Here is a 40,994-nt window from a genome sequence, read left to right as displayed (position 1 = left end):
TTTCGTTCAATCCGGGGGGGTGTGGGTGTTGGTGGCCGGGGTGGTGCGGGTGACCCCGGCCGGGATCTGCGGTGGGCCCGCCGCCCCCGCGCCCCCACCACGGGACATCGGTGAGCAGATCAGCCGACCGCGAGGCCGAAGACGGGCACTGTCACGCTGCCCATTACCGCCGCAGCCAAAGGAGCACACGCGGGCGGAGGCCCATGCCGCTGCACAGTGCGCTGCGACACCCCCAACACCGTGGCCACCTGTCGGCTGAACCACGGTGCACTGTCGGCATAAACCGCAGGCGAGTCCCGGTACTTGAGGGAGTGGGCCGGGTCCGCAATGCGTGCTCAAGCCCCTGCTCGATCTGTCCCACATCCGCCTCTCCAAGCAGTCAACCGAAAGGGCCAGTACCTGCAGGTCATCGTTTCAGTTCGTCCACGTCGTCTGCCCATACCTGCCAGTTTCTGCTTCTCCGGGACAAGGCCGGCTGGCGCAGGTCGTGTCCCCGGTCGTGGTGTAGCCGATCACGGTCCATCACTTCCGCTTTGGAGCCGTCGGGTACGTGCCGCAGCCAGCCGTCGTGCGATCACCGCTGGTCCCGGCTCGGCGAGCCTCAACAGGGCCTCCAGAGAGGGCGACTCGAGCCGCGACCTGGAGTTTCCGTTAGCTTGATCGGCTACACCACTCGGCGGGACGCTATCGCGAGAGCCGGCCAGGACGCCGACAGGGTTCGTGTTCATCGCGTTGTGCCTCCTGACTGGGTCATCGCCGGTCCCGGCGACCAGAACCTCTGAGCACGACGTCGGGAGCGGTACCCCTGGTCCGCTGTCCACTTGGCGCGGCATCTGTCCGGATTGCGAAGGGAGGCCGGAAGCCAGCGCTCCGGACAGCGTTCCGCAGCTCGGTCTTCCCCTGTCCGGCGCCCGCACCTCAACCGTCCCGGCCGCCGGTGCCGTACGCCCCGCGCCGACGCCGAGGCCGGGAAGCACAGCCGCAGGACCGCCCGCAAGCAGCACGCGAGAAGCGCAGATCGGCCATGCGCCGCGTTTTCCGGATAGTGGGCAATGAAGGATAGCGTCCCGCCGAGTGGTGTAGCCGATCAAGCTAACGGAAACCCCAGGTCGCGGCTCGAGTCGCCCTCTCTGGAGGCCCTGTTGAGGCTCGCCGAGCCGGGACCAGCGGTGATCGCACGACGGCTGGCTGCGGCACGTACCCGACGGCTCCAAAGCGGAAGTGATGGACCGTGATCGGCTACACCACGACCGGGGACACGACCCAATGAAGTGACCCCGTAGCTTTACGTGGCCGATACAACGAGAAGAAAGGACACCGTCATGGCTGAGGTACGACCGCCCCCCAAGCGCCCGGAGGACGTCATGGGTGCTCTGGCGGACCGTTTCAACACGGGCGACATCGATGTGATGATGAGCATCTACGCCGAAGGCGCCGCATTCGTGACGAACTCCGGAGAGGCTCTTACCGATCCGGCTCTCATTCGTCGGGAGCTGGCCAATTTCATGTCGGTCGGTCTACCCATGACAACTGATGTCCGCCACATGATCGTCGCTGACGACATCGCCCTCTTCCTGGTCGACTGGGAGATCAAGGGGACCGGCCCCGACGGCGATGACGTGCATCTTCGTGGTTCTGCTTCGGACATCGCCCGGCGAGGCTCCGACGGTTTCTGGCGTTACATCATTGACAACCCGTACGGCACACGCTTCCGCGAGAAGATCTGATCCGGCCTCACGGTCCGGCAGTGGGCCGCCGACGGAGTCAGCGGCCCACTCTGTTTCAGGACGCCCGAGGCCGAGCGAAGAGATGCGACAGACCGGACCCCAGGTTGAGGCCGCAGAAGGGGGCCTTCGCCGACGGGAGGCGGGGTTCCCCGTTCAGCCGCAGAATTCTGGCCGCGGGACCGATGAGGCGGCCATCGCTACCGATATCGAGTGAAACCACGGGACCGTCCTGGATCCTCGGGAAGGGAACCGGCCGAAGGTCTTCGGCGAAGGTTCTCCACACCCCTTCGAAGTTGACCACCCACAAGGGGTCCTCGTGCGGCCTGAACACCAATGACCGCGTCCCCCAGTCGGTCAGGACGTTCTCCGTCAGGTGGGTGTAACCGCGTGAGACCGGCTCCTCCCAGACCCTGAGGTACGGGCGGATCTCCTCGGTGAACGAAGCGATCAGTCCGGAAGCGTCCCGCGCGTCCGCTGCGGCAGGATCCGGTTCCTGGTGGAGCACACGGGGACGCGCGTCGCCCGCCCCCTCCTCGACAGGCACACCGCCGGCCACGGCAGCGGCGGGTGCGGAGGCGATCTGTTCGGTGACGGAGGACAGCGCCCGCGTCTTCTGAGCGCCGGTCAGGACATCGCGGACCGCATCCGCGGACCGGCTGCCGCCGGTCATGGCGGCCGGCGGGGTAGCGGCCGGGCGCGCGGGAGCGTGAGGTGCCGTGTCCACCGGCGTCTCGGTGGTGCGCAGGAGGACGTCGGCGGCCACCCAGCGGCTGCCGTCGGGACCGTGGAGCTCCACCAGGGCCACGGCGCGGACCCGGTGGCCGACCAGCCCTTCCCCCTTGGCGTTGGCCATCGGCGTGCCGAACCTCAGCAGTTCGCGGCGCTGGCTGGAGGAGGAGGCGGTCTGCCCGAGCGTGGCGCGGTCGCCCGCGACCGGGACGGCCGGCCCGCCGCGGTCGGCGGAGCTGTAGGGGGAGGAGTGGCTGTAGCCGAGGCTCGGCGTGATGGTGTTGTCCGCCTGCGTCTGGAAGCCGTCCAGGGACAGCTCGATCCGGTCGATGGCGGTGTCCTTGCTGGTCACCTCCGAACGCGGCGAGTACAGAGTGATCCTCATCGAGACGCCGGTGCCGCCCGGGCGGCCGAGGAAGGGCGCGAGGGCCGCGGGTCCCAGCCGGGTGATCCGGTTGCTCTGCGCCAAGGTTGTCAGCCGGATGAACATGCTCTCGGCCGACATGGTGATTTCCGGTTCGGAGGTTCGCCGCAGAGTGTGGTCGACGGCCCGCAGCGCATCGGCCAGCTCGCGTACGCCGCCGAAGTCGTAGATCTCGATCGGCCGTACGGGAACCCAGGCCGGGCCGGAGAGCAGGGCGCGCAGATCCGCCGGGACCTCCATCGCCGCTGCCGGACCCCCGGGCACGGGCACCGGGCCCGGTACGGACGGATCGGCCGTGAAAACGGCCGGCTCGACGGACACGGCGCGCCGCTCACCCTCGTCCGGTGCCTCCGAGAGGTTGTACCGCAGCACGGTGGTGGCCGGTTCCACCTCCCGGCGGCCCGTCCAGGGCGCGGGCAGGACGTCGGTCCGCGTGCGGGGAAGGACGAACACGTCCTTCACGAGGTCCACACCGGTGCCGATCATGTCGAGGAGACGCCGGAAGACGAGTCCGGTCAGCGGACGCGAGGAGACCCGCACCTCGTACTCGTACGGCAGGGAGAACTCGGTGGTGCTGCCGAACGTGCGCTGCCAGGAACGCAGTTCACGGCTGGAGTTGTGGACGTCCGACCGGTTGCCCTGCCGAGCCAGGCTCAGTGCGGGCCTGGCGCGTTCTCCATCGCGCTCGCCGAGCGGTGAGAAGTCGACCTGCCCGCTGACGGTCCGGCTGCTGCTGACCCGGGTGGCCCCGGGCACCTCCAGCGCGGCGCCGTCGCCGTGCGAGTGGCCGAAGACGTTGTCCATGCCGGAGGTCGCCGTCACCCGCTTGCCGCGCCGGGCCGACAGGTCCTGGCCGGGCGCCGGCCGTGCGGCCAGCGCCACCTCGACCAGTCGGGGGCCGAGCCAGGAACGGTGGACGAAGTGGAAGGCGGTCCGGCCCTTCGGCCCGGCATGGACCAGGGCGCGCAGGCCGAGGGTGGTGGCGTGCTCATTGATCCGGGTCAGCACCCCGGGCACATAGGCGGCGTGACCCGGTGTCGTCACTCCGGGCGCCTCCTGCTGGACGAGGCGGTGGACGCGGCGTTGGAACGCGTCGCGGCCGCCACCGGTGTGGACCTCGGTGACCGTGCCCGCGCCGAGCGTGCCGCCGCTGTCGACATACCACGACGGCAGGCGGCGGTCCGACGGGGTGGCGGGCAGGGACGTCTGACCGGCCGCGGCGACCAGGACCGCCAGATCCGGGTGGTTCTGCAGGTCATTGTCGACCAGCAGGAACTCCACGCCTTCGGACAGCTCGACCACCCGGGTACGGTCCGGACCGCCCAGCCCCGGGGCTGCGGTGCCGCTCACCACGTTGCGTGCGCCGCCGCGGACTGTCACCACATAGTGGGCTTTCGCCGTGAAGCGGTAGGCGGGTGTGGTGTCCTCGGTGGTGACGCGGAAGACACCGGTGTTGTCGTTGACGGTGACGCTGTCCGTACGCGCGGCGCGTGCCTGGAAGCCGCCCTGGGGGGCGAAGTAACTGTCCTTGCCCCCGTAGCGGCCCGCCAAGGACAGGCCGCCCTGGTGACTGGACTGCTCGCTGTCGGTCGAGGCGGAGGCGTTGGTGGACTGCAGCCAGCGTTCCGCGTCCAGCTTCGGCGGCCGCGGCAGCACCCGCACGTCGGTGAGGTACCCCTTGACCTCGATGGTGAAGTCCGTGCCGGCCAGCACGCCCGGAGTGGCGGCACCCTCGACGACGTAGGAGTCGCGGAAGATCCTCAGCGCGTTGGCGGACAGATGGTGCGGGGAGAACGCCGTGTCGACGACCTCGTGCGCCAGTGACTCGCGGTCGGTGGCCGGCTCGCCCACCGCGGCGCGCCAGACCCAGCGCCCCGTCTCGGCCGTCCGTCCGGCCACCCAGTGCGCGCTGCCGGAGATGAGGCCGCCCACGGGCCGCACCAGCGACGAGAGCCATGAAGGGGCGGCCGCTCGCGGCACCGCATCGCCCGCTCCTTCCGCGGCGCCGGTGCCGGCAGGGGCCGCGGCACCCTCCGCGACGACCTGGGCCTCGAGGTCGTCCTCCTCGGCCCACCCGCCCGGGGTGGCCGGCATGACGTACCGCTCGGCCTGCTCCGTCGCCTCGCGCTCCAGTCCCTCGATCATGCCGAGGACCTCGCGGCGCAGCTCCGCGCTGCCGCCGACACGGTCGAGCCAGGCCGTCTCGGGCAACCGCAGAACGCCTTCCTGGAGGGTGCGTCCGGGATCCGGCAGCGAGAGCATCCGGTCGTCCCGGTGGCGGTGATCACGGATCTCCGCACGGCCGGGGCGGGGAGCGGTGAAGGGACGGTCGAGCGTGCGGTACGTGGGCAGGGCCAGACGTACGCTGCCGTCCGCGCTGTCCGGTTCGGGGGCCGGACCATGGCTGTCGGAGATCTCCAACCGGTAGGTGACCGGGACGGAGAAGACCTGGATGCCGTTCTCGGTGGGACTGAGCATGTAGTACTCGTGGCCGGTGCCCGCGCCGGCTCCCGTGGTCCTGGTGTGCTGTGACGTGTACGAGTACTGCGGCCTCAGCTGCTGCAGCGGCTGGTCACCGTCGACGGCGAACGGATTGCTGACCGCGCCGCTGCCGCCGACGTTCCAGGCGAAGGGCGTGCTCTGGAACTGCTCGTCCCCCGGGACCGTGGACCCGGTGTAGTTCAGCGTCTGGATCCTGGGAACGGTGCGCTGGTGCTCGACACCCGCGTTGGCGTCCCGGCCGGTGTAGCGGCGTTCGGCGACCAGGCGGACGGAGCTGCGCCGGGTCCCGAGTGCGCCGGGCAGCTCGAACCAGGTGGTCTCGCCGCCCTCGATCATCTCGTCCAGGGCGGAACGCAGGCCCAGCCGGGAACGCATCCGGTCCAGCTTGCGCAGGTTGTTCAGCCGCTGGGTGCGGGTGGCCTGTCCGGTCGCCCGGTCCCACGGCTGGGTCCCGGGCTGGTCGGAGGGCAGGAATCCCTGGTCGCGCAGCCACCGTTCGGCCCTCTCGAAGAGCGTCTCGGTACCGGAGACCTGAAGCGGGGTGGTGGATACGCCGAGTTGTTCGAGGTGAAGGACCTCCGGCGGCAGATGGCGCGTCTCGGACGGTATGTGGCCGAGGGCGTCGAGCGAGGGGACCAGCAGGTCCATCGGGTACTGCTTGCCGCCGGCCAGGGGTGATCCGGCGGCCGGGGGGAGTGGTGCCTGATCCGGACGGACGAGGGTCACGTGCAGCCGCATCCACGGCGTGACGTTGAGCAGGGGGGTCGCCGTCCGCAACGAGTGGGCGATACGGGCGCTTCCCCCGCTGTTCAGGAGGTGTGCGAACTGGCGCTGTGCGCCGAACTGGAACGTGAGCTGTCCGCCGATCGGTTCCACACCGGTGAGCGGGTCGGGAGCGCCGGCTGCGAAGCCGAAGGTGACCGACAGGTTGAGACCGGCTCCATTGCTGATCTGAGCGCTGCCCTGCATGCGCAGCGACCGCAGGACGTACGTCTCCAGCACCGAGCTCGCCGTGGTGGGCCCGGTGACGGTGTCTCCTCCGGTCAGCTCCGCGCTGACGCGCAGATAGCCGAGGGTCTCACCGGAAGCGGTGTAGAGGGTGGGGGTGGCGACCGAACCACCCCACATCTGCGGGAAGTTGCTGCGGTGGTTGCCCTCACCGAAGAACTCGGACAGCTCCTGGCGTGACCTGTCCGACAGCGAGCCGAACTGGTCGGCGAACGAACGCAGCACGTCGTCGAGGAGCATGTCGTGGTCCGCGAGGGCCTTCGGGCCGAACAGCGGTACCTCGTCGAGCAGTCGGTCGAGCGGTGCGGGCACGCTCTCCGGCCGCCCGGGGTCGACCTGGGGCAGCCCTTCGGAGGTGGCGAGGTAGGCGGGAAACCACACCAGCAGCTTGTCCGGTGCGGGGCTCGAGGCCGGTTTCCACCCCGGGGCGGGCAGCGCACCGAGCGGCGAGCCGGTCGGCACACCGTTGTCACGCAGTTCCCACGTCATCGCGTAATCGAACGGCCAGTGCCGCCCCTTGCTGCGGATGAGAACCATCGGCTGGACCGTCGTACCGACCGTCACCGAGGTCGTGAGCTGGTTGTACGTGAGGCTGGGCTGCGACGCGAGGGTGATACGGCGCAGCAGTCCCTTGTCCACGGTCCATGTGTGGGAGAAAGGATGACTGAGGCCGCGCAGATCACCACTGCCACCGGTGTCCCCGACCTCGTTGATGCCGAAGGCCCAGCGCTGGACGCTCACCGGCGGTCCGTCGGGCATGGAGTCGAGCTGCGGGGAGGAGGGGCCGAGGGCGGTGAGGGCGAGGCGGAGCGAGACGGGATACCGCTGCCCGCGGTAGGTGACGTTGAGGGGGAGGCCGGCCGTGCTGAACAGCCGGGCCCACTCGGCGGACAGCAGGCGCTGGGTCAGGACCCGGCGTACCGCGGCACGGAACGCACGGTCCGGGCCGCTGCCGCTCTCCACCAGATCGATGGCCTGCTCCTGCAGCCACTCGACGGTCGCCTGCGGCACGGGCGTGATGTGGGCGAGTTCCCGCGCACCGTCACGACGTGTGCCGAAGCCGAGTACGGGGGTACTGAGGGGACGGGCGGGCCCGCTGTCTCCGGAAGCGTTGTCCGCCCCTCGTTCCTCCTCGGCCACCGGAGCCGGCTCGCCTCGGGGAGGAGGTGCCTGCGACCCGCCGTACACCCCCGAAGGCGCGTCACCGAGCCGGACCGCAGTGTCCGTCGGCGTACGGCCGTCCTGTGCTGCGGGGGATCCGTTCGGCTGATTGGTACTGGTCTGCGGGTCCGCCGCCTGCGCGACAACGTCCGGCGGAACGTTGTGATCCGCTCTGTCCTCGGGCCGATGAGCCATCCCCACCCCTTACTGTGCCGGCTCGGGCCACCGTTCCCGGCCCGTCAGCTCTCCTGGCCGGCTGAACCGCCACGTCGCGGGACTCCGGCGAGCACGGACTCGGACGTGCCACTTGCTCCCTACCTCGAATACTCGCCGGGCAACCCTGTGGGGATCTTGTCCTCGGCTTCGTATCCCTCGCCTTGGACCGACGAGACGCCTCAGGTGCGAAGCGTAGTGGACGGAAGCTGACCGCAGTGGCGCCGGTAATCCCGGGCGAAACCGCCCAGATTGGTGAATCCCCATTGATAGGCGATCTGCGCCACGCTCACACCGCTCTGCGGGTCGGCCTGAGCCAGCATGTCGTGGGCGCGAGCCATGCGCACACGGCGAACGTATTCGGTGGGCGTCATGTCCATATGCTTGCGGAAGCCCTCTTGAAGGGCACGCGGGCTCAATGGGCTTCTTCGAGGTGGCCACCGATCGGGTGACGGTTCGTGAAGCGCAACGAGCGAGGCCCCCGGGCTGTTGATCGAGATGTCTGACGTCTCAATCACGTTGCTCGGGGGCCTCGTTGGTCATGCATCCTGCCGCACTCGACCTGCCGCATGCACTCGTGGAGTGGGTCACCATGCTGATTGTCACCCGTGAGGGCGACCGGCGCTGCAAGCTCCGTCCGTCCCAGCGTGCGATGGTGGCACTGATGTACCTGCGCGAGCACACCACGCTGGCGAAGATCGCCGCCGGGTTCGGGATCAGCGAGTCCACCGCCCACGCCTACACCAGCGCGGTTGTCGACCTGCTCGCCGCACGTGCACCGGGCCTGCTGAAGACGCTGCGCGAGCACGAACCCGACTTCGTCCTGCTCGACGGCACCCTCGCCGAGTGCGACCGGGTCGGCGACGGCCGGGCCGACTACTCCCATAAACACCGGCGCCACGGTGTGAACGTGCAGGTCGTCACCGATCCCGGCGGCCGGCTGCTGTGGCTTTCGCCCGCCCTGCCGGGCCGCACCCATGACCTGACTGTCGCCCGCACCCACCGGATCATCCGGATCTGCGAGCGCCAGGGCGTTCCCATCCTGGCCGATCTCGCCTACCAGGACGCGGGTCCGTGGCTGAGCACGGGCATCAAACGCAGGCCCCTGAAGGAGCTGACCCCCACCGAGAAGACCCGCAACCGTGCCCTGGCCGCAGCACGCGCACCCGTCGAACGCGGTGTCGCCCGCTTGAAGTCCTGGCGGATCTTCCGCAGGTCCCGATGCAGCCCCAACCGCATGACGTCAATCGCCGAGGCCGTCCTCACACTGGAGTTGCAACGCTGAAGAAGCTCAGTGTGATGGACCTGACCATCGAGCAGGCTGGCCGCAGCCTCACCGATCCCATGACCTACACCGATGATCCGGCGCTCCATCGGGCGTTGACCCTGCTGCGCCGCGAATCCCCGCTGCACCGGGTCGAGGAAGAGGGTTTCGAGCCGTTCTGGGCCGTGACACGGCATGCGGACGTGGTGCGGATCGAGCGGGAGAACACACGGTTCCTCAACGCCCCCACAGCACGCTCTCACGGCTGGACGAGGAGCGCTACACGGTGGAGAACGGCGGCAATTTCACCATGCTGGTGCACCTGGACGGCACCCGGCACCGACTCGTCCGCGCGATCGCGTCCGACTGGTTCAAGCCGAGCGTGCTGCGGCAGCTTCAGCCGCGGATCAGGAAGCTGGCCAAACAGTACGTGGACCGCATGGACGAGTCCGGCGGGTCCTGCGACTTCGTCACCGAGATATCGGTGCACTATCCGCTGTACGTCATCATGGCCCTGCTCGGCCTGCCCGAATCCGACTATCCCCTGATGCTCACCCTCACCCAGGAGATGTTCGGCAGGGGCGACGAGGACAAGGCGCGGGAACTCGGAGTGGCCGCTCTGGCGGCGCCCAAGCGGGACATGTTCGCGTACTTCGCCGAGGTGACGGCCGACCGGCGGGCCCACCCGGCCGGAGACCTCTCCTCGAGGATCGCCAACGCGCGCATCGACGGAGAGCACCTGTCGGACATGGACACCCTCTCCTACTGCGTCCTCATCGCCACGGCCGGACACGACACGACCAGTTCCACCCTGTCCGGCGGACTCCACGCGCTCATCGAGAACCCCGGAGAGCTGTCCCGCCTCAAGGAGAACCCCGGACTGCTGCCGCTCGCGGTGGACGAGGTGATCCGCTGGGTCACGCCCACCAAGTCCTTCATGCGGACGGCGGCCGAGGACTGCCGGCTGGGCGACACCGTCATCGGGCAGGGCGAGTCCCTGCTGCTGATGTATCCCTCGGCCAACCGGGACGAGGAAGTCTTCCAGGACCCGTTCCGCTTCGATGTGGGCCGTACCGGAAACAAGCACCTGGCCTTCGGCTACGGTGTGCACCGGTGCTTGGGCGCGAGCCTGGCCAAACTCGAGATATCCGCCTTTTTCGCCGAATTGCTGCCCCGGCTGCGAAGTGTGGAACTCGACGGAACTCCGTCACTGACGGCCACCACTTTCGTCGGCGGTCTGAAGAATCTTCCCATTCGTTTCGACATGGCGTACTGATCCCCGGTCCACCGGTCGGAAAGCCGGACCCCGACCCTCTCGGCACAATGTGCCCGATTTGGCATGGTGACCGCGTGAGTGTGACATCTCATGTGTTTCTCGCCCTCATATGAGCAACGGCTCCCGCACAAGTCGTCATTGACAGGGCTTCGGGTGTTGATTGAAGATCGCTCACGTCGTCGCGGTGCCGAAACGAATCACTGACGGTTCCCGGTCGTGTCACTGTTGGTCCGTCATGTGCCTCTGGAGGAGTCTGGTCGACGAGCAGTTCCTCCTCTCCTTCCCCCTTCCCCTCAGACCGAACGGGGCGGCCGAGTCGTAAGGACGCGGCAGCGGAGCCGTCTCCCCGGTGTCCCCACAACGTGTGAAAAACAGGGCATCCCCGTTAAGAGTGGATGCCTCGTCCGTGCCCGTTCGCACGCTTCACCGTCACCGTATTCGCGGTCACCGTTGTGCTTCCCGAGTCGTCAGGGCGGCGATCGCCTCCCCGGAACAACCCCGACACCCCCCACCCTGCGGTGCCCCCGTGCGCCCCCGGGCCTCATGCCCGTGTCCCGTCGCGCAGGACAGGAAAGGTCAGGTACCCCCATGCGGAACGCCCGCCGCACCGCCTCCGTCCCCCCGTCCCCGCTGCCCGCCGAAGGATCCGCCGCCGGTCCGGCGGTCCGGATCCATCCGGCCTCCTTCGCCCAGCAGCGGCTGTGGTTCCTGGCGCAACTGCCCGGCGCGGCGTCCGCGTACAACGAGACCGTCTGTCACTCGCTGCGCGGTCCGCTGCGCCGTGACATCCTCCAGCGGGCACTGGACGAGCTGAGCGACCGTCACGAGGCGTTGCGCACACGGCTGGTGGAGGACGCCGGGGCCGTGCTCCAGTACGTCGACCCGCCCGGCGCGGGCTACGCGCTGACGGTCGAGGACCTCACGGGGGCGGACGATCCCGCCGCACGCCTGGCCGCGGTCCAGGCCGACGAGGCCGGCACACCGTTCGATCTGACGGCCGGCCCGCTGGCCCGCGGCCGGCTCGTCGTGCTCGGCCCCGACCACCACGCACTGCTGCTGACGTTCCACCACAGCGTCTACGACGGCCAGTCGATGAACGTCATGATGCGGGAACTCGGCTCGGTGTACGAGGCACTGCTCCGGGGGACCGAAAGCCCGCTGCCTCCCCTGGAGACGCAGTACACCGACCACGCGCGGACCCGGCGCGAGGCCGTGCTCGGCGGTGCCCTCGCCGGACAGGAGGAGTACTGGCGGCGCGCCCTGGACGGCGCGCCCCCCTTGCTGGACCTTCCCGCGGACCGGCCCCGCCCGCCGGAGCAGGACTTCACGGGGGGACGGGTCGGCTTCGACCTCGACGCCGGGACCACGGCGGCCCTGCGGGCACTGGCCCGGCGGCACGGCGGCACCCTCTACGTCGCCCTGCTCACCGGATGGGCGGTCCTCCTGTCGCGGCTGACGGGAAGCTCCGACCTCGTCATCGGCAGCCCGGTCGCCAACCGGCGCGGCCCGGGAGCCGCACAGCTCATCGGCTTCCTCGTCAACTCCCTCGCCCTGCGGATCGACCTCTCCGGCTCACCCACCGCCGAGGAGGCCCTCACCCGGACGCGAGCCGTCGTCCGTGACGGCCTCGCCCACCAGGACCTGCCCTTCGAACGGGTCGTCGAACTGGTCAACCCGCCGCGCAGCGCGTCCCATTCACCCCTCTTCCAGACCATGCTGGCCTGGCAGCCCGACCGCGGCGGCCTGCTCCACCTGCCCGGTGTCCGGGCCGCACCGCTGCCGATCGACCACGCCCCGGCCAAGTTCGACCTCGTGCTGTCGGCCACCGAGACGGACGGGCGGATCGTCGGGCACCTCGACTACGCGACGGCGCTGTTCGACCGGGCCACCGTCCTGCGATGGGCGGACCACCTCAGACGGCTGCTCGGCGACATGGCACGCCACCCCGGCCGCGAGATCGCCGCACTGGAACTGATGGGGGAGCGGGAGCGCCGCCGCCTCGTCGCCGACTGGGACACCGTGGCGCGCGACGAGGACGGCCCGCACCGCGCGGAGGGCGGGAACACCACACCGGCCGGACGGGACACGGAGCCGCAGGACGCAGCCGGCCCCCCGGCGGTGCCCTTCGGCTCCGCCTCCGGGCTCGTCGAACTCTTCGAGGCCCAGGTACGCGCCCGCCCCGGACAGCGGGCGGTCCGCTGCCGCGACCGGTCCCTGGACTACGCCGCACTGGAACGTCGGGCCAACCGCCTCGCACACGCCCTCGTCGCCCGGTCCGTCCGCCCGGGGGACGTCGTCGGACTGCACGCGACCCGCGGCTGCGACCTGGTGGTGGGCGTCCTCGGCATCCTCAAGGCGGGCGCGGCCTACCTCCCCCTCGACCCCGGCCAGCCCCGGGAACGCCTGACCGGCATGGCCGAGGACGCCGCCTGCCCGCTGGTGCTCAGTGACCACGACGCCGCCCACCGGCCGGCCGGATGGCTGCACCTGGCAGCGGTCGAGGCGGAGGGCACCGACGGCGGGCGGCCCCCCGCCGTCGCCCACGCACCGGACCGGCTCGCGTACGTGATCTTCACCTCCGGGTCCACGGGCCGGCCCAAGGGCGTCGCCGTCGAACACCGCAGCGTGCTCAACCTGTTCGCCGCCTGGCAGACCCGTATGGGGGCACCCGCCGGTGAGGCCGGCTCCGCCTGGTCCGGCATCGGCTTCGACGCGTCGGTCCACGAACTGCTGCTGCCGCTGACCACCGGGGGCGTCCTGCACATCGTTCCCGAGGAACTGCGCGGCGACCCCGGGGCACTCCTGGACTGGATGCGCGAGCACGGCATCGAGCAGGCCTTCCTGCCCCCGGCCTACGTCAAGTGGATCGACGAGGACCCCGCCCGGCGACTGCGGGGACTGCGGCTGCGCCGCCTCCTGACCGGAGTCGAGTCGCTGACCGAGGCCGCGCTGCACCGCATGACGCGGCACCTGCCGGGCCTGCGGATCTGCTTCGGCTACGGACCCACCGAGGCCACCCTCTACAGCACCGCGTACTACGACCCCCGGCCCCTGGAACGGCAGTGCCCGATCGGGCGCCCGCTGCCCGGCACCCGCCTGTACATCCTGGACTCCCGGATGCGGCCGGTCCCGCCCGGCGTGGTGGGCGAGGTGTACCTCGGCGGCGCCGGCCTGGCCCGCGGCTACCTCAACCGCCCCGACCTGACCGAGGAACGCTTCCTGCCCGACCCGTTCGTGCCCGGAGAGCGCGTCTACCGCACCGGGGACCTCGCCCGACGCCTGCCGGACGGCCACGCGCACTACGTCGGACGCGCCGACGACCAGGTCAAACTGCGGGGCTTCAGGATCGAGCCCGCCGAGATCGAGGCGGCGCTCACCGCACTGCCCGGCGTCCGCGAGGCGGTGGTGCTGGCCGACCGCGACGCCACCGGCCGGACCCGGCTGGTCGCCGGGATCGGGCGGGGCACCGCCCCGCCCCGCGGTACCCACGAGTGGCGCACCGCCCTGGCGCGCCGGCTGCCCGACTACATGATCCCGGCGGTCTTCGCCGACCTGCCCGGGCTCCCCCTCAACCGCAGCGGCAAACTGGACCGTGCCGAACTGCTGCGCCTCGCCCGGGAACAAGGGGCGGACCAGGTCAACACGGCGAACCCGCGTGACCACGTCGAGCACGCCCTGTACCGCATATGGCGGGACGTCCTGGCGCACCCCGGCATGGGCATCACCGACAACTTCTTCGACGTGGGAGGAACCTCCCTGTCCGCGATCAAGGTGGCCCACGCCGTCGCCGAGACCTTCGGCCGGCGGATCCCCGTGGCCGAGATCATGCTGCGCCCCACCATCGAGTCCCTCGGCGCACTGCTGCGCGGCGACGCCGCCCACCGCGCGCCGGGCAGCGTCATCGAGTTCCGCCCCGGCCGGGGCGCCCGGGTCGTCTGCGTGCACCCGGCGGGAGGCACCGCGTTCTGCTACCTCCCGCTGGCCACGCTCCTGCCCGACACGGTGGGCGTGTACGGGATCCAGTCCCCGGGCGTCAACCCCGGTGAGGACGTCCTGCCCACGGTGGAGGCCATGGCCGAGGAGTACCTGCGGCTCCTGGGGCCCCTGGACGGCGGCCCGGTGGTCCTGACCGGCCTGTCCTACGGCGGTCTCGTCGCCCACGAGATGGGGCGGCTGCTCGCGCGGACCGGACGCGCCGACGTCGGCGTCGTCCTCCTCGACACCCAGGCCACCGCGGACGAAGCCGCCCGCGCGGAGATCACCGCCGTGGACATGGCGGAGTTCCGCGACAAGCTCGTGAGGTTCAACGGGATGTACCCCGGCATCGACGACGCACAGGTGGAGCGGTACTTCCGCATCTACAACCACAACCGGCTGACCGCCCGCGACCACCTGCCCGCCGGCTCCCCGGCACGGACCGTCCTCGCCCAGGCCGTCCCCAAAGGCCACGACACCCCCGTCCACGCCGAGGTGCGCGACTTCTGGCACTCCCGGGCCCGGGGGGACTTCCGGGTGGAGACCGTGGACTGCGACCACTGGGAGATGCTGGAGAGCGCCGGCGCCGCCCGGATCGCCGGGATCATCGCCGCCGAACTCGCCCACCACGGCGCCCCCGCACCCGCGGCGTCCTCCCCGGCGAGGGCGGTGCGATGAACGACCGCACCCACGACACGACGCCCGGCTCGCTGGCCGACGCCGTCCTCGCCCAGGCCCGCCGCACCCCCGACGCACCCGCCGTCGAGGACGGCGCGGTCGTCCTCGACTACGCCGCACTCGACCGGGCCGCCGCCCGCGTGGCCGACCGGCTGCGCGCGGCGGGCGTGGGCCCCGGGCGGCCGGTCGCCGTCCGGCTGCCCCGCTCCTGGCGCCTGGTGTGCGTCATGCTCGGCATCCGCCGCGCCGGCGCGACCGTCGTGCCGCTGGACCGCCTCAGCCCGCCCGGACGGCAGCGGCACATCCTGGAGGACTCGGGAGCCGTCGCCGTCGTCCACGAGTCCACGGACCGGCAGGCCCTCCCCGGCCACCTGACCGCCCTCACCGCCGAACTGCTCCTCGGCCGGGACACGCCGCACACCCCCGAAGCCGCGCGGCGCACCACCGGACAACCGCACCCGGCCTCCCCGGGGCCCGGTTTCGTCTTCTACACCTCCGGCACCACCGGCCGCCCCAAGGGCGTCGAGGTCACCGACGACGGCGTACTGCGCCTGGCCGCACCCGGCTACATCGACCTGGGGCCGGGCCGCCGCTACGGCTGCCTGTCCAATCCCGCGTTCGACGCGCTCAGCTTCGAGATCTGGACGCCCCTGCTCACCGGCGGCACCTGTGTCGTCCTCGGCGACGAGGAGGCCGCCGCCCCCGACCTGCTCGCCGCCGCGCTGCGCGAGCGCCGCGTCGACACCCTGTTCATCACGGCCGCCCTGTTCAACGCCGTCGTGGACAAGGTCCCCGACTGCTTCTCCCACACCGGCCAGGTCCTCACCGGCGGCGAACAGCTCAACGCGCGCGTCGTCCGCCGCTGGTACAGGGACAACCCCGATTCCCGTACGGTCCTGTACAACGCCTACGGACCGACCGAGGCGGCCACGTTCGCCCTGAGCCACGCCGTGCCCCGGGACTTCGACGGCGACACGGTGCCCATCGGCACCCCCCTGCCCGGCACCGGCGTGCTGCTGCGCACCGAGGACGGCCGCACCGCGGAACCGGGAGAGGTCGCCGAACTGCTGCTGTCCGGACCGGCCCTGGCCCTGGGCTACCGCAACCTGCCCGAGGAGACCGCGCGGCGCTTCGTACGGCTGCCGCACGAGGACGGCGGCGAACGCCGCTGGTACCGCACCGGCGACCTGGTCCGGCAGGACGCCGACGGCCTGGTGACCTACGTCGGCCGCGCCGACCGGCAGGTCAAGGTGCGCGGCTTCCGCATCGAACCCGGAGAGGTCGAACGCCAGATCCTGGCACTCCCCGCCGTCCGCCAGGCATACGTGTGCACCCGCCGCGACGACGACGGCCGCAACGAGCTGCTCGCCTTCCTCACCCCCGGCGAGGACCTGTCCTACGACGCCTACGACCGGCACCTCGCCGCCTCCCTGCCGTCGTACATGCGGCCCCACCACACCCACCTGGTCGGCGAACTGCTCCTGAACGCCAACGGCAAGGTGGACCGCGACGCCCTCCTGGCCGCCGCCGGCACCCCCTGGCGCGGCGACCACCGCGACGACCCGCCCGCCGACGCCGGCCGGCGGCGCGTCCTGGACCTCGCGCAGGAGGTGCTCGCGGTCACCGGCCTCGGGCCCGGCGACCGCTGGATACCCAGCGGCGGCGACTCGCTGAAAGCCCTCCGCTTCCGGTTCGAGGCCCTGCGGCGGTTCGCCGTCGACCTCCCGCAGGAACTGGTCCTGCGCGCCGACTTCGCCACCCTCGCCGACGCCCTCCTCGCCCCGGACGCCGCCACCGGCGAGCACCCGCCCGTACCCGTCACCGGCGAGCGGGCCGCGCCCGCCACCGGCGAGCAGGAACGCCTGTGGCTGATGCACCGCCGGGACCCCGCGGACCGGTCCTACGACGTCCCGCTCGCCTTCCGGGTCGACGGCACCGTCGACCCCGGGGCCCTGCACGGCGCGCTGCGCCGGCTGGTGGAGCGGCACCCGGCACTGCGGACCCGCCTCGTGCCCGCACCACACGGCCTGACACAGGAGGTGGGCGCCCCCTACGACCCGTGGCAGCCGGTCGAGGCCCGCGACGGCGAGGACCCTCACACGACCGTCGAGCGCTTCTTCGCCCCCGCCTTCGACCTGGGCCGGGGCCGCCTGCTGCGGGCGGCCTGGCTGCCGTACGACGGCGGCGGACTCGTCCTGCTCCACCTGCACCACGTCGCCGTCGACGGCTGGTCGCTCGGCATCCTCTTCCGCGACCTCGCCGCCGACTACGCCGCCGCGGTGGACGGCCGTCCACCCTCCGCGCCCCCGCCACCGGCCGTCACCACCCTGGACCTCGCCCACTGGCAGCGGACCTGGCACGACAGCCCCGGCTACCGGCGCCGCCGGGCCCGCCTGCGCGCCCACTACGAGCGGACCGCTCCTCCCTCCTCCGCCCCGCAGGCGGCCGACGCGCCCGCACCGCGCACCGCCCGCCTGCTGCGCACCCCGGTCGACCCGGTCCGCCGCGGCGCGCTGGACCGGCTCACCGCGCGGCTCGGCCTGACCAGGTTCCAGGTGCTGCTGTCCGCGTTCGCCTGGAGCGTGTACGGCGTCACCGGCCAGACCCGCCCCCTCGTCGCCGCCCCGGTGGCGAACCGGTCCCGGCCCGAGTTCGACGACGTGGTCGGCATGTTCGCCAACACGGTGCTGCTGCCCCTGGCGACCGACCCGGGTGTCCCGCTGCGCTCCCTGCTTGAGCGGCACTCCGACACGGCCCGCGCCGTACTGGACGGGCAGGAGGTCGCCCTCGCCGACGTCCTCGCCGACCACGCCTTCCACGACGGCGGCCCCCTGTTCGACTTCCTGTTCGTCCTGGAGAACACCGAGTTCTCGGCGCTGCGGCTGCCCGGCTGCGCCGTCCGGCCGGAACACCTCCAACCGCTGGGCGCCAAGTGCGCGCTGACCCTGTCCGTGGTGGAGCACGAGGCCGGCCTCGACTGCCTGTGGGAGTACCGGGACGACTTCGGCGCCGACCGCGTCGAAGCCGCGGCCCGCCTCTTCCGCGACGCCCTGGACCGGCTCACCGACGAGACCGACGAGACCGACACCACCCTGCGCGACCTGGTCGCCCCCTACCGGCACGCCCTTCCCGACCCCGGCCGGGGAGCCGCGAGGACACCGGACTTCACCACCGTCGCCGAGGGCTTCGCCCGGCAGGCGCGACGCACCCCCCACGCCCCGGCCGTCACCGACGGGACGACGACGCTCACCTACGCCGAACTCGACGCGCGGGCCGCGGCCCTCGCCGCCGAACTGCGCCACCGCCTGCCCGCCGACCCCGCGGCGCCGGCCGCGGCCGCCCTGTACCTGGAACCCTCGGCCGGACACGTGGTGGCCCTCCTCGCCGCCGCCCGCCTCAACCTGACCGTCGTCCCCCTGGACCCGTCCTACCCGCCGTCCCTGCTCCGGCACGTCCTCGCGCAGGCCGATCCGGTGTGCGTCCTGGTCGACCCGGACCGGGCCGGGGCACTCGACACGCTCGCGCCGCCCGGCCTGCCGCGGCACCCCGTCACCCTCGCCGGCGCCCCTGCTTCCGGCCGGGCGCCCGCCACCGCGCCGCACCGGGCCCTGCGCCCGCTGTACACCCTGTTCACCTCCGGCTCCACCGGAACCCCCAAGGGCGTCCAGGTGTCCGACCGGACCCTGTGCAACCTGCTGACCTGGCAGCGCACGGACGGCGGCCTGGAACGTGCCGCCGTCACCCAGCAGTTCTCGATGCTGTCCTTCGACGTCTCCTTCCAGGAGATCTTCTCCACCCTCTGCTCCGGCGGCCTGCTGCGTCTGGTGCGGCCCGACTGGCGGCAGGACGTGCCCGCCCTGCTGGAGCAGCTGGAGAGCGGGGGAGCGGAGCGTATCTTCCTGCCGTACGTGGCCCTGCAGCTGCTCGCCGAACACGGCGCGCGCACCGGCCGCCACCCGTCCCGGCTGCGCGAAGTGATCACCGCGGGCGAACAGCTGGTGTGCACCGACGCCATTCGCCGCTGGTTCGCCGGACTGGACGGGGCCCGGCTGTTCAACCACTACGGCCCCACCGAGACCCACGTCGTCTCCGCCCTGTGCCTGGAGGGCGACCCCGCCGCCTGGCCGCTGCGCCCGGCCATCGGCCGGCCGGTCGCCGGCGCCGTGCTGCGGGTGGTCGACGACGGCGGGCTCCCCGTACCGCCGGGCGTGACAGGCAGGCTGCTGATCGGCGGCCCCATGGCGGCCCGCTGCTACCTGGGCGACACCGACCTCAACCGCACCCGCTTCACCGACGACCCGCACCTCGGGCTGCTCTACCGCAGCGGCGACCTCGCCCGCTTCGACGCGCAGGGGCTGCTGCACTACGCCGGCCGCGAGGACGGCCAGGTCAAGGTGAGCGGACACCGGCTCGAACTGGGCCAGGTCGAGGCCGCCCTGCTGCGCTACCCCGGTGTCACGAACGCGGTCGCCGCCGTGGCCGACGGCGGACTGGTGGCCTGCCTGCAGTACCGGGACGCCGACGACCCCGACCCCGACCCCGCGGACCTGGACCGGCATCTGTCCGGCCTGCTCCCCTCCTTCGTACGCGTGAGCCGGTTCCGCAGGCTGACCTCCCTGCCCCGCACCCCGAGCGGCAAACTGGACCGCCTGGCCGCACCCACCGCCGCCGGACACGACCTGCGGGCGCCGCTCGCCGCGGCCCCGACGGCCTCGGCGCTGGAGGGCCGCCTGGCCGCGCTGTTCGAGGAGGCGACCGGCAGGGCCGTCGCGGTGGACCGGCGGTACTTCGACGCCGGGGCCACCAGCCTGGACCTGATGCGGTTCCAGCTGCGCTGCGCCCAGGAGGGCGACCTGCCCTTCACCGTGCCCGACCTGTTCGAACAGGTCACGCTCCGGGCCCTGGCCCGCCTCGTGGAGGACCGGCGCGCACCCCGCGACCGGGCCGGGACCGACGGTCCCTCCCGCGCCGACCGCGCGTCCCGTGACCGGGCCGGGTCCGGCGGTTCGTCCCGTGACCGGGCCGGGACCGACGGCCCGTCCCGCGCCGCCGACCACGCGCCCCTCGACCGAGCCGCGTCCGCCGACGACGCCCCCGCGGACATGCCGCCCCCCGCCGCCGACGCACCCGGCGCCGCCGCGCACCCCCGCGCCCTCCCCGTCGCGGGACGGCCGTCCGTGTGGCCCCCCGACGAGCCGATCGCCGTCGTGGGCATGGCCGTCCGGCTCCCCGGAGCCGTCGACCTGGCCGCCTTCTGGGACCTGGTCACCTCCGGCGGACGGGGGATCGAGCACTTCGAGGCCACCGCCGGCCGCGTGGGAGCCCGCAGCCAACTCGACGGGCCGCTGGCCTTCGACCCGGCCCGCTTCACCATCAGTCCGCAGGAAGCCCGGCTGATGGACCCGCAACAGCGTCACCTGCTGATGGCGTGCGCGCAGGCGCTGGCGCACGCCGGTGTCGCCGCTCCCGACGCACGCCGTACGGGCCTGGTGGCCGCCTGCGGCGAGAACACGTACTTCCAGACCATGCTGCGTGAGGTCGACCCGGCGGCGCTGCCGGACTCCTTCCGGCTGGCCCTGCACCACGAGAAGGACTTCCTCGCCACCAAGGCCGCCTACCACCTCGGTCTGACCGGGCCCGCGTTCACCGTGCAGTCGGCGTGCTCCAGCTCCCTCGTCGGCGTGCACGTCGCCGCCGGGCTGCTGCGCCAGGGCGACGCGGACGTGATGCTCGCCGGCGGCGTCCTCGTCGACCCCCACCTCACCGACGGCTACGTCTACCGGCCGCAGCACATCTTCTCGCCGGACGGCCACTGCCGGCCCTTCAGCGCGGACGCGGCCGGCACCGTCGGCGCGAGCGGGGTGGGCGTCGTCGTCCTCAAACCGCTCACCGCGGCCCGCCGGGACGGCGACACCGTGTACGCGGTCGTCACCGGCTCCGGCGTCAACAACGACGGCTCCGCCAAGCTCGGTTACAGCGCCCCCTCGCCGGCCGGACAGCAGGCCGCGCTGCGCACCGCCCTGCTCCGCAGCGGCCGCGCCGCCGCGGAGGTCGGGTACGTGGAGGCGCACGGCACCGGTACCCGCCTCGGCGACCCGGTGGAGGCCGCCGCGCTGCGCCAGGCCTACGGCCTGCCCGGCGACGCGCGGCTCGCGCTGTCGTCCGTCAAGAGCCAGCTCGGGCACCTCGGCGCGGCCGCGGGCGTGGTGGGCCTGGTGCGGGCGGTGCTCGCCGTGCACCACGGGACCGTCCCGCCGACGGTGGACTTCGACCGCCTCAACCCGGAGATCGAGGACGGGCCGTTCCGGATACCGACCGCCGCCGAACCGTGGCCGGACGGCATCCCGCGCGTGGCCGCGGTGAGCAGTTTCGGCATCGGCGGCACCAACGCGCACCTGCTGCTGGAGAAGCCTCAGGACGCCCCGGACCGGGACCCGCACGAAGGGCCCGGCCCCGTGCCCTGCCTGGTGCTGTCCGGCAGCTCGCCGGCCGCCCTGCGCGCGGACGCCCGCCGCATCGCCGACCACCTCGACGCCCACCCGGAGGACTACCCCCAGGTCCTGCGGCACCTCCAGGCGGGCCGCCCGGCGCTCGCCCACCGGGCGGCGGCGGTCTGCCCCGACGCGGCGGACGCGGTGTCCTGGCTGCGCTCCCTCGACCCGGCGGCCGCGCCGGCACCGGCGCTCCCCCCGGAGCCGGGGACCGAGGTGCCGGCCCGGGGCCGCGACGCGCGGGAACTCGCCGAGGCGTGGACGGCGGGACACACCCTCGTCTGGCCGGCCGGTCCGGCGCAGCCGCCGTGGGACTTCCCGCCACCCGCGTTCGACCTGGCCGAGTACGACATCCCGCGCGCCGCGCCCCGGACCCCTCCCGCCGGGCCCACACCGGACGCCCCCGGCCAGGACGCCCCCGAGCGGCTTCCCGCCGACCGGTGGCTGCACCAGTTGCAGTGGGCGCGGCTGCGCAGGGCCCGTACCGGCACGGTCGGCACCGGGCGGACCGTCGTGGTGGTCGCCGCGCCGCAGACCGGCCCGGCCGCGTGGCGGGAACTGGAGCGGTCCGGCGCCCGAGTGGTGCGGGTACGGGCCGGGAAAACCCTCACGCGCCACGGCGACGACCGCTACGACGCCGACCCCGCCGACGCCGCTCACCTCGCCGCCGTCCTCGCCGACGTCACCGCGACGGCCGGGACGGACGGCGTCGACTGGCTGCACGCGCTTCCCCTGGCCATCGACGGCGAGGTCGGCGAACGCTCGCTCGGCATCGCACGCCGGGCCTGCCTCGACACGGTCGCCGCGCTGTGCCGGGCCCTGGCGGACGTCCCGGACGGACAGCGGCCGCGGGTGTGGCTGCTCTCCCAGCAGGCGCAGCCCGTCACCGGAGCCGTCCGGCGCCCGGAGGCCGGCCTGCTCGCCGCGGCGACCGAGATCCCCCGGCAGGAGCTGCGGCTGACCACCCGCTGGGCCGACCTGCCCGGCCCGGACCCGGCCGCCTGGGCACCGTACCTGCCCGGCCTGCTGTTCGACGGCACGCCCGCCCGGCAGGTCGTCGCCCTGCGCGACGGCTACTGGTGGTACCGCCAGGCCCAGCCCGTTCCCGCGCCGCCCGCCGCGGACCGCGGGCGGCGCCCGGAGGACAGCGGCACCCATCTGATCCTGGGCGGTACCGGAGGCATCGGCACCAGCATCGCCGCGCACCTGCTGCGCGAGCCCGGCAACCGGGTCGTCCTGCTGGCCCGCCGGGCCGTCCTGCCGACGGCGCTGGAACCGTTCGCCGCACGGGTGTCCCTGGTGGCGGCGGACCTCGCCGACGAGGACCTCGACCGCGTCGCGGACCGTCTCGCGCCCCACCTGGACGGGCTCGTCGGCGTGGTGCACGCGGCCGGTACGGCCACCGGGGCGCTGCTGACGCGACGGGATCCCGTCGCCGCCGGGCGGGCGACGGCGGCCAAGCTGCGCGGCGCCCTGCTGGTCGAGCGGCTGATCGCCTGCCACGAACCCGACCACGTCGTCCACTGCTCGTCCATGGCGGCCCTGCTCGGCGGTGTCGGCCAGTTCGACTACGCGGCGGCCAACGGCCTGCTCGACGCCTTCGCCCACTACCTGCCCGACGGCGACACCGGCCGTACCGTCCGCTGCGGCATCGGCTGGGACGCCTGGCGGGAGGTCGGCATGGCGCAGAGCGCGCTCGGCCGGGACGCCCGGCACCAGCGGCACCTGGCCGTCGCCCTCACCCCGCAGGACGGCGTGCGGGTGTTCGCCCAGGCGCTGGAGCTGCGGCTGCCCCACCTGATGGTGAACACCACGCCGCTGGAGCGGGCACGGCACTTCTACGAACCGGCGCGTGCCGTGCCCGGGGCGCCCGAGGGCCCCCCGCGCGGCGAGGACACCGTAACCCCGGCCGAGGACGGGATCCCGGCGCCGGCGGACCTCGCGGCCGAACTGACCGCCGCCGTGTGCGAACTGCTCGGCGTCACCGGCCTCGACCCCGAGGCGTCCCTGTACGACCTCGGCGCGGACTCGCTGGCCCTGCTGGAGCTCGTGGACGAGGTGAAGCGGCGCTGCGGCGCCGATCTCGACCTGTCCCGGCTCAGCCACCGCGTCAGCCTCACCGAGATCCTCGGCCACCTCCGGGCGTCCGTCCGCCGCTCCCCGGCCGGCGGTGCCGCGGTGCAGGCCGAGGTGTGGCAGCGCGGCACCGGCCGCGACGTGCTCTGCCTGATCCACCCCGTCGGCGGCGACATCCAGGCCTACCGGCCGCTGGTGTCGGCGCTGGACGAGCGGCTGACGGTGTGCCTGATCGCCGATCCGGCGCTGCGCGACCTCGACGAGCCCGCCCGGTCGATCACCGACCGCGCCGGACGCTATCTGGCGGCCGTCCGCGCCGCGTTCCCCGATCCGGGGCTGCGGCTGAGCCTGGGCGGCTGGTCGTTCGGGGCCTGGACGGCCCTGTCGATGGCGTCCGCCGCCGAACGGGACGGCCGTCCCGTGCACGGCCTCTACCTGCTCGACCCGCCGCCGCCGGCCGCCGCGGCACCGGCCGCCGTCCACGACGACCGCCAGGTGGACGCCGTCTTCGCACGCGAGCTGAGCGGCAACCGCGGCGGTGAACTGTCCGCGCGGGGACGGGACTACGCCGAGCGCCTCGCCCGGTGCTGCCGGGCCAACCTGGCCGCCATGGCCGGGCACCGGCTGCCCCGGCTGACCGGCACCCCGGCGACCGTCTGGCTCGCCGAGCGGCCCGTCCAGGACGTGGCGTCCCTCGCGCCCGCCCGGTCCGCGGCGGCCGACTGGGAAGCCCGTCTGCCCACGCCCGTCCGCGTCCTGCGCGTGGACGCGGACCACTACACGCTCGTCGCACCCCCGCACGTCCGGGCCGTCGCCGCCGTCATCGAGGAGGATCTCGCCCGCCGCGCCCCGGCCGGCCCCCGGCCCGACGGCACCCCCGGGCGCCGGACACCCCTCCCGCACCCCCACTGAGCCCGGCGCCCCCGAGGAGACACCCACCGTGGAACACCCCTACACGCGCCTGCCCGCCCGGTCCTTCTGGCGCACGGCCGTCGCCGAACCCGACCCCGCGGACATCGGCGAACTGTGGACACCGAAGTTCGCGATCGGCCAGGACGACCCCGTCGTCACGGCGGGTTCGTGCTTCGCCCGGCACATCGGCCCCGCCCTCCTCGCCGAGGGCATGCACTGGTACGACGCCGAACCCGCCCCGCCCGGACTGGACCGGGCCGAGCGCGAGGCACGCGGCTACGGCCGCTTCTCCTTCCGCACCGGCAACATCCACACCGCGGCCGCGCTGCGACAGTGGTTCGCCTGGTCCCTCGGCGAGGAGCAGCCTCCCCCCGAGGTCTGGCGGGACGAGGAAGGGCGCTGCCACGACCCGTACCGCCCCACCCTCGAACCCGGAGGCTTCCCCTCCCCCGAGGAGCTGCTGGCCTCCCGGGAGACCACCCTGGGCGCGGTGCGCACCGCCCTCGCCACGGCCGACGTGCTCGTCTTCACCCTCGGACTGACCGAGGCCTGGCGGGACACCGCCCACGGCACCGTCCTGCCGATGTGCCCGGGCACCGCCCGGGGCGTCTTCGACCCCGGCCGGCACGTCCTGCACAACCACACGACGGCCGAGGTCCACCACGACCTGACCCGGGCCCTCGAACTGGCCCGCTCCCTCAACCCGCGGCTGCGGACCGTCCTGACGGTCTCCCCCGTACCGCTGACGGCGACCGCCACCGGACGGCACGCCCTGGTCGCCACCACCCACTCCAAGTCCGTCCTGCGCGCGGCGGCCGGACAGCTCGCCGACGAACTCGACCACGTCGACTACTTCCCGTCGTACGAGATCGTCACCGGCTTCCCCTACCGGGGGGCCTTCTACGAACCGAACCTGCGCACCGTCAGCGCCGACGGAGTGGCCTTCGTGATGCGGCACTTCTTCGACGCCCTGCACGGCCGGACCTCCCCCGCGGAACCGGCCCGACCTTCCACCACCGTCGCCGGCGGAGAGGACCACTGGTGTGACGACGCCGTACTCGACTACTACGGCCCCGGCGCGGTTCCTCCTGCTGGGTGACTCCCACGCGGCGTGCGTCGGGCGGGCGGCCCGGGCCGCCCGCCTGCCCTTCCAGGGCGGGCCGGTGGGTTCGGGCCGGGACTTCCTCGGCCCGTTCTGCGACACCGACGGCGGCGATGTCGTCTTCCACGACCCCGAGGCACAGCGCCTGTACCGGGAGTCCCTCGACGCCCTCGGCGTCCCGGCCCTGGACCGGCTGACGGTGCCGCTCGTGTGCACCTTCGGCCTCGCCGCGCACACGGTGGCCACCCGGGAGAACTGGGCGGTCCACCGCGACCCGCGGGGCGCCTACCCGCCCGGCTTCCTGCGCGGCGACCTGTTCGCCGGCCTGGTGCGGGCCATGGCGCGCGGCGCGCTCGCGTTCTACGAGCACGCGGTCGGACTCGGCCTGCGCGTGGTCGCCCTGATGCCGCCCCAGCGTGTCCCCGGCATGTCCGACCCGCGGGTGTTCTTCGCCGCCCAGGACGTCCTGCACCGCGAACTGACCGCGCGGGGCGTCGAGACCGTCGACCTGCGCGACCGGGTCACCGACCGCTCCGGACTGCAGCGCGACGCCTTCTGCGAGGCCGACGACACCATCCACGGCAACCTCGCCTTCGGCCGCCTGCTGGTGGCCGAACTCCTCGACCGCGGACTGTGACCGTGGACCCGCACATCCCCGTCCCCCTCGCCCGTCCGTCCCAAGGAGGCCTCCATGGAGGAGTACGCACTGCAGGCCGTCGAGCGCCTGACCACCCGCCCGGCCGAGCCCTACGACACCCTCTCGGTCGACCCGATCACCCCGCTGCTGGGCGCCGAGGTGTCCGGCCTGGACCTGGCCCGGGAGCTGACACCCCAGCAGGAGAAGGAGGTCAAGCACGCGTTCCTGACCCACCACGTCCTGGTCTTCCGCGACCAGGACATCACGGCCGAACAGCACAAGCGGTTCGCCGGCCTCTTCGGGGAACTGCACCCCGTGGCACTCGCGGCCGAGGACTCCGACCCGTACATCCTGGAGATCAAGGCCACCGGTGAGTCGCGGGCGGTGGCGGGCAACGGCTGGCACGCCGACGGCACCGCCGACGCCGAGCCCTCCCTCGGCTCCATGCTGCACATCACCACGGTTCCCGCGGGCGGCAGCGGCGGCGACACCATGTTCGCCAACATGCACCTCGCCTACGAACTGCTCTCCCCGGCCATGCGGGCCTTCCTCGACGGACTGACCGCGGTCCACGACGGCGCCCTGCCCTGGACGGCCGCCGGCCAGACCCCCCCACCGGAGTACGAGGTCCCGCGCAACGAACACCCGGTCGTGCCCCGCCACCCCGACACCGGCCGCAAGCTCCTCTTCGTCAACGCCCCCTACACGTCCCACATCACCCAGCTGTCGCGGGCCGAGAGCGACGCCCTGCTGAACCTGCTGTACGCCCACATCGCCCGGACCCCCCTGCTGCACTGCCGGGTGCGCTGGCAGCCGCGGACCCTGGTCCTGTGGGACAACCGCTGTGTGCAGCACCACGCCGTCTGGGACTACTTCCCGCACACCCGCTACGGCCGCCGTGTGGCCATCGACGGCACCCGCCCGCAGGCCTGACACGCCGCGGCCCACCGCGCAGGAACGAGGCCTTTCATGGAATCGACCGACGACGACGAGGCCTTCGTGGTGGGCCTGCGGGCCCGTCCCACCGGCGGGCCGCCGGTCCCCGAGGCACTGTGGCAGCTGACGGGCGTGCTGTACGAGCAACTGCCCCCCGGCGCCCGGGAGACCTGGGCGCGCCGCATCCGGCGGGCCCTGGCCGCGGGAACGCGGCCGGCCGGTCTGCGCGTCGTTCACGTCTGGCAGGCCGGCACGGTCCTTCCCCTGCTCGCCCCGGCCTTCGCGGACGGCCGGGCGGCCGGTCTCACGGCGCTGGCGGACCTGCACCGCGCGGCCGCGGACACCAGGGTCGGACAGGAGACGTGGCGGACCGCGCTGCGGCCCGTGCTGCTGGCGACGTATCACGGCGCATACGACCGGGCGAGCGCGTACACCGAGGCACACGGCAACGCCCGCGACTACGCCCTCGCGAACGGATACTCCCCCGGGGACGCCGATGCCTACGGCCACCGGTACGCCGAGCTGAGCACCGACGCGAACGCGGACGCCTTTGCCGAGGCCCATGCCCGGGCGGTCGGTGACGCACTGGCCCGCGCGTACGCGGCGGACGACTGGCAGGCGTACGCCAGCACGTTCCCGGGCGCTCAGCTGCGGGCCGTCGTCCGGGCGGCGGCCGCACCGGTCCGCGGGGAGGACGGCACCGCTCTCCCGGACACATCCGTGCGGACATCCCTGGCGGAGGGCTTCGCGGACGCCGTCGCCGGCGCCGCGGGCCCGTTCGGTCTGTGACGCCCGCCCAACTGCGGTGACCGGGACGGTCCGTACGGACGATCATGGCGTCCAGGGGGGGGCCGGACGCGGCCGGCAGGAGGTGCCGTGCCTCCTCTTCGGGGTGGGCGGCCTTGCCGATGACCGCCGCCCGGCTCCGGTCCGTGCCCCGGGCGTCGCGGACGACCCTGCCACGCGGCGCCTGCCGGTATATCTACATACTGAGCCCGGGAGTTGGCGCAGACAGGAAGTGGGCACCGATGCAGAACCAGGACGCCGTCTCGTGGGACACCGGAGGCGAACGGCTGGTCGCCGGCCGGTACCGGCTGCTGTCCGTGCTCGGCGCAGGCGGCATGGGCACGGTGTGGCGCGCCCGCGACGAGGTGCTGCAGCGGGAGGTGGCGGTGAAGGAGGTCCGCGCCTCCGCCGGCCTGCCCGCCGAGCGCATCACCCGTATGTACGCCCGGCTGGAGCGGGAGGCGTGGGCGGCCGCGCGGGTCGACGCCCGCAGTGTGGTGACCGTGCACGACGTCGTCAGCTTCGACGGACGGCCGTGGATCGTCATGGAGTTCGTCCGCGGCCGTTCGCTGGCCGACGCGATCGGCGCGGAGGGTGCCCTGGCGCCGAAGGAGGCCGCGCGCATCGGCGTCGAAGTGCTGGCGGCGCTGCGTGCCGCACACAGCGCGGGAGTCCTGCACCGCGATGTGAAACCCGCCAACGTCCTGCTCGCCGACGACGGCCGGGTCGTCCTCACCGACTTCGGCATCGCCACCCTGGAGGGTGACACGGCGCTGACGATGACCGGCGAGGTCGTCGGCTCGCCCGAGTACCTCGCTCCGGAACGATTGTTGGGGCGGACGCCGGGTACCGCCTCGGACCTGTGGTCGCTGGGGGCGCTCCTCTACACGGCGGTGCAGGGTCGTTCGCCGTTCCGCCGGACGAGTGCGCTGGCGACGCTGCGTGCCGTCGTGGACGAGGAGATGCCGCCGCCGCACCGGGCCGGACCGCTCGCCTCGGTCATCGGGGGACTGATGCGCAAGGATCCCGAGGAGCGCATGTCGGCGCAGGAGGCCGCACACCGACTGCGCGCCGTCGCAGAGATGCCGGCCGCGGACGAGGCCGGTACCGCGACGAGCGCGTCCGCCGTCACGGCCTCGGCCACCGGAGCCGTCACCGCCGCTGTGACGGCCGCCCTGGAGCCCCCGACCGTCGACGCGCCCTCCGTCACCGGGAACACCGCCAGGACCGCGGCTGAGGGGGCCGCGGTTCCGGCCTCCTCGGCCGGGACCGTGGGCGGTGCCGGGACGAAGGAGTCGGCGGTGCCCGCACCGATGGGTGTGTTCGGCCCGCCGCTCGGCGGGCCGGAGTCCGGACCCGTGGCGAGGATCCCCTCCGCCGGCCACGGGAACCACACCGGTTCCCCCCTCGCCTCCGGGCGGCGCGGGCGCCGTACCTCCTACCTGGTGGGCGCGGCCGGCGCCGTGCTGGTCCTGCTCGGCGCGGGGTTGACCTACGGGCTCGTGGGCCGGGACAGTGACAAGGACGGGAACGGCGGAAGCGACGCGCAGCCCGTGTCGGTGACGGTGCGGGGTGGGGCGACCGCCTACGAGGGGAGCTGCCCACCGGGGGAGAGCCGGGCGCCGTGGTTCACGGCGACGTTCACGACGTCCCGGGCCCCTGTCCAGTTCTCCTATCGGTGGGTGTCGGAGAACGGGTCGGTGGTGGACCGACAGTGGCGGACGCTGTCGTTCCGGGAGGGGGAGGCGGAGACCGCCAAGAAGGAGACGGTGCGGCTGTCGGTGTACGCGCAGGAAGGGACGCTGAGCAGCACGATGGCGGTGGAGATCAAGTCGCCGTTCGACGCGAAGTCCAACTCGGTTGCCTTTTCCATGACTTGCCGGACAGGTGGTGAATGAACCCGGCACCATGTCGTTCATACTTGAACGGACTTGGTCATCCCTAAGGAGTTTCTGTGCTGTCGGTCATCGTGGGACGTACCGGCCCCTTCGCCGGTCAGAGCGTGGTCCTCGGCGACGCTCCGTTGACGTTCGGGCGCAAGAGTGACAACGACGTCGTCATCGTCAGCGTCAGCGCCTCGCGGCTGCACGCCGAGATCGTCACCGAGGACGACACCTACGTTCTCCACGACCGTGGCAGCAGGAACGGCACCTACGTCAACGAACAGCGTGTCACCCGACATGAGCTGACACCCGGCGACACCATACGCATCGGTGACGAGACCTTCCTGTTCGAGACGCAGGAGGCCGTGGAGACCGTCATGGATCTCTCCCAGCTCGCCCTCCCCCGTGCCGAAGCCGCCGACCCCGGCGTCCTGCGGGTCATGGTGACCGGCGGCGGCCCCGTCGGCCTCGCCTTCGCGCTGCTGCTGGAGAGTGCGCTGCCGGGGCGCGTCTCGGTCACCGTGTACGACGGCCGCTGGGTGCGCGACGGCGCCGACGTGGTCTGGAAGGACGAGACCCACGGCAACGTCCGCCGCCAGCAGGTCGTCACCGTCCAGAGCCGGCAGTATCTGGCACTGACCGAGGAGATGCAGTCGGCGCTCTTCGGGGAGAACCGCGAGTTCTCCGAGATGTGGCCGCTGGGACCGGACTCCGTGGACGGGCGTCCGCCCCGGAACATCCGTATCGCCTACATCGAGGACCAGTTGCTGAGGCTGGCCAACACCAAGCCCGCCATCCGGCTGGTGCCCCAGCGCTTCGACCCGGCCGAGCACGAACACCTCATCGCCCGCGACCACGTCCTGGTCATCTGCGAGGGCGGCCGCTCGCGCACCCGTGAGTACTTCGCCGACCGCTTCGGCGCCGCCGACGCCTCCATCTACTCCCTCGACGGCGAACACCTCCAGGACGTGGTGCTGGGACTGCGCGTCAAATCCCGCCTCTCCGACCCGATGAGCGTTCTGCTGACCGTGGCGCAGAACCGGTTCCTGCTCAACTCCCTGCGAGGCGAGGGCTTCCTCAACATGCGGCTCACCCGCGAGGAGGCGCGCAACGTCATCGGCATCGACCCGGTGCGGCAGGTCTTCGAGGAGTGCATAGCGGCCCGCCCCTGCGTGATGAGCCGCCACGAGGACAACGAGTTCGTCTGCCCGACCCACGGCACGCTGTTCCTGCCCGCGCTGCTGCGCGGCTCGCCGTTGTGGAAGCGGATCCAGGAGGGGCTGCGGCTGTTCGCCGTACCCGAGGACGATCTGAGCGCGATCACCTCGTTCCGGCTGGACATGGTGCAGCGCCCCCGCTTCACCGCGCAGCTCACCCGCCCGACCGCCGACCGCCCCGGGACCTACGGCTTCCTGCTCGGCGACGCGGCCAACGCCATCCACTTCTGGCCGGGCCGCGGCCTCAACAGCGGCCTCGCCTCGGCCGTCTCCCTGGCCCGGTCCCTCAGCCGCGTCTGGCGTGGCCGACCGCTGCGCGACGCGGACTTCATCCGGCACGAGGCCGCGATGTCGATGCTGCAGTACCGGCACAAGAGCCGCGCGTGGAACGCCATGGTCACCACGGACGAGCTGGGCACGACCCGGGCGATCAAGGACATCATCGAGCGCAGCACGCAGGACACGGCCGGACCGGCGGTCCCCCAACAGCAGACATCCGGGGGACCGGCGGACGCGGACCTGGAGATCCTCCTGGACCGCATGCGCTCGATCCGTGACCGCCTCGCGCCGCGCCTGCCCGGTCTGCCCGCCGACGAGGAACTGCGCGCCCACCTCTCCACCCTGGCCCCCGCGACCCTGCGCACCCTGCGGGAGAGCGGAGCGTGGGACACCCTGATCGTCGGCGGCGAGGAGGCGGACATCGACATCTTCTACCAGCAGGACGCACCGGTCTTCGTTCCCACCGCACCGCCCGCCCCGGTCCCCGACCCTCGTACCTCAGCCCTCCTCGGCCCGGCCTGACCACCGGACGCCGGGAGGGGGCCCGTCGGCACGGCGCCGTTCGTGATCAGGTCCGCCGCGCAGGGGCGGGGCGGACCCGACCGGGCAACCGGGCCGTGCCGCCAGCAGGGCCACCGACAGCAGGAGCAGGGCGGCCGGCGCGAGGGAGGCGGCACAACCGAAACGCAGCTGGAGGAAACCGCCGACCAGGGCCCCGAGGAACATGACCGTGATGGACACCGCGCGGCGTCCGGCCGCCGGCCCTGGCCGTTCGGAGGCGAGCCCGGTCAGGGTGAGCGTCAGGATGGTGGTGGTGAGGTCGGGCACGGCGAGCTTGCGCACCACCATGTTCTGCATGCCCATCCCCATGGCGAGCAGGGTGATCAGCGTGCGGGGCCCCCATCCGGCGAGGTCGGCCACGCACGCGGCGGCCACCAGCGCGGCATGCGCGCAGATCAGGGCCGGGAAGGGGGAAACGGCTCGCGGAAGCGCGCGCGGAAGCCGCCGTCCGGTGAGCGCCCCCGCGGTGAAGGCCAGCAGGGCGAGTACGGAGGACCCGGCGGACGACTGCGGATCGCCCGCCAGGGCGAAGCCGAGGAACACCACGTTGCCCGTCATGTTGGCGACGAAGATGTGCCCCAGGCCGAGGCAGCTGACGGCGTCCACGAGCCCGGTGACGAAGGTCAGCACCACCAGCAACGGCGGTAGGGGTCCGTGGTGGGCGGGGGCATCGGGCAGCAGGCGCGTGGACGCACGCGTCAGAAGTAAGTGCATGAGGCAGGTGAGGACGAAACGTCGGGGACGCGCTCCGGCATGACCGGGCACGTCCGATGGAGGACCGGCGTCCTCGTCGACGCCGGGGGACGGGAAAACAGGTGATGCGCACGGAGCGCCGCGCACCCGGTCACCCCGGCCGCGGCACCGCGCGCCCGGTTCGGCACGGCTCGTGGAGGCCCCGCGGCACATGGGCGCCGACGGCGGATCCGATGCCGTCCGGGACCGCCTTCACCCAGGACGGCCGGTCCGGTCCCCGCACATCACGCCGTAAGGGAAACGTGTGCTGTCCCCCGGACATCTGTGAACGGCACCGGGAGCACCCGCGCACAGGCCCCCCGTGCTCCCACTGTCGTCAGGTGCCGCTGCGGGATCAACGGATACACTGTGTGATCGTACACGGGCCGGAGGGCGGGGCGGCGCGTGTCATCACATCGTTCCTGTGCTGTTCATCCCGGTGGACGCGCGGCCGCGGCGTCCGGCGGGTCCGCGACGGGGACAGGAGGCGGGTCCGGCGCCGGCCGCCGTCGTCATCCGCCGGGGGACGGCTTCCCGCCCGGGACGGGCCATCCCGCACGGTGCACCCACAGGTCCGCGTGCCCCCGTCCGTCTCCGCCGGGAGCGGTGACGTCCACGGACCCTCCCATGTCCCGGTAGCCGGCGCCCGCGGCCACGGCCTGCGAGGGAAGGTTGTCCGGGAAGATCGGCAGGAGCAGCTCCGCCACCCCCAGTTCCCCGTGGCAGAAGACGGTCGCCAGCCGCAGCGCGCGCACGGCGAGCCGCCGGCCCCGGTGCGCGGCTCCCACTCCGTACCCCAGTACGCCGCGTTCGGGCCAGAGGAAGAACAGGCCCAGCGGGACGTCCGTGCCCTCGGTGATGGCGAGATGATGGTGGCCCGCCCGGCGCGCGCCGGGGAGTGCGGCGATGAAGGCGGCGGCGTCGAACGGCACGGGAAGGTTCATCGCCGCCGCGAGGGCCGGATGGCCGCTCACTCCGCGTCCGTCATGTCCGACGGATACCGGCGACCCCGGTCCGGATGGTCGGCCGCGTTGTCGTACACGTGCGCGAGGCAATCACACGATGGTGCTGCCGAGCCGAACTGGACGAGCTCGGACACATACAACAAGGACACCAGGTCCTCCCGGCACTGCTCGGTCGGATTCGCATCCCCGAGCTACCGGGAGGCCCTGTTTTCATGCGCGTACAGCGAGAAGTTCACCCAGGCGGGAAGTCCGTTCGAACCGCACGTTCCGTGATCGGTTGAGCTACGGCTCTCAGTGTTGTCGGATCGGTCCGCCGAAGAGGAACTGCTGCATGGGCGGCGACCCTCATCTGAAAACTAAATTTCACCACTGGACAGGCTTGGTGAAGAAGTTCGCGAAATCATAGCCGAAACTCGTGTCGCAGTAAGCCAGTTTCGTTTCCTCGATCGTCTTCCCGTCGAGGTCCTTAAGCGCGAGCAAAGAGGGCCCGGTGAGCTGACCCGCTTGGCTGATGTCGATGGACGCGACAGGACCATGGGCGAAGTGGGGACCTTCCGGCAGGGGCATGAGGTGTCGGTCGAACCACGAGAGAGAGTTCGAATTTTGCATCTTTATTACCCACACCGGTTCTTCGTCACTGTCCCCGAAGACGATCGACCTGGAGCCGCCCTTCTCGAGGATGCTGTTGCTCAACCGTGTGGTCTCCTCGTCCATTGAGCCTTCCCATGGACGTATCGAGTGGAACAGGTCGGGCCTCAATGCGGCACGCAGGGCCGCCAGGCGATCGGCGTTGGACGGCTCCCTCTCGGACGTCCTCGGATTTATATCCTCCACCGTGCCGGAATCCGTGATTACAGAAGAATCCGCGCCCGTCTCTGTCACAGTGAGAGGGGCCTTGATGGCCGACTCGGCTACGGGTGACTCCATGGGGGGAGCGTTCCTGGGGGCGTCCAGGAACGCGACCATCTTCAGCGCACTGGGCTGCGCGAATACCTCAGTGGCGGGGCGGGAGACGTGGTCGTCCGGGGACAGCGCCTCGGCAGAGCGCTCTCCGGTGCTCTGCGAATTCCACCCATTCGTCGTCTTCAGCCCGGAGATGGGTTCCTCTGTGACATTCTCGGAGCCCGGTGTCGCCGCCGACGGAACTCTGACCGATTCCTGTTCCCCTTCCTGCGCCTCGTGAAGTTCCTCCGCCGAGCGGCCGTTCGGCCCCAGTTCGTCATGCAGTGCCATGGCAGAGGAGGCCCCACTCGCCGTGGCCTTCGCAATCTGATCGTCTTCGTCTGACCGCTCGTTCCGAGCGCCCTCCCACGGGACTGGGCCGTCCGCGGACTGCCGCGGCTGGTCGGCCACGGCTGCTGTCTCCCCGCCGATGCCGGTACGCGAGGGCGTCGTGGACCGGCCCTGGTCGGTGGTGTGCACTACGGCGATTCGCTGGTGCTCCTCACCGTCCGGTCCGAGTGTTTCCCGAACTTGGGCAGCAACGTGGTCGGGCCCTGCTGCGAGTCGTTGGGTGACGCGGAGTACATGGGCGCGGGCTTCGTCGCTGACCCCGTTGTCGAGAAAGTGGGCCGCGCTGATGGCGGCCGCCTGCCAGGCCAGCGGCCGGTCGGCGAACGAGATCTTGTCCGCCGCTTCCTCGATGAGTATCGGCATGTGGCCGAACGCCTGAGCTGCCGCCATCTCCCCCAGCCTCAGTGCCAGGAGCAGCTCATCGCGATTCTCGCCGGAGTCCCACAGCGACTGGACATGCAGAAGACCTGCTCGATCGACGACCGTCAACCCACTTGGCTCCGACACCGCCGCACCGTGCTGACCGGAGACGGCAGTGGCACTCACGTCTGCTGCCTCCTGCCCGGTGACAGCGAGGTGTGTTTCGGTGCGGTGGCGTTCCGCACTGGCGGTGGCTACGCCGGCGTGCGGATCGTTGTAGCGGGCCGGGTTCGACAACGGATCGGTGTCCGCGAGGATCACCGACTGGGACGGCTCCCGCTCGGCGTCACTCAGGGGTGTCTCTTGACGCTCTTCGGCGACCTCGTCATGGCTCAGGTGCCGCTCGGCGGTATCGGTCTCCTGATTGCCGGGGTGTGCCTCGCGCTTGGTTTCCCGCTCCTTGGCCAGCTCCTGGTCGACCCTGTGCTGAAGGTCGGTTCCTGCGTCCAGTGCCCCGATGCGGTTGGGCGCTGTTCGGTCGGACGCGGTGTCCAGTGGCGGTTGTTCGGTGAGGGCGGTGTGGTCGCGGAGGGCGTCCAGGAGGGCGTTGTCCTGGCGGGTGACGGAGAGGGCGTTGGCGTTCAGTGGTCCGGCGGGCTCGATGAAGAGGCTGCTCAGGATCTGGTGGACCTTCGGATCGTTGGTCTCGATCCAGCCCGGCTCGTTGTTGCGGTTCTGGCCGGTGGTGGTGTCGCGGCCGATGTTGGCTCTGAACCACGCCACGACGTTTTGTGCGAAGTATTCGGCCGGGTTGGTCGAGGAGTGGTTGCCGACCAGGTTTCCGGCGGTGTTGCGCAGGGGGCCGTCCACCCATTGCTGGTCGGGGCCTGCCGCGGTGCGTGCGTCGAACTCCGCGGTCACCTTTGCCCGCTGCTTGTCGGTGAGGCCGTACGCCCAGATCATATGGGCGAGTTCGTGCAGGGCGGAGGAGTATCCCTCCGGGTGCGTCCGTCCTGCCTCTTGCGCGTCGTCGCCGAGGAGGTTCTCCTCGCTGATGGCGACGCGTTTGCGGTCGGTGTCGGTCCAGCCCCGGGCTTTGGACGGGATGTCCCGCGCGGACGCCGCGGTGCCGGTGAACTCCGTCACGTCCGCGAGCCTCTCGGTCCGCGGGATGATCACGACCCGTACACCGCTGTCGGCGACGCGCTGCGCGACGTCCTTGTTCTGCAGCAGCAGCGAGATCAGCCGTGCGGCCTCGGTACGGGACGCGACCGGCCGCTCGACGGCGTCGGGCATGATGATCAGATCACGCGCGATCCTCATCGTGCTGGAGTTGTCGTGTACTCCCGCGAAGTCGACGGACGCACCGAACCCGCTGCCATCACCCGTCAGGTGAGCCGCATCCGTCGCCGGCTCCGGCTCACTCCATGCGCCATAGGGGTAACCACTACGCGACGACGAGGAGGACGACGCGGCCCGCCCTGCCGTGTGACCGCTGCTGGAAGAGCTCGCCGGCGCCAGGTGTGCCCCGGAAGCGGGCAGTACGGTGTGACGTGTGTTCTGCTGTGTGCCACTCAGTGATGGAGCGGTGCGCGACGCTGCCCCGCCGACGGGTTGGGGAAGGCCGGCCACGCTGCGTGCGTACAGCTCTTGCGCTTTCGTCTCGACCTGGTGGTAGCGGGCGATCATCTGGTCCGTGGTGGTCCGGCCGGAACCATCGAACCCGAGAGACCGCAGTTCCAGCAGGACAAGCGGGACGGCCAGCCGGCCGTGGTTGGTGTCCAGCTCCGGGTAGGTCTTCATGGTCTGGGCGCTGGAGTTCACGACCTTGGGCGGGTTGTGCAGCAGGGCCGAGTCCAGCAGGTCGTGATGGGTGTTGCCCCACAGATCGGGGTGGGTGAAGACGTCCCAGGTGGCGGGGTTTTGACCCAAGAGGGCGGCGTTCCCGGCCACGTAGTCGGGGTGCCGGCGCTCCAAGTACACCCTCATGATCGAATCGATCATCGTGCGGTTGTCGTTCAGCATGTTCTGCACGTGCCCGGGCAACGCGGCGCGGATGCTGTGGAAGGGGTTGCGTGAGGCGGCCGCAAGCAAGTTCTTGAGCAACGACTTGCCCAGGAACGGGTACAGCACCCGGGCCGCGACGTGGGTGTGGAGCAGGGCCAGATAGCCACGAGTACTCTCGAAATCCGGACGGCCGAGGAGGTCGTCCACCGCCTTCGGCCTTCGGCCGAACAACCGCGCGGCCGCGTGGAGGCCGAAGTCCAGGCCGTCCTTGACAAGATCGCGTTGAGGGCCGGCGAAACTTTCCTGCAGGACCCATACGAGCATGTCCTGCAGGCCGGTGACCGGCACACCGACCGTGAAGTGCAGGAGGAGTCCGGACGCGTGCGGAACCGGGCCCAGGGGAGGCGCGATAGAGGCATCCCAGCCGAGCTCGGTGTACGTGAAGCCCTTGTCCACGGGGAAGATCTGCCGCATCAGGGTGGGCCCCTGCAGCGAGTCGAGCCTCCTCTGGATTTCTATGAAATTCCGGAACGTGGTGTCCGGGTCCACTCCCAGTTCCCACGGCAGTACGTGAATGGGGTCGGTGACAAATTCGGGAATCCAGAACTGGACGGGCCGGGCCTTCTTGTTGCCGGCTGCCTGCGCGAGATCCTCCGAGTGGTGGTAGGCACGGTCCTGGTCACCCAGCCAGTAGCTGTGGAGGTCGACATGGACCGTCAGACCCGCGGCGGCGAGCCTCATGATTTTCGCGCCTTGGTATTCCCCGTGCACCCGGGCCATTTTGTGGCCTTTGGGGAAGAGAATCACCCGGTGGTGGTCTTCCGCTTCGACGCCCACCGCGCCGTAGCCGTGGCCGGTGGGGGCGTCCACCAGTGCTTGGGCGGTGCTTGCGGACTGGGACTGGACGGGGAGGGCGGCGGAATCGACAGCCGTTCGCGTGCTGTCGATCACGATCATGCGGGTTCCGCGTCCGACCCGTATCCATCGCCGCGCCAGTTGTTGACCGGTGAAGACCTCCACGGTGCGGGGTGCCTGGGGGTCGATGTGTGCGATCAGCAGCTGGCCGGTGTTCGTGTCGTGGCCGATGTTCCTGTAGAGCCAGGCGTGCCCGATGTCCTTCGGGCCCTGTTCCAGGAGTACGGCTGTGCTGCCGGGGCCGGCCGTTGCCAGTGCTGCCACCAGTTGCTCCGTCGATGACACCGGCGACCATGTCCCGCCGGGAACGAGCCGTTCCTCGGGCCGGTCGGAGCCGGTGGCGGCCAGGTCGTCCTGGGTGGTGGCCGGGCGGATTCCGCGGCGGGCCGGCAGGGGATTGCCGTGTTCGTCCACCGCGGGGAAGAGCTGGTCGAGCACGGCTTCCGTGAGCGGGACGCAGTCGATCACGGTGGGGTCGGCGATGAACGCGGCCATCTCCACGTCGGCCTTCGCGGCGGCCCGCTCGATCGCGGCATCGACCGCACTCTGCAGGAACGGCACCTCGTCCGCAGCCAGGAGCTGCGAGCTCTGCGGCAGCTGATCCACTTGGCCGGTGATCGCCTGCCGTCTGAAGTGGGCGGTCAATGCAGCCAGCCGGTGCAGTGGATCGGACAGCCGCTTCACTTCTCTGGCGACACTCGGTTCCACGGCAAAACAGACCATGGAGGAATCGGGCATTCCGCATATCCTTAACGTGAAGGGGTTCAGCCGACTTGGAGGCACCCTATGTGCTTGCTGCTACCAAGAAAGACAGAGGCGGCCAGGCGGGGAGCCCAGGTGTTCGGACGCCGTCATGCCGGGCCCGCCCGTTGCGCACGGCTTCAACTCCCGGCAGGCCGGGGAGGTCTGGACTTCGCGGCTGCGCTTGGTTGGGGGGCGGTTCGCCGAACGCCGAGACCTTCGGCAACGTGCGGGCGGTTTTCGGCTCCTTCTGCGTGGACGGCTACGGCTGCGCGGCCCTGCCGGTGACGGACCGGGACGCCTGCAGAGCGCACAGCGCGTCGACCGCGCCCGCGAAAGCGTGCTCGGGTGGGGTGCGGGACTGTAAATCGTTCGGCTCTTCCAAGATTTTCGTAGGCATTGATCGTCCATGACTGTGCGTCAGTTGAGCAGGATGATGTGACGCAGGAGGCGGTGGCCGGCACGGCCATACATCAAGCGCTTGAGGAGCTTGATCTTGGTGTTGGCGCCCTCGGTGCGGCCGTTGTGGTGGGGCAGGGTGAGGGAGGCGTCGACGGCGGCTCGGTCGCGCTCCAGACCGTTCGCGAAAGAGTGGAGAAAGGGCAGGTCAGCGCTGCGGCTCCGGGCGATCCAGGCCGTCAGCTTCTCCGCGTTGCCTTCGCATGGGATGAGCAGGTCGGCAAAAGCATGGATCTGGCCGACCATTACGGCCATTTCGGGGCAAGCATGGGCGAGCTGGTCGCGCAGAGCGTGCTGGTCCTCGTCGAGGCGGTCGGGGTGGCGGGTGAGCAGGCCTGTGACCTTGCGGGGCGAAAGGGCAGCATGGTCGGCCTCGACGCGGCCCTGGTTGATGTAGCGGACCAAGAGGTTGGCGCTGCCGGTGTAGCCCTGCTCGCGGATCTCCGCCAGCAGGTGGGTGACGGGGACAGACGGGTCTTCGTCTCGTCGTTTGCGCAGGTGGTCGCGATAAGGATCGACGAGACAGGCCCGGTAGACGGGGGCGCGGACCATACGGTCCGGCTCGCTGTGGCGGGCGTAGCGCTTGACCGTGTTGAGGGAGACGCCCAGACGCCGGGCGCATGCGAGCAGGCCGACGCCCTGGTCAAGGAGGTCATGGACCTGCTGCCAGCGTTCCCGGGTGGTGGCGGCGCGTTTGCCCTCGCGCAGCGGCGGGCCGAACTTGCTCCAGCACGAGGCGTGCGCGCCGATCTCTTTCAGGGCTGTTTCGGCCAGGCCGTGCCAGAGGTGCCAGCGGTCGCCGACCTGCACGATGGTCGGGTCGGCGTCGGTGGTGGCCTGGGCGAAGGCCCCCGAGCCGTCGCGGCACACCACGCGGACGCCGGGATGCTCGCGCAGCCAGGCGGTCACGGTGGCCGCCTTCCGGTCGGGCAGCACGTCGACGCGCCGGCCGCTGTCGGCATCGATGATGAGCGTTGCGTAGCGGTGCCCCTTGAGCAGGGCGAATTCGTCGATCCCGGCCACCACGGGCGGCGGCCGGTCCGGCAGCGCGATGCGCATCAGACAGTTCAGCACCGTCGCCCAGGACAGCGTCTGGTGCAGGACCGCCAGCAGTCGGGCCCCCGCCGAACCCGCCAGCGCCACCGCGACCGCCTCGACGAGCCGCCGCAGAGCCGGGGTCCGGCGCTGATAACGCTCCGTCAGCCCGTCGACCTGCTCGACGAACGTCTTCCTTGGGCAGGCGGGGTTCTCGCAGTACAGTCGCCGTACCGACAGATCGATCACCACCGGCCGTCCGCCGACCGCCTCGTCCGCGACATGCCGAACGTACCGCGAGTGCGTCCAGTCCGACACTTGCCCGCACCCCGGGCAGGGCTGGGACACGTCATCCCTGGTGAACGCGGTGATTCTCAACATCACCGGGCTGGCATCCATACGCTCGATCCGCAACCCCACGAGCTGGGGCAGCAATTCCTCAACAGCGGCATCACACGTCAGCAGCCTGGCAGCAGCAGCCACCTCCCCGTGGGGATCACTGGAACGATCAACGCCTACGAAAATCTTGGAAGAGCCGTTCGTTTGACAGACCCTCTAACGAGTTGGTGCGTGATAGCGGGTGGGCATGCTCTGCTGGTGAAAGGCATGGTGGACCGTTCGGTTCTCACGCATCCGTTGTTCACGGGTGT

General features: G+C 71.7%; 17 protein-coding genes. 11 read left to right on the top strand and 6 right to left on the bottom strand.

The genetic code is table 11. The features are described from left to right. The first annotated feature begins 1,322 nt into the window (after positions 1–1,322). Complete coding sequence (locus ACF1DX_RS37810; RefSeq protein ID WP_391795678.1) at positions 1,323–1,727, top strand: YybH family protein; 405 nt, start codon at positions 1,323–1,325, stop codon at positions 1,725–1,727. Between the two features lie 55 nt (positions 1,728–1,782). Here the strand turns inward: ACF1DX_RS37810 and ACF1DX_RS37805 are convergent, their stop codons facing one another. Continuing rightward, complete coding sequence (locus ACF1DX_RS37805) at positions 1,783–7,401, bottom strand: hypothetical protein (protein WP_391795677.1); 5,619 nt, start codon at positions 7,399–7,401, stop codon at positions 1,783–1,785. A 545-nt stretch (positions 7,402–7,946) separates the two neighbouring features. Further along, the gene (locus tag ACF1DX_RS37800) at positions 7,947–8,282 is read right to left on the bottom strand and encodes a helix-turn-helix domain-containing protein (protein WP_391795676.1); all 336 of its coding nucleotides are present in this window, start codon (positions 8,280–8,282) and stop codon (positions 7,947–7,949) included. A gap of 17 nt (positions 8,283–8,299) precedes the next feature. On the opposite strand from ACF1DX_RS37800, the gene ACF1DX_RS37795 reads away from it, so the two are divergent. From ACF1DX_RS37795 to ACF1DX_RS37750, 10 genes are all read left to right on the top strand, one after another. After that, positions 8,300–9,049: a transposase family protein gene (locus tag ACF1DX_RS37795; RefSeq protein WP_391795675.1), complete on the top strand. Its 750-nt coding sequence runs from the start codon at positions 8,300–8,302 to the stop codon at positions 9,047–9,049. 265 nt (positions 9,050–9,314) lie between these two features. Beyond that, on the top strand, positions 9,315–10,304 hold the full coding sequence (locus ACF1DX_RS37790) for a cytochrome P450 (RefSeq protein ID WP_391795674.1): 990 nt from the start codon (positions 9,315–9,317) through the stop codon (positions 10,302–10,304). Between the two features lie 588 nt (positions 10,305–10,892). Continuing rightward, positions 10,893–14,957, top strand: a complete 4,065-nt coding sequence (locus ACF1DX_RS37785; protein ID WP_391795673.1) for an amino acid adenylation domain-containing protein — start codon at positions 10,893–10,895, stop codon at positions 14,955–14,957. Next, positions 14,954–24,436 carry an amino acid adenylation domain-containing protein gene (locus ACF1DX_RS37780; protein WP_391795672.1) on the top strand — a complete coding sequence of 3,161 codons (9,483 nt, stop codon included), beginning with the start codon at positions 14,954–14,956 and terminating at the stop codon, positions 24,434–24,436. The genes ACF1DX_RS37785 and ACF1DX_RS37780 overlap by 4 nt, the downstream gene beginning before the upstream one ends. Before the next feature lie 28 nt (positions 24,437–24,464). Next, entirely contained in the window at positions 24,465–25,535 is a 1,071-nt protein-coding gene (locus ACF1DX_RS37775; RefSeq protein WP_210977445.1) for a GSCFA domain-containing protein, read from the top strand. A 64-nt stretch (positions 25,536–25,599) separates the two neighbouring features. Continuing rightward, a complete protein-coding gene (locus ACF1DX_RS37770; protein WP_210977473.1) occupies positions 25,600–26,175 on the top strand; it encodes a hypothetical protein in 576 nt (191 codons plus the stop codon). Between the two features lie 54 nt (positions 26,176–26,229). Beyond that, positions 26,230–27,108, top strand: a complete 879-nt coding sequence (locus ACF1DX_RS37765) for a TauD/TfdA dioxygenase family protein (protein WP_391795671.1) — start codon at positions 26,230–26,232, stop codon at positions 27,106–27,108. A gap of 36 nt (positions 27,109–27,144) precedes the next feature. Further along, positions 27,145–27,900: a hypothetical protein gene (locus ACF1DX_RS37760; RefSeq protein ID WP_391795670.1), complete on the top strand. Its 756-nt coding sequence runs from the start codon at positions 27,145–27,147 to the stop codon at positions 27,898–27,900. A gap of 239 nt (positions 27,901–28,139) precedes the next feature. After that, complete coding sequence (locus ACF1DX_RS37755) at positions 28,140–29,795, top strand: serine/threonine-protein kinase (RefSeq protein ID WP_391795669.1); 1,656 nt, start codon at positions 28,140–28,142, stop codon at positions 29,793–29,795. Between the two features lie 56 nt (positions 29,796–29,851). Continuing rightward, positions 29,852–31,798 (top strand): FHA domain-containing protein, encoded by a 1,947-nt coding sequence (locus ACF1DX_RS37750; RefSeq protein ID WP_391795668.1) that lies wholly within the window; start codon positions 29,852–29,854, stop codon positions 31,796–31,798. Here the strand turns inward: ACF1DX_RS37750 and ACF1DX_RS37745 are convergent. The 4 genes from ACF1DX_RS37745 to ACF1DX_RS37730 form a co-directional block, all read right to left on the bottom strand. Next, entirely contained in the window at positions 31,775–32,551 is a 777-nt protein-coding gene (locus tag ACF1DX_RS37745; protein WP_391795667.1) for a YoaK family protein, read from the bottom strand. The two genes, ACF1DX_RS37750 and ACF1DX_RS37745, sit on opposite strands and share 24 nt — an antisense overlap. Positions 32,552–33,081: 530 nt before the next feature. Further along, a complete protein-coding gene (locus ACF1DX_RS37740; protein ID WP_391795666.1) occupies positions 33,082–33,543 on the bottom strand; it encodes a GNAT family N-acetyltransferase in 462 nt (153 codons plus the stop codon). Between the two features lie 354 nt (positions 33,544–33,897). Further along, the gene (locus ACF1DX_RS37735) at positions 33,898–38,847 is read right to left on the bottom strand and encodes a hypothetical protein (RefSeq protein ID WP_391795665.1); all 4,950 of its coding nucleotides are present in this window, start codon (positions 38,845–38,847) and stop codon (positions 33,898–33,900) included. Between the two features lie 423 nt (positions 38,848–39,270). Continuing rightward, complete coding sequence (locus ACF1DX_RS37730; RefSeq protein WP_391795680.1) at positions 39,271–40,779, bottom strand: ISL3 family transposase; 1,509 nt, start codon at positions 40,777–40,779, stop codon at positions 39,271–39,273. Positions 40,780–40,994: the final 215 nt, after the last annotated feature.

Source organism: Streptomyces sp. NPDC014676 (genome assembly GCF_043084105.1).
Taxonomy (GTDB): Bacteria; Actinomycetota; Actinomycetes; order Streptomycetales; family Streptomycetaceae; genus Streptomyces.
This window is presented reverse-complemented; position numbering and strand designations above follow the sequence as displayed.

What these genes read in the sequence shown, in the direction of transcription:
- ACF1DX_RS37810 (WP_391795678.1), top strand. Translation starts at nt 1,323, where the DNA reads ATGGCTGAGGTACGACCGCCCCCCAAGCGCCCGGAGGACGTCATGGGT.
- ACF1DX_RS37785 (WP_391795673.1), top strand. Translation starts at nt 10,893, where the DNA reads ATGCGGAACGCCCGCCGCACCGCCTCCGTCCCCCCGTCCCCGCTGCCC.
- ACF1DX_RS37780 (WP_391795672.1), top strand. Translation starts at nt 14,954, where the DNA reads ATGAACGACCGCACCCACGACACGACGCCCGGCTCGCTGGCCGACGCC.
- ACF1DX_RS37765 (WP_391795671.1), top strand. Translation starts at nt 26,230, where the DNA reads ATGGAGGAGTACGCACTGCAGGCCGTCGAGCGCCTGACCACCCGCCCG.
- ACF1DX_RS37760 (WP_391795670.1), top strand. Translation starts at nt 27,145, where the DNA reads ATGGAATCGACCGACGACGACGAGGCCTTCGTGGTGGGCCTGCGGGCC.
- ACF1DX_RS37755 (WP_391795669.1), top strand. Translation starts at nt 28,140, where the DNA reads ATGCAGAACCAGGACGCCGTCTCGTGGGACACCGGAGGCGAACGGCTG.
- ACF1DX_RS37745 (WP_391795667.1), bottom strand. Translation starts at nt 32,551, where the DNA reads ATGCACTTACTTCTGACGCGTGCGTCCACGCGCCTGCTGCCCGATGCC.
- ACF1DX_RS37735 (WP_391795665.1), bottom strand. Translation starts at nt 38,847, where the DNA reads ATGCCCGATTCCTCCATGGTCTGTTTTGCCGTGGAACCGAGTGTCGCC.